The organism is Corallococcus sp. bb12-1 (assembly GCF_026626765.1).
Lineage (GTDB): Bacteria > Myxococcota > Myxococcia > Myxococcales > Myxococcaceae > Corallococcus > Corallococcus terminator.
This window is the reverse complement of record NZ_JAPNJZ010000027.1, coordinates 230,687-287,907: the sequence shown is the minus strand read 5'-3', so window position 1 is coordinate 287,907 and position 57,221 is coordinate 230,687. Positions and strand designations below refer to the sequence as shown.

Here is a 57,221-nt window from a genome sequence, read left to right as displayed (position 1 = left end):
CGTGCCGTCCGGCTTCCACGACCCCACGACGACCTCCCGGCGCTTGTCGCCATCCAGGTCCGCCGTCACCACGAACAGCGCGCGGCCCGGTGGAAGGGCCCCCTGCCACAGCGGCTCATGCGCCATGGGCGCATCGGGTGTCAGCGACAACACGCGCAGTGCATCCGGTGAGGGCTGGAGCAGCGGCGAGGTGGTGATCAGCTCCGGGGCTCCATCCCCATCCAGGTCTCCCAGCGCGCTGCCCACCCCCAGTCCCGACAGCCGCGAGGGCGCGGACGCGGGCCTCGCATAGAGCGACGCCGTGCCGTCCGCGTGGACGAACAGCATGCGCGGGGACGCGAAGCTCGCGGCCCCGAACGGCGCGGGCACCGTGATGGCGCGCCCATCCGCGAGCCGGACCTCCGGGGCGAACACCGTCTGCCCGGGCACGAACGTCCCTCGCTCCAGGGTCCCCAGCGGCGCCGCGTCCAGCGCTCCTGCGGCGCGCAGCGTCCCCTTCGCCTTGTCCAGCGTGAGCAGCTCGCCCTTCGCGTACCGGGTGCTCCACGCGGCCAGGCGCGGAGGCCCCGTCAGCACCGCCAGCGCTCCGAAAGGCTCCCGCGTCGTCGCCGTCGCGGGCGCGCCTTCCAGCTCCCGCCGCGCCAGCAGCCGTCCATCCGCGGCGAAAACGAACACCTCGCGCGCGGTGAGCGCGGCCACCTCGTCGCGACCGTCGCCGTCCAGGTCGCCCGTGGCCAGCGCGGCCAGCGGCGTCTCCAGCCGAGCGAACACCGCGCCCAGCAGTCGCACCGGACGCTTCTGCTGCGGCCCGGGGCCCGGCGTCCCGTTGTTGGAAGGCATCCCCACCGAGGCCAGGGCCAGCACCGCGGCATCCGCCTCCACGCCCTCGGCCACGGCGGCGGCGGGCTTCGGCGGACGCGTGGGCGTGCGGCCGGACCAGAAGTTCACCCACGTGCCCAGCACGTCGCCCCGTGCCACCAGTTCGCCGCCCTCCACGTCCAGCGTGAGCCGCACCAGCGAGCGGGCACCCTGTTCGCGGGCGGTGGCCTCGGCGCGCTCGGGGGGCACCTCCAGCACCACGGGCCCCAGCTGCTGGGCCGCGAGCCGGGAGGCCAAAAGCGTCCCGAAGGCGCGGCGCAATTCCGCGGAGCTTCCGGACAGGGACACCGCGACGGGCGCTTCGGCGGGCGCGGCGCGGATCGCCTCCGCCACGGCCACGGCAAGTCGGGCCGTGGCGGGGGGATCGCCTTCCGCCGCGAAGGCCCCGGAGGGCAAGGCGGAGGCGAGTGCCAGGAACAGGGACAGGAGGAAGCGACTCACAGGCCCTTCTTGCCACCTTCCTCGATGAAGAAGTTGTCCGGCGTCACCTGTCCGGGCGGCGGGGCCTCGGCGGTGGGCTGGGTGCCCTCCAGGAAGGGCTCCAGGCGGCCCGGAACCGAGCTGCCCGCGAGCAGCCCCGTCGCCGGGTCGATGCGCACCTGCGTGACGCCCGGAGGCACCTCGAAGTCGCGCGCGGGCAGGCCCTCCTCCGCCACGCGCATGAAGTTGAGCCAGATGGGCAGCGCGGCCCGGCCACCCGTCTCGCTGCTGCCCAGGGGCGAGTTGTCATCGAAGCCCACCCACGCGCTGGCCACCCAGTCCATCGTGTAGCCGGAGAACCACGTGTCCTTGGACTCGTTGGTGGTGCCCGTCTTGCCCGCGGCTGGCCGGTTCAATTCACGCACCGCCCGCGCCGTGCCCTCCTCCACCACGCTGCGCATGAGCGACGTCGCCAGGTACGCCACCGCCGGGGGCAGCGTTTCCTCGAAGGCGGGCTGGTGCTCCTCCAAAATGGTGCCGTTCGCGTCGCGCACGCGCAGCAGTTGCAGGGGCTCCGCGTAGCGGCCGTTGGCCTGGAGCGTGGCATACGCGTTGACGGCCTCCAGCATCGTCACCTCGCCAGTGCCCAGCGCCAGCGTGAGGTTCTCCGGCAGCGCGGAGCGGATGCCCGCCCGCCGCGCGAAGTCGATGGCGGTCGCCGGGGTGATGGCCTCGATGAGCCGCACGGACACCGTGTTCTTCGACTTGGTGAGCGCCGTGCGCATCGACATGGGGCCTTCGAACTGGCCGTCGAAGTTCTTCGGCTTCCAGGCCTTGCCCGTGTACGGGTCGCGAATGGTCTCCGGCGCGTCGTTCACCGTGGACAGCGGCGTGAAGCGGCCAGAAGCCAGCGCGGCGGCGTAGATGAAGGGCTTGAAGGACGAGCCCGGCTGGCGCCTGGCCTGCGTGGCGCGGTTGAACGACGAGCGCTCCGCGTCGTAGCCGCCCACCATCGCCACCACGTTGCGGTTGGCCGGGTTGATGACCACGAGCCCACCCTGCACCAGCGGCACCTGATCCAACGTGGCCTCCACGAAGGCCGGCGCGGGCGGTGCCTTGAGCACGCGCACGAACACCAGCTCCCCGGGCGTGAACACGTCCGCGATGCCCTTGGGCGCCTTCTTGCCCTTCTGCCGCGCCCACCCGACGGACGCGAAGGACACCTCCGCGGTGCGGCCCACCAGGTCCACGCGGGCCACGTCGCGCTTGGGGTCCACCTCCGTGACGTAGCCCGTGAGGCGCAGGCCCTCCTCCATCGGCTTGAGCAAGACGCGCCCGGCGCGCTCGCGCTCGGGGGACTGGGGCGCTTCTTCCTCCTCGACCTCGGCGGCCAGCTCCGGGGGCGCCTGCTCCTCCGCGCCGTCGACCTCCGGCACGGTCGGTTTCACCTGCGGCGTGGGCGGGGCGGCGGGGGCCTGGACGAGCGGCGCCAGGTCCGCGACATAGCCCTGGTCCTTCTGCCGACGGCCGGCCTCCTCGATGCGCTGGGTGATGAGCGCGCGGTAGCGGGCCCACGCGTCCGCGTCCAGCTTGCCCGGAGCACCCCGGTAGCCCTGGCGCCGGTCCACTGCCTCCAGGCCCTCGCGCACGGCCTTCTCCGCGACGGACTGGAGCCGGGGCACGAGCGCGATGTCCACGCGCAGGCCGCCCTCCATCACCTTCTTCTCGCCGTAGCGCTCCACGAGCGTGCGGCGGATCTCCTCCGCGTAGTAGGCGCCCGCCGTGGGCGCCTTGCGCGGCGCGAGCACGATGGGCTTCTCCTTCTCCGCGTCCACCACCGCGCGCGCCACGAAGCCCTGGCCGGCCATCTGCTCCAGCACGTAGCGCTGGCGCTGCTTGGCGCGGGTGATGTTCGTCACCGGGTTGATGCGGTGGGGCTGCTGCACGGTGCCCGCGAGCACGGCGGCCTCGCCCACGGACAGGTCCTTCGCGTGCTTGCCGAAGTAGAAGAGCGCGGCCTCCTCCAGCCCGTAGCGGCGCTGACCGAAGTACACGCCGTTGATGTAGAGGTTGAGGATCTGATCCTTGGTGAGGGCCTGCTCCAGGCGCGGGGTGAGGATCCACTCGCGGATCTTGCGGCCCAGGCTGCGCTCGGGCGTGAGCAGCATGTTCTTCACGACCTGCTGCGTGAGCGTGGAAGCGCCGGACTTGCGGCTGCCGGGGATGAGGTTCTTCACGCCCGCGCGCAGGATGCCGAAGGGGTCCAGGCCCTCGTGCTTGTAGAAGTCCGCGTCCTCGGCGGCGAGGAAGGCGTTGCGCACGTGGACGGGCAGGTCCTCGATGCGGATGAGCGTGCGGCGCTCCAGCGCGAACTCCGCGCACAGGGTGCCGTCCGCGCACGTCACCTTCGTCACCTGTGGCGGCAGGTAGACGCGCAGCGACTCCACCGAGGGCAGGTCGCGGCTGTAGTAGGCGTACGTGGCCACGCCCAGGGCGACGAGCAGCACGAGCCCCACGACGCCCAGCACCATCAGCCGCTTCGCCCAGCGCCACAGCGTGGCGCCGAAGCCGCGCCTTGGGGGCGGCGGTGCCCCGGTCGGGGCCGGCGGGAGGGGCTCTGGAGGAAGGGGCATCGGTCGGGCCGGAGTCATGACGCTCGGAAGAGGGAAGAAGGGTGCACGTTAGACCGGGGGGCGGGCGGGGTGAACCCACGCGGACCGCCCCCGGGTCGAAGAGGGCGTCCCAGGTCGGCTTCCTGGCCGCCCGCCCTACGGAGCGGCGGGCGGAGGGGCCTGGGGCAGGGCCAGGCCAGGGTCGGCCCGGGCCACGCGCTCGGCGTTGACCCGGGCCTGCACGTAGCGGGGCGACAGCCGGGTGGCGGCGGCGTACGCGGCGCGGGCCTCCTCCAGGCGTCCCAGGCGCTCGCAGGCGACGCCCAGGTTGTTCTGCACGTAGGCCACGTGGGGCAGGAGGGTCGCGGCCTGGGTGAGGACCTCCACGGCGCGGGCGTTGTCGCTGGCGCGCAGGTAGGCGAACCCCAGGTTGTTGAGAGCATGGCCGTGCTCCGGATCCAGGTGCACCGCCTGCTGGAAGCGCAGGATGGCGGAGCCAAGCTCATTGGCGCCCAGGTGGGCGCGGCCGAGCACCTGGTACACCTCCGCGTCCTCGGGATTGCGAAGGAGGGCCTCCTCACCCACGGGGACCGCGTCGGCGAAGCGCCCCTGCGCCACCATGAGCCGTGCCTGCTGCACCAGGGCCCCCGCGTCGGTGGGTTCCGCCTGGGCCAGCCGGGCGTAGGCGTCCAGGGCCATCGCCGTGTCCCCGGAGAGCCGCGCCGTGCGCGCGAGCTGCGCCAGGGCGTCGGTTGCGCCCGGGTCGTCATGCAGCGCGCGGCGCAGCTCCGTCACGGCGCCGGACAGGTCACCCAGCTCGCGAAGGCCCTGGGCGCGGGCCACGTGGTCCACCCGGCGGGCGTGCACGTGCGGCAGGGCGAGCGCGTCACCCGGGGGCAGAGCCTCCGCCGGGGCGGCCTCTTCGTGCGGGTCGATGAGGCGCGGCGCGGTGGCGAGCGAGGGCTCCTCGGCGAGCGGCGCCGTCGGCAGGGAGGGGGCCTGGGGCGCGCGGGCCTCCACGGCGTGGGCGAGCCAGGGCTTGAGCAGGCGGGGCAGGGGGACGTCCTCCCACGCGGCGAGGCCCAGGGCGGCGAGGGCGGCGGGCACGAGCACCTTGCGAAGCGCGGGCGGAACGGTGAAGCGCCGGGAGGAGGAAGCGGGGTGGCGGGTCCGGGTGCGCGTCTTCGGGTTCATGGCAATCCCCTCGGGGCTGCTCTGGCCTGCGGCGGGGCGCCTGGAGTGGTGCACCGGGGCCGCGCTGTGGCGGCCCGACACGCTCTATTGCGACCGGTGTGCCAACGGTTCTTCCCTCTGGGGACGGAGGAGGGTGTGTCCCTGGGGCCACGGGGGCGGGGGAAAAGCGTGGCAGGGGGCGTGGGCCGCGTGCGACGGTCGGCGGCGATGCGAATCGCGACCTGGAACGTGAACTCGGTGAGGGCCCGGCAGCAGCGGCTGGTTGACTGGTTGAAGAAGCACCAGCCAGACGCGCTCTGCCTTCAGGAACTCAAGTGCACCGATACGGATTTCCCCTTCGATGCGGTGAAGGAGGCGGGCTACTTCGCCGCCGTGCACGGGCAGAAGACGTACAACGGCGTGGCCATCCTGGCGAAGCAGGAGCCCACGGACGTGGTGCGCGGCCTGTCGGACGGGGTGGATGACACGCACGCGCGCTTCATCGCGGCGACGGTGGGGGGCGTGCGGGTGGTGAGCGCGTACGCGCCCAACGGGCAGCAGGTGGACTCGGACGCGTATGTGTACAAGCTGGAGTGGTTCCACCGGCTCAAGCGCTACCTGGAGACGCGCCACAAGCCGGACGAACCGCTGGTGCTGGGCGGGGACTGGAACATCGCCCCGGACCCCATCGACGTGTACGACCCGGCGCAGTGGGAAGGGCAGACGCTGTTCACGTTGCGCGAGCGTGACGTGTTGCAGCAGGTGCGCGCGTTCGGGCTGACGGATGCGTTCCGGCACCTGTACCCGACGGAGCAGAAGTTCTCCTGGTGGGATTACCGGATGCTGGCGTTCCCGAAGAACAAGGGCGTGCGCATCGACCACCTGTACCTCACGGCGCCGCTGGTGCCCCGTTTGACGGCGTGCGACGTGGACCGCGAGGAGCGCAAGGGGCAGCAGCCGTCGGACCACGCGCCGGTATGGCTGGAGTTGAAGGACTGAGTAGAGTCGGGGGCCATGTCCGTCCTCCGATTGGATTGCACGAAGTGTGACCGGACGTATGCGCCGGGCTTGGTGTGGAACCTGTGCACGGCGTGTCAGGCGCCGCTGTTCGCGCGCTACGACCTGGAGCGCGCGGCCCGCACGCTGAGGCCCGAAGCGCTGGCCGGGCGCGAGCGTTCGATGTGGCGCTACCACGAGGTGCTGCCGGTGGAAGACCCGGCGCACCGGCTGAGCCTGGGGGAGGGCTTCACGCCGCTGCTGCAAGCGCCCCGGCTCGCGGGATGGCTGGGATTGAAGCGCGTGCTCGTGAAGGACGAGAGCGGCAATCCCACCGGCTCCTTCAAGGCGCGAGGCCTGTCCGCGGCGGTGTCGATGGCGAAGGTGTTGGGGGCGCAGGCGGTGTGTCTGCCTTCAGCGGGGAACGCGGGCAGCGCGCTGGCGGCGTACGCGGCCCGGGGCGGGATGGAGGCGCACGTCTTCGTGCCGAAGGACATCGCGTCGTTGTTCCTGATGGAGACGCGGGCCTACGGCGCGCATGTTGAGACGGTGGAGGGGCTCATCTCCGACGCGGGGCGGGTGTGCGCGGGGCTGGCGAAGGAGCACGGCTGGTACGAGTGCGCGACGCTGAAGGAGCCCTACCGGGTCGAGGGCAAGAAGACGATGGGCTACGAGCTGGCGGAGCAGCTCGGGTGGATGCTGCCGGACGTCATCCTGTACCCGACGGGCGGGGGGACGGGGCTCATCGGGATGTGGAAGGCCTTCGAGGAGCTGGAGGCGATGGGGCTCATCGGTTCGAAGCGGCCCCGGATGGTGGCGGTGCAGGCGCAGGGGTGCGCGCCCATCGTGAAGGCGCACGCGGAAGGCAAGCCTGATGCGCCGATGTGGCTGGGGGCGACGACGCACGCGCACGGCCTGCGGGTGCCCAAGGCGCTGGGCGACTTCCTCATCCTTCGCGCGGTGAAGGACAGCCACGGGACGGCGGTGTCGGTGACGGAGGAGGAGATTGTGCAGGGCACGAAGGACATCGCCTCCGCGGAAGGCCTGTTCGTGGCGCCCGAGGGCGGCGCGTGCGTGGCGGCGCTCAAGAAGCTGCACGCCGCCGGGGACGTGACGCCGGAGGAGTCCGTGGTCGTGTTCAACACGGGCACGGGGTTCAAGTACGTGGAGAACATGGCGCCGCTGTGGTGAGGTGTGAATGTCTTGGATTGCGCATGGCGGGTTCTCAAGGGTTCGGGATTCGAGGATGAAAGACATGCACTACGTCCAGGTTGAGTTTGATCACAGGCGGGCCGCCACGGGTTTCAACCGGTCGGTGTTGGAGAACAAGCTTTCGCAGGCGGTGAACGTCCAGATCGTGATGAAGAACTTCATTTCGGAATTTCAACTGGTGGAGTCCGAAAACGTCGTGCTGACCTTCAAGACGGATCGACTGGAAGAAGTCCTGTCGTCCCTCCAGGAGCCGACGTTCAAGAGCGGGAGCGCGGTGTACTGGGAAGTGAAGGGCCTGTTTCCTGCGGAGTCGTGATCATGAGCAATTCCTCGAAGGTTCCTCCCCGTCCTCCTGGCATGCCGGAGGTGCCCGAACCCGAGCCCGCAAGTCCCGTGGGGTCGGCACACCTGCGGCTGGATGGAGTGCTGGAGTTGAGGATGGGGGCTTCGGCTCCGGGTGGGATCGTGGGTCATGCCCTGTTCATCATCAAACCGGGGGATGCGCGTTACGAATCCGTGCTTGAGCACCTGGGCCCGATTGAGCCGGGTGGCTACGCACCGGTGTTGCCGTTCCTTTCGGGCACGTTCTGACGCGAGGGTTGTGCGCTGATATGAAAGGGGCGTGATGAGACGCCCCCTCGCGCTGCTCCTGCTTCTGACGACGGCCCTGATGGGGTGCGCGTCAACGCGTCTTGCCCTTGATCACTGGGATGAGGCGGCGTCGGTAGGGGAGGATGATTGCGGAGAGGACGACAAGTGCGTGGCGCTCGTCTGCGCCGACGACTTGTGCGGGCTCTACCACTGCGAGGACACCGGGACGCTGCTGGCGCGGGGAGGCGGGGTCCGGCCTCCAGCAGCGGCCTCGGCACCGGGCTTTGGACCTCGCCGGTATCGGGGGGCTGCTCAGCCTCTACCGGGTGACCGCGAAGCCATCTTCGTCATCCGTTGGTATGATCATCCCACGCCCCCAGCTCCATCAGATGGGAGGAGACCTTCAGGCTCTGGATGGGTCCGCCACCATCTCTACCCCCAAGAGGACCGCCTCGCTGAATACTTCAAACGACGAGCAAACATTGATGTTCATGCATTCACGATGGTGATTCCGCGAGCTGAACACGTGAGATTGCATGCTGCGGCAGGACGAGGAGGCCCCTGGAATCAAGCGTGGCGCGACTTTGCCAACACCCACCGGAACGCGACCCCGAAGCAGATTCAGGAACAACTGGGCCGAATGATCGTTGAGTTCAACATCATGGGGCCCATTGTTCCCTACTACAGGTTTCGATGAGCCTCAGGAGGAATACGTGAAGTTCTTCCAGCTTCTCCCCGAAGAGGGTTCACGCTTCACCGGCTTCCTCAATGGTGTGCATCAATGGGGGCTTCCTGGGGGGCTGTGTCCCGTATGTGAAGCCAGTCCCGGGGGGCTCGGTGAGGCATACCCGTCCGTTGACCTCTCCGGATGGTCACTTCGTCATGAACTTGCGGAGGCGAGGCAGGTACCGCTCGAAGAGTATGAGCGGTTGCGAGACCTGCTGCGACCACATACGCCCCCAGGCGCTCTTCTTCTTCCTGATTCAGAGTTCGGGCTACTCAGAGCAAAGGCTACGGGACGGTGGGGGGCGTTGCATCTGCCGTACGCCTGGTTGCTTGTGATTCAGCGTCAGGCGCTGGAGCGGCTTCGCGAAGAAGCGGGCATCGAACTCAGTACGAGCAAGATGGACCTGCACTTCAGGGAGAGAACCCCTCCTGAGTTGCTTGAAGTCGAGCTTCATCCTTTTGGCCGCCTTCACGACAGTTGTTTCCTGGGTGGACGCGAGCGCCCGTGTGAACGATGCGGTCGTCAGGGAGACATCCTCCCCGATATTCCAATCCTGGATGGAAGCACGCTGCCAGTAGGACAAATCCTGTTCCGGTTGGCGGACTTCACGACCCTCATCATCGCCACCGAGCGATTCGTCGAGGCCGTCAACCGCCTCGGGCTGGAAGGGGTCGTGTTCAAGGAAGTGCCTGTGACCTGACGCTGCACTACGGCTCGACCACCAGCCGTGTCCAGTCCGCCGCCACCCGAAGCTCCAGCACGCCCTCCTCGAATCGGTGTGCCTGCGCCCCCGTCACCTGCCGCACCGAACCCAATCCATACACCTGCACCGTCTCCTCCGACCGTGCCCGTGCCAGCGTCCCCGTCTCGCTCCGCTCCAATCGCAGCACTCCGTCCACCACCCCGCCACCCAGCACCGTGAGCCGCGACGCCCCATACCCATCCCCCGCGTCCTCGTAGAGCCGCCCGCGCACCTCCGGCGCCGCGTGCACATGCCACTCCAGGTGCTTCCAGTTCGCGTCCGTGGTGTGCATCGCCGGCTGAGTCAGCGCCACCGCTCCACCGGCCCGCAGCCACACCGGCACCGTGTCCATCGGCCCGTCCGCGATGACGTACTGTCCTCCCTCCCGTACCCGTCCCACGCGCTCCAGGCCCGGCCACTCCAGCCACGCCCCCGCCGGGAGCCACGCCAGCCGCTTCGTCTGTCCCGGTCTCACCACCGGCGCCACCATCAGGTCCTGTCCGAACAGGAATTGATCGAACGCCCCCGCCGCCTCCGCGTCCCCGGGCGCTTCCATCAACAGCGGCCTCAAGGGCGCAATCCCTGTCTTTGATGCTTCGTGCATCAGCGTGTACAGCGTGGGCAGCAGCCTGTATCGCCGCTCCAGCGTCGCGCGGGCCAGCGTCAGGTACGGCTCCCCGTACCGCCAGGGCTCCTGCGGTGGCGTTCCCTTGCCCGCGTGGTTGCGCATCAGCGGATAGAACGTGCCGGTCTGCATCCAGCGCACCAGCAGCTCACCGTTCGCCCGACCCACGAAGCCCGGGATGTCCGTCCCCGTGAAGGCCACCGCCGCCAGACCCATTCCCACCAGCATCGGGATGGAGGTCTCCAATTGCGTCCAGTGGCTGGAGTTGTCCCCCGTCCACACCGCCGCATAACGCTGGATGCCCGCGCTTCCCGCGCGCGTCAGCAGGAACGGCCTTGCCTCCGGGCGCAGTTCGCGCAGCGCTTCGTACGCTCCCTTCGCCATGCCCAGCGCGTAGACGTTGTGCACCTCGATGTGCCGCTTGTCCCCGTGCCTCGCGTCATACGGCAGCGTCGGGCCCTCCACCTTGCCAACGCCCTCCGCTCGCTGGCTCGTCACCGTGAGGATTCCCAGGTCCGGTTGCACCGCGAAGCACGACGGTTCGTTCATGTCGTTCCAGAACCCCGCGATGCCCAACTCCACGAAGTCGCGGTGCAGCCCGCCCCACCAGCGCTGCACCTCCGGCCGCGTCATGTCCGGGAACACCGCGGGCCGGGGCCACACCTCGCCCACCAGCACGCCGCCCCGGTCGTAGCGCACCAGATAATCGAGCGCCCGCGCCTCCTCGTACGGCGCCCAGCCCGCTTCCTGCTTCAACGCCGGATCCACGATGGGAACCAGCCGCACGCCTTCTGCCGCCGCCTCCCGCACCAGCCCGGCGGGATCCGGATAGCGCGCCCCGTCCCAGGTCCAGACCTTGTACCCATCCATGTAATCGATATCGAGATACACGACGTCCAAAGGCAGACCCCGTTGCCGGTAACCCTGGATGACGCCCCGGATGTCGTTCGCGTTCTCGTAGCCCCAGCGGCTCTGCTGCGCGCCCAGGCTCCACAGCGGGGGCAGGGGAGGGCAGCCCGTCAGCGCCGCATAGCCTCGCACCACGTCCGCGATCCCCGGCCCGTTGAACAGGTAGCAGTCCAGCTCCGGCCCCCACGACTCCCACGCCACCCGCGACGCGTCCGTCAGCGCCACGTCCACCTCCGAGCGCCATGACTCGTCCAGGTAGAACCCCCACGCCACGCCCTCGCGCAGGCCCACGAAGAAGGGAATGGACTGGTAGAGCGGATCCGTGTCCGGGTGGTGCGGCATCACGTCCGTGTTCCAGAACGTGAAGTGCATCCCCCGCTTGTCCAGCGGCCCCACCTTCTCGCCGAAGCCCAGGTAACGCTCGTCCGGCGGCGCCCGGAGCTTCAGCCGGGAGCGATGGCGGCTCATCGGATATTCGGCCTGCACCTCACCGGACACACTCACGCTGCGCGCCAGCTCCCGCCCGGACGCATCCCGGAAGCTCCACGTCCCAGACTCCACGGAGATCTCCAGCGACACGCCGCCTGTCTTCACATGCATGCGCTCCGCGTCGCTCCGGATCTCCAGGAGCTGGGGCTTCTCTTGCGTCACCACCGCCCAGGACCGCTTGTCGGGCAGCTCGGGATGGAGGAATCCGACCTCCGACGACACGGGCGCATGCCGCACCCGCAGCACGCCGGGCAGGGGACTCGACACCTCCAGGACGGCATGACGTCCGGACAGGCGCAGCCGGTAGGGTTCGACGCGGGCTTCATCGACGTGCATGCCTTGCAATCTAGGAAGCACTCCGAAACCCACACCCCGATTTTCTCCACCTCCGTGCGATGCTGGCCACTCCATGACGCCCCCCGAGCCCCTGCCCTTTCCGGACAGCCTCTGCCACCGCTGCGCAGCGCCCCCGAAGTATGTCCAGACGCGGACCTCCACCTTCATCCTCTGTCCGCTGCTGCCCCAGAAGTACGCTCCCCAGCCGGTGCGCGCGTGTTCGTTGTTCCGCCCCCGCGCGCCGGGGACGGAGCCCGGATAGCGCCTGACAGGAGGGCAGGCGGTAGGGCCCGGTCCCGCGCTCCACGGCAGGCATCCGTACCTTTGCTCCAAACGCAGGAGCCTCCATGCCCACCCGTCGCAAGGCCCACGCCGCCCCCACCCGGAGCACCCGTCGCAAGCACACGGCCGCGGCCCCCGCGAAGCGCACCGTGAAGAAGAGCCCCGCGTCCGCGAAGGGGCGCTACAGCGACCCCGCGCTTCGCGAGCGCCTCAAGAAGCGCATCATGAAAAGCGACAAGGGCGGACGGCCCGGCCAGTGGAGCGCCCGCAAGGCGCAGCTGCTCGCCAGTGAGTACAAGAAGGCTGGTGGCGGCTACTCGGGGGCTCGCGCGACGGCGCAGCGCCACCTGTCCTCCTGGACGCGGGAAGCGTGGCAGACCCAGGACGGTGGCACCCGCGCCCGTCACGGTCGCACCACCTCGCGCTACCTTCCGAAGGAGGCCTGGGCCCACCTGAGCCCGGCCCAGAAGAAGGCCACCGAACGCCGCAAGCGCACGGGCTCCCGCGCCGGCCGGCAGTTCGTCGCCAACACCCCCGCCGCGCGCCGGGCGAGGAAGCAGGCCACGAAGCGCTAGGCCCTCGTCCCCATCCCTCCGGGGCCGTGCGTCACGTCCCAGCGGACCGCCCGCGCCGTTGGCATAGAGTGCGGACCTCCTGGGGGAGCGGCACCGCCCCGGGTGGAGGACGTCATGGACTGCGACTGGCTCATCATCGGCTCGGGGTTTGGCGGCAGCGTCAGCGCGTTGCGGCTCGTCGAGAAGGGCTACCGCGTCGTCATGCTGGAGAAGGGCCGCCGCCTCCAGGGCCAGGACTTCCCCAAGTCGAACTGGAACCTGAAGCGCTGGCTGTGGATGCCCCAGCTCGGGTGGCGCGGCCTGTTCAAGATGACCTTCTTCCGCCATGTCACCGTGCTGTCCGGCGTCGGCGTGGGCGGCGGCTCGCTCGTCTACGCCAACACGCTGCCCGTGCCGAAGGAAGACTTCTTCGAGGCCAGCTCCTGGGGTCACCTGGCGCCGTGGAAGGAAGAGCTCGCGCCGCACTACGTGACGGCCCGCCGCATGCTGGGCGCCACCGTCAACCCGCTCACCACCTTCCCGGATCAGGTGCTCAAGGCCGTGGGCGAGGACCTGGGCCGCCCCGACTTCCAGCCCACCACCGTGGCCGTCTACTTCGGCGAGCCCGGCGTCACCGTGAAGGACCCCTACTTCAACGGCGAGGGCCCGGAGCGCACCGGCTGCAACGCGTGCGGCGGCTGCATGCTGGGCTGCCGCAACAACGCCAAGAACACGCTCGACAAGAACTACCTCTACCTGGCGGAGAAGCGCGGCCTCACGCTCCACGCCGACACGGAGGTCACCTGGGTGCGCCCCCTGCCCGACGGTGACGGCTACGAAGTCACCGCGAAGGAGGGCACGGGCTTCTTCAAGAAGACGCGCCGCTTCACCGCGAAGCACGTCATCTTCGCCGGCGGGGTGCTGGGCACCCTGGACCTGCTCCTCAAGCTCAAGGAGCGGCCGGACGGACTGCCCAAGCTGTCCCCGCGCGTGGGCGACGGGGTGCGCACCAACTCCGAGGCCCTCATCGGCATCGTCAGCGGGAAGAAGGACCAGGACCTGTCCAAGGGCATCGCCATCGGGTCCATCCTCCACACCGACGCGCACTCGCACCTGGAGCCGGTGCGCTACCCCGCGGGCTCCGGCTTCTTCCGCCTGCTGATGGCACCCCACGTCCCCGGCGCCACCCTGGTGACCCGCCTGGCCCGCCTCGTGGGCATCATCGCCCGGCGCCCGGTGCGCTTCCTCCAGGCGATGTTCGTCCCGGACTTCGCGCGCCGCACGATGATCCTCCTCTACATGCGCACCATGGAGGGCCACCTGCGCATGCGGCGCGGACGCGCCCCGGGCACCGGCTTCCGCACCGGCCTCACCACCGGCCTGCAGGAAGGTCCCGCGCCCACGGTCAACATGCCGGAGGCCTTCGACCTCGCGAAGCGCGTCTCCGACAAGCTGGACGGCTACCCCATGACCATGGTCAGCGAAACCATCCTGGGCATTCCCACCACCGCGCACATCCTGGGCGGTGCGTGCATGGGCGACTCGCCCGCCACCGGTGCCATTGATTCACGACACCGCTTGTATGGTTATGACGGGCTGTATGTGGTGGACGGCGCGGCCATCTCCGCCAACCCGGGCGTCAATCCCTCGCTCACCATCACCGCCCTGGCCGAGCGCGCCATGACCTTCATTCCCGCCGCCCGGGAGCTGCCCCGGGGCGACACCGACGCCACGCTCGAGCTGCCTTCGCCCCGGACCCTCTCCGCATTGCCCTGAAGGGCTGTCAGGCATTGCCCTCCAGGGCTTGCAGGGAGAGGTGCGCGCCCGGGCGACGTGTGCGCTCCTGCTCGTCCAGACGTCTCTCATTGACAGATGTCTTCGACAGACCTGGACTGGGGTCCCAGATGCGCTTTTCATGCTGAAAGCAGCGTAGAAGTACCGTCGGGGCGAATGCGGGGGACTGGCGCGGCCTTGCGTCAGGACCACCCCACACCGCCGGGCAGAGGGGGACGGCAGTGTTCATACGCGACCAATCAATGTGCCCTGAAGCAGCATGGTTGATTCATTGGTTTGCGCGTAGTTCATATTTTACAGGATTAATCGCTTCCGCCACCATCATGGTCGGGTGAAGAGATGTCTTTGCACATGTCCGCCTCCTTCCCTCATGTTCCGGCGTATGTCTCTCAATGTCTGGAAGGGCGGGCGGAGGCCCTGCTGGCGCGGCAGTTGCGTGACTCTCGCGGGCGGGTGGACGCGCTGTTCACCTGGCTGATGTTGGGGCAGTGGGCGAGCGCCATCCTGGTGTCGGTGTTCTTCTCGCCCTACGGCTGGGAGGGCCGGGTGCGCGGGGTGCACCTGCACGTGCAGACCGCGGTGCTGCTGGGTGGGGCCTTGAGCCTGTTTCCGGTGCTGCTCACGCGCCTGCGGCCGGGCGAAGCGCTGACGCGTCACGCGGTGGCGCTGAGCCAGATGCTGTGGTCCGCGCTGCTCATCCATCTGACGGGGGGGCGCATCGAAACGCACTTCCACATCTTCGGTTCGCTGGCGGTGCTGTCCTTCTACCGGGACCCGAAGGTGTTGCTCACCGCGAGCGGCGCCATCGTCGTGGACCACTGTTTGCGGGGCGCGCTGTGGCCGGAGTCCATCTATGGGCAGCTCAATCCGGAGTGGTGGCGCTTCCTGGAGCACGCCTTCTGGGTGGCCATCATCGACGCGGTGCTCCTCGTCGCCTGCCGGGACGCGGTGCGCGAGCTTCGTGAGAAGGCCGAACGCCAGGCCCACGCGGAACAGGCGAGCGAGCGGGAGCTGGCGTTGCGCGCGGGCCAGTTGGACGCGGCCGTGCGGGAGGTGCTCGCCTTTCGCGACCACGCGGGCCGGCTGGAGCGGCTTGCGTCGCTGGGGCAGCTCACCGCCAGCGTCAGCCACGAATTGCGCAACCCCCTGGCCGCCGCGCGCACCGCGCACGCGTTCGTCCTGCGCCGCATGCTGAAGACGGACGCGGGCACCACCGACCCTCGCATCCCGCGCTTCCTGGACATCATCGACCGGGAGCTCCAGGCGTGCACGGTCATCATCTCCGACCTGCTGGACTACGCGAAGGGGCGGCCTCCCAGCTTCATGCCATGCCCGCTCAAGCCGCTGGTGGAAGAAGCCATCAGCGTGGTGCCGGTGCGCGAGGGCGTGCGCGTGAACAACCAGGTGCCGGACGGACTGCCGGTGCCCCACCTGGATCGCGAACAGTTCCGGCAGGTGCTGGTCAACCTCATCCAGAACGCGGTGGAGGCCATTGCTCCGGAGCGCACGGGTGAGGTGTGTGTCCATGCCGACCAGTCAGTGGACGGCGGCTGGAGCCTGCGCGTGACGGACGACGGGCCGGGCATCCCCGCGCCGCTGCTGGAGCGCATCTTCGAGCCCATGTTCACCACGAAGCTGCGTGGCACCGGCCTGGGGCTCGCCATCGTGAAGAGCCTGGTGCAGGGGCATGGCGCCCGCATCCAGGCTGAGAGCGACTTCGGTCACGGCTCCCGCTTCACCGTCCTGTTTCCCGACGCGCGCGTGCCGGATGTCGCGGTGCCGGTGCATCCGTAGTCGCACCCGCGGGACGCACCCGGGACGTTGCCTTCATTCAGTGTGGCGCGCAGCTCCACGTACGTGGTCAGGGAGGTGGCATGCAGGCACAGGCGAAGCCGTCGAGGGAGACCGGTCAGGTGGATGCGGACTGGGCGGTCCGACGCATGGCGGCCACGGAGCAGGACACCGCGCGCGGTATGTTCTTCCTGGGGGTGTTGGAGACGGTGCGCAGCGGCATGGGTGACGACGCGGTGGTGACCTGCCGTGCCGCGACGGAGGAGCGCCGGTTCGTGGGCTTCTTCAACTACCCGGTGTCCAGCTTCTTGAAGATGGCGCAGGTGGCGTCGCGCGTGCTGGCGCCCCGGTGGGGTGGGGCGGACGAAGCGCTGCGGCAGATGGGAATGCAGGCCACGCGCAGCTTCCTGGAGTCCGCGGTGGGGCGCACCTTCCTGCTGCTGGCCGCGGGCGACACGCGCAAGCTCGTGGCCAACCTGCCCTCCGGCTACCAGATGGCGGTGAGCTACGGGGACCGCTCCGTGGAGTGGAAGGGGGAGTCAGAGGCGCTGTTCGTCATGCGGCGCGACTTCATGCCGGCGCCCTACCATGAGGGCGTGCTGCGCGAGGTGCTCTCCATGGTGGGCGCCCGCAACCCGCGCATCCAGGGCCGCAAGCTGGGCCTGCTGGACACCGAGTACCACATCACCTGGGAGGCGCCGATCTCGGTGCGGCCGTCAACGTCGGCCCCGACCTCGCCGTGGCGGGTGTTCCAGTAGCGCTTCGTACGGGCCGGGGGCCGGAAGACGCGCGCGCGCGTTCCGGCCCTGGCCTGTGTCAGAAGGCGATGCCCGTCTGGATGAGCGGCGTGAAGCTGAAGCCGCTGTCGCCCGGCGTGCCGGTGATGAAGAAGGGCAGGTCCAGCTCCACGAACCACTTCAGGCGTTCGGTGATGGGGAAGCCCTTGTTGATGATGGGCACGAGGCCCAGGTTGAACGGCACGCCTTCGCCCACCTGCACGGCGGTGCGCAGCCCTCCGGAGAAGCTGCCGAAGTCGTAGACGACGCCCGGGTCCACCACGATGCTGGTGCTGGCGCGCGCGGGCGTCCCGTTGTCGGAGTACTGCCAGCGGCTGAAGGCGATGAACTCGAAGTCCACGGCCCACTTCTCGTTGAGCTTCACCGTGATGCCCGGCGCGATGCCTATCTGGAAGAAGTCCGCGAAGATGCCCGTGGTGCCTTCGTCGGTGAAGCTCACCAGCGGCACCGCGAGCCCCCAGTGCCCGCCAATCTTGGGCCAGGACGCGTCGTCGCCCGAACCGCCCGTGCCCTCTTCCTTCTTTTCATGGTGCCGGGCGTGGTGCTTTGCGTGATGGCTGTCGAGCAGCCGGACGCCGGGGCGCTCTTCCGGATCCGTCTCCGCATCCGCCTTCGCCACCTGGGGCGTCACGGCCGCCAGCAGGGCGACGAATCCCCCCAGCCCGAGCTTCCCCCTCCACCTGTCACCACACCCCATGTCGGTTCCCCCTCATGTCAGGCCGTGCGGGCGTCGTCCCCGCACGGCATCGCGGCTGCATGGACGGTGGGGGGCGTGGGAACTCACGCCAACCCTGACCGGACCCGGGGGCCGGCACGCGTCGGTTTGTGGATGGGATGAAGGAGGTGCGGGCGCCCGGCGCGGGAACTTGCGCGGACGGTGTGGGGGAGCACGATGGCGGCGCTTTCCCGCACCGTGAGGCCCCTTCGTGAGCAGCCGCAGCGACAGTCAGGACCGGACAGAACGTTGGCGGCGGTTCCTGTCGGACACCCGCGTGGGGTCGGAGCCTCGCGCCACGCCTCGCGAGGAGCGCGCGGCGGATCCGCAGTTGGACGAGCGCACCGACTACAACCGGGACTACGACCGCATCGTCTTCTCCAGCGAGTTCCGCTGCCTGCATGACAAGACGCAGGTGTTTCCGCTGTCGACGAGCGACTACACGCGCACGCGCCTCACGCACAGCATCGAGGCGTCGTGTGTCGGGCGCTCGCTGGGGCATCAGGCCGGACTGAAGCTGCTGGCCCAGGGGGTGAAGCTGGCGCCCTCGGACCTGGGCACCATCGTGGCGGCGGCGTGCCTGGCGCACGACATCGGCAATCCGCCCTTCGGTCACTCGGGGGAGGATGCCATCCAGCACTGGGTGGAGCAGCGGCTGTCTCCGCCCGGTGAAGGCAAGAAGAGCCCCTTCGCGACGGAAGCGGAATGGAAGGACCTGCGCGACTTCGAAGGCAACGCGCAGGGCTTCCGCATCCTCAACCGGCTCCAGTCGCGCGAGCGTCGGGGCGGGCTGCGCTACACGGCCGCCACGCTGGGCGCGATGAGCAAGTACCCGCGCCCGTCGGTGCTGCCGGGCTCGCGCCCGAAGGTGAAGGGCCGCGTGTCGGAGAAGAAGTTCGGTTACTTCCAGGACGACGTCGCTCTGGCGCTGGAGGCCTACCGCGCCACGGGCTTGCAAGAGCGTGAGACGGGCGTCTTCTCCCGCCACCCGCTGGCCTTCCTCGTCGAGGCGGCGGACGACATCTGCTACGCGGTCATCGACCTGGAGGACTCCGCGAAGCTGGGACTGGTCCCCATGCTGCGCGCCTGTGAATTGCTGGAGGCGGTGCTGCCGGAGCCCGGACGCCGCAAGCCGCCCCGCCACCTGGAGACGCGCATGGCGCAGGCGCGCGCGGTGGCCATCGGCAAGCTCATCCCGCAGTGTGTCGGGGCCTTCATGGATCAGGTGCACGCGCTGGAGGAGGGGACGGCGGAGACGTCACTCACGTCCCTGCGTCCCGACGTGGAGTCGGCGCTGGACGCCATCACCGACTTCACCAGCGAGTTCGGCTACCGCAGCGAGCGCGTGCTCCAGATTGAGAGCGCGGGCTTCAAGACGCTGGGCGGCCTGCTGGACATGTTCGCCACGGCGGTGGTGACGGACGCGCCCAACCGCGAGGAGAAGAAGCTGCGGCAGTTGATGCCGATGGAGTGCTTCCAGCGTCCGGAGTTCGCGGCCGCGGACGAGGAGCAGCCACCGAAGCGCGACGAGGCCATCCTGCGCCTCACCCCGTACCAGCGGCTGCTGTGCGTGACGGACTACATCTCCGGCCTGTCGGACAGCCGCGCGGTGGAGCTCTTCCAGCGCCTGTCCGGCATCAAGCTGCCTACGTAGTCGGGGCTGCTCCGCCGGTCGCCCCCCGGGCAGTCGCCGGGAACGTGCGAGCCCGTCCTCCGGGCGCTACGCTTGGCGCCATGTGTGGCCGAGTCACCGTCCGGACCTCTCCCGCCCAGCTCGTCGCCGAGCTGGAGCTCGCGGGCGCGCGCGCGACGCTGGAGCGCGAGCGTTTCAACCTGTGTCCCACGCAGTTGCTGCCCGTGGTGCCGAACGACGGCTCGCGGCTGTTGGACGTGTTCCGCTGGGGGCTCATCCCCTCGTGGGCGAAGGACGCGTCCATCGGGAACAAGCTCATCAACGCGCGCGGTGAGACGGTGGCGGAGAAGCCCAGCTTCCGCTCGGCGCTGAAGCGACGCCGGTGCCTGGTGGTGGTGGACGGCTGGTACGAATGGAAGCAGACCACGAAGCCCAAGACGCCGTACCTCTTCCACCGCCGCGACGGAAAGCCGCTGGCGCTGGCGGGCCTCTGGGAGGAGTGGACGGCGCCGGACACGGGCGAGGTGCTGCGCACGTGCACCATCATCACCACCGGCCCCAACGCGCTGATGGCACCCATCCATGACCGGATGCCCGTCATCCTGTCGCAGGAGGCCCAGGCCGTGTGGCTGCGCCCGGAGCCGCAGGAGGCCGCGGACCTGCTGCCGCTCCTCGTCCCCGCGCAGGACGCGGCCCTGGAGGCCTATGAAGTGGCGCGCGTGGTGAACTCGCCCGCCAACGACGGGCCGGAGTGCGTGGAGCGCGTGGCGGCCTGAGACAGGTGTCTCTAGTGCGTTGAGGCAGAAGCCCCTGGAAGCGTGAACGCGAAGGTGCTGCCGTGGCCGGGCTGACTTTCGGCCCAGATCCGTCCACCGTGCGCTTCCACGATGCCTCGGGAGATGTAGAGCCCGAGCCCCGATCCCCTCCGGTCTTCGCCGCGGGCCTGCCAGAACCGCTCGAATACCTGCTCCAGTTGGTGGCTCGGGATTCCGGCGCCGGTGTCCTTCACCGAGAAGCGGATGTACTGGCCCACCGGCTCCACCTGAAGCGAAATCCTGCCGCCTGCCGCGGTGAACTTGAGGGCATTGGACAGCAGGTTGGCGAGCACCTGGAGGATGCGCTCCGGGTCGAACTTCGCCATCAGCGTGTCCCCGCGAATCTCCACGTCGAGCATGAGGTCCTGCGCGGAGGCCTGGGCCTGGAACGCGTCGACGGATTCCCTCAAGAGCGGGGTCGCGTCTTGCAACTCCGGGGTGATCCGGAGCCTGCCCGCTTCGATGCTGGCCACATCCACCAGGTCCCCAATCAGCCGGTTCATCCTCGCGGTGAAGCGCTGGATCTTCTCAGCGGCCTGGGCCGTCCTCTGGCCTGCCTCGTCGTCGGAGGCATGCCGCTTGAGCAGGGTCGACTGCAAGGCGATGCCCCCGAGGAGCGTGCGCAGGTCGTGGCTGACCATGCCCAGGAACTCATCGCGCGTCGCCAACCCCGTGTCGGCGTGAGCCCGCTCGCCCAGCAGCCGCGTGTCGGTTTCGATTCGCTCCAGGTGGAGGAGCGCGGACAAGGCGCGCATCCGCTCCTCGCGTTCATCTCTCAGCTCGGCATCCGCGGTCGCACGCTCTCCCCGTAAGGTCGCGTCCTCGTCCTTCCGCTCCTGGAGGACAGTGGCGTTCGCCGCGGGCGCCTCATGCCGCGCCAGGCGTGCATCCGCGCTGTCCCGGGCCGCGCGCAGGGCCTCATCCGCCTGGCCCCGGGCTTTATCGATGGCGGCATCCGAACCCTCCTCGAGCGCGGTCTGCCTCCTGGCGTATTCGCGATCAGACTTCTCCCGCTCCACGCGCAGGCCATCATCCGTGTGCTTGCGCTCGGGTTGCGGTTTCAGGTTCTTGTTTGTCATGCATCCGTCCTCATGAGGCGCCATCTACAAGGATACGTAGCGATTCAGGAACGGCCTGCCTGGATGCCTGCTCCCTCCCGTGGGGGTGGCCTGACTCAAGCCTTCTTGCGGCGCAGCAGCGCGTCCAGGCTGAACGGACCGCCGCCGATGAGGAGCGCCGCGACCATCACCGTCAGGAAGAGGATGGACATCTCCATCTTCCCGAACGGATCCGCGCGGTGCCGGAAGAGGGCCACCAGCATGGTGAACCCGGCGAACAGCGCCGCGGGCCGGGTCAACAACCCCAGCGCCACGGCGATGCCGCCCAGGAACTCCGCGAGCGCCGCGCACCAGGCGAAGAACATCGGTGCGGGGAAGCCAATCTTCGCCACCCCTTCAGCGAAGCCGGAGATGTCCCCCGTCACCTTGCCCAGGCCATGTCCGAAGGCCAGCGTCAGCCCGAACACCACCCGCACCAATGTCCAACCCACCGCGCCGCGCCCCGTCATGATCCGTGTCCTCTCAAGGACGCTTCTTGATGACGCATCCTGGCACGGGCCCTGTCCGGGGGGGCCCTATTGCGGCGCTCCCGCGTAGAGCTTGATGCCCTCGTCCGTCCAGCCGCTGGCCACGAGCGACGCCCGCTCCGTCTGCGAGGTCGTGAAGGTGTGTCGGGACGCGGCCGCGCGCACCAGCCGGTACACCGGCACCAGGCAGGGACCGGACGCGGTGGCCGCGTGGAACCCGATGCCCTCGTCCTGCGTGTAGCCATAGCTGGACTGCGCGCTCTGCTTCTCCGCCGCGTCAATGGTCCAGAAATGCTCCAGCACCGTCGGGCTGTAGAGCCGGTACACCGGCGACAGCCCCGTCGCGGCGGTGGTGGACGCCAGGGTCAGCACATTCGTCGCGGCGTCGTAGAGGTACTGCCCGCTGGAGAGCGGCGCGCCCGGCGCCACCCGTCTCAGCGGAATGCCCGCGCGCGTGACGGCGAACGGCGTCTCCGAACCGTAATCGCGCACGGCCTGTCCCAGGAGCACCGTGTCCGCGCAGTCCGCCTCCACCGGCGTGGGATCAAACCCGGTGAGCGTCTTCAGTGTAGGGCCCGCTGCCGCTGAACCCCGTCACCTCCACGCTGCCCCGCAGCGACACGACGTCGCTCTTGTAGCGCTGCACCGTGACGCGGGCCCGGCTCACCGTGAGCTCGCCCTCGCGGTAGGTGCCCGCCTTGAGCACCACCGTCCACGTCGTCGCGTCCGCGGGCTTCGCGTTGACGACCTGGAGCGCCCGGCCCAACGTCTGGTACGGCTGCGCCTCCGTGCCCGTGCCGGTGGAGTCGTTGCCACCCGGCGCCACGAAGATGGCGTTGGCGGCCGGTGGCTCGTACCAGGCCGTGGGCACCGGGGGCCGTGAATACACGTGCGCCACCAGGGGCTGATTGGCCGTGGCGAGATCCATCCCCTCTGTCTCATCCCCCAACTCAGCAGGTGTGAGACACGCGGGGAGCAACGGGAGGAGGCCGAGCAGCGCCAGTGTCCTAGTTTGGCTTGGAATTCTCGTCTTCGTTCGGAAGCGGACAATACGGTGCTACAGCTTCCAGCAGTACCTCCATGTGCAGGGGCTTCTGCAGCAGGCCCACCGCGCCCGCCATCAGCTCCGTGGTGAAGCTGGCGGTGAGCACGAAGACGGGCAGTCCGCAGAGGGTCGCATCATCGTGCACCCGTCGCAGGAAGCCGTAGCCGTCCATCACCGGCATCATCAGGTCCAGCAGGACGATGCACGGCTTGCGACAGGAGGCCAGCGCTACCAACCCCTCCTCGCCGTTGGTGGCCGTCAGGACGGAATAGCCTTCGAGTTCGAGGTAGCGGGCCAGCACTTCCAGCTCCGGCTCGTCGTCGATGATGAGAATGAGGGGCGTGGCGTTCGCGTGGGACACGACTCTCTCTTCCGTGGGGTCAATTGAAAGCTAGGTCGCCCGACCGCCGCACCGCCCAGGGACGGCCGCTCATTCCGGGTCGCCTGCGAGGATGGAAGACAGCAGGGGAGGGGGTTGCTTGGCCGGCTGCCCTGAAGGGGTGGCGCTTCGCGGCGGGCGACTTGCTGGGTGCTCCTGGGGAAGGCCCCTAGACTTCCGGGAATGACGTCCTCAGGCAGGGCTCCCCGGTTCCGCGCGCTGCGCATCGCCGGGGTGTGTTTCGCGGTGTTCCTCGGGCTGGCGGGGCTGGCCTTCGTAGCGGCGGACTCCTGGTTCCGCGGCAAGTACGAGCCCGCGTTGGAACAGCAGCGGGCGGAGCTCACCGCGAACGTGGATGACTACTGCGCGCAGGAGGCGGCACTGGGGGCGGACCCCTGGTTCCACGAAGCGCGCACGGAAGGCAACGCGGGCCCCCTGCTCAACGCGTGGCTGCCCTGGCCGCCCGGGCACAAGGACGTGCCTCCCGGCTCGCCGCTCGCCCTGCCCGAAGCCCTGCGGGAGGACGCCGTGGATTTGAAGCAGGGCAAGTGGCTCACCGCGAACATCGACGTGTCCGGGCTGGATTACGGGTGGATGGCGCGACTGCTGGCCTATGACCGCTGGGACCTGCTCCAGGACAGTCCGCTGGGGAAGGGGCCGCGCATCAACTGGGCCGCCGGCGACATGCCCGACTACATCCTCCTCACCCGCTGGGCGAAGCTCCGGCTGCGGAACGGCCTGGTGACGGGCCACCCGGTGGAGGCCGCCCAGGAGGTGCGCCACCTCGCGTGGTTGAGCCTGAGCACGGAGACGGCCCTGGGCGGCGTCATCGCCGCCAACCTGCTCGAGTTCGAGCGCATGGCCCATGACTCCCTGGCCTCCCCGCCCGCGGACTGGACGCCCATGTCCGCCGAGCAGACGGACCGCCTGTCCGCGCTGGCGGTGACGGGGCTGGTCTTCTCCTCGCTGGCCTCGCCCCCGGACGTGGCCCGCAAGGCGCGCCACTGCGCGACCGCGACCAGCCGCTGCCTCGCCCTGACGGAGGCGGCCTTCTTCGCCAGCATGCTGGAGCCCTTCGCGAAGCATCCCTTCCAGGCCGCCTACGCCGCGCTCGACCAGGACCTCGCGGACCTCGCCTGTCCTACCGCGACCGCACGTGGGGTGAGGGCAAGGGGGCTCAACCTGCTGGATGCGGACTCCGGAATGATGACCGCCGAGCAGGCCCTGTGGATCCAACGCGCCCCCGGGCACTGGCTGACCTCCCGCATCGCCAGCGTCGTCGTCGCCATGCCGGTGGGGAATCTCCAGCCGCTGCGCGACTTCCACACGAAATACCCGTCCACCCCGCAGGCGGAGCAAGCGCCCTAACCCCCTGAACCCCCGTGCTCGCGGGACAACAGAAGCATCCCGGCGCCTGCCCACCTCCACGGTTTTCATGGTTGGCGTGGAACTGGCGCCTCGACTGACCTACAGTTCTTGAACGGAGGGGGAAGGTTGCCCGAACTGCCACCCAGCGCGTATCCGGCCTTGTTCGAGCACATGCGCGACGGTGCGCTCGTGCTCGACCCGACCCTGCGGGTCGTGGCCGTGAACCGCGCCGCGGAGGGCCTCCTGGGTCCCCGCGACGTGCTGGTGGGCATGCCCGTGGACCGCGTGCTGCCGGGCTGGACGCCGCCGGAGATCCCGGAAGGCGGAGGCCCTCCCGTGGAGAGGGATTGGCAGGCGGGCCCGGCGCACACCGTGCGGGTGCTGGCCCTGCCGCAGCCGGGTGACGGCGGCTGGGTGCTGATGTTGAGGGGCCCGGATGGCACGCAGGCGGCGGAGTCCATCCTCCGGCAGCAGAAGGAGTTCTTCGAGGCGGTGGTGGACCACAGTCCGGTGGCCATCGTGACCATCAGCCGCGCCTTCGAAGTGCTCACCTGGAACCCCGCGGCGGAGCGGCTGTTCGGCTACACGCATGAGGAGGCGATGGGCCGCAACATCCTCAAGCTCGTGGCCAACGTGGACGACATCCGTCCGGAGGCCGAGGAGACGTCGCGCGAGGTGCTGCGCATGGACCGCGTGCACGTCGTGACGAAGCGCGTGCGCAAGGACGGCACGGTGGTGGACGTGGAGCTGCGCGCCCTGCCGGTGATGGTGGCCGGCCAGTCGCTGGGCTTCATCGCCATCTACCACGACGTCACCGACCTCCAGCGGGCGCGCCAGGCCGCCGAGGACGCCAACCAGGCCAAGAGCCTGTTCCTGGCCACGGTGAGCCACGAAATCCGCACGCCGATGAACGCCATCATCGGCATGGCGGGGCTCTTGATGGACACGGCGCTGACGCCCGAGCAGCGCGACTTCGCGTCCACCATCCGCCAGAGCGGCGACGCGCTGTTGGGGCTGCTCAACGACATGCTGGACTTCTCCAAGATCGAAGCAGGCCGGGTCGAACTGGAGGAGAAGCCCTTCAACCTGCGCCAGTGCGTGGAGTCCGTGATGGACCTGCTGGCGGTGCGCGCCAGCGAGAAGTCCCTGGACCTGGGCTACCACGTCAGCAACGAGACGCCGGTCAACGTGGTGGGTGACTCCGCGCGGCTCAGGCAGGTGCTGCTCAACCTCGTGGGCAACGCGGTGAAGTTCACCGAGCGCGGCGGCGTGTCCATCTCCGTGGACGCGCCCCGGCCGCCCCTGGCCCCGGGCGCGTCGTTCGAACTGCACTTCGCGGTGCAGGACACCGGCCTGGGCATCGCCGAGTCCGCGCGCGGGGGGCTGTTCCAGCCCTTCAACCAGTTGAACGAATCGGTGTCCCGGCGCTTCGGCGGCACGGGCCTGGGGCTCGCCATCTGCAAGCGGCTGGTGGAGGCGATGGGCGGGCGGTTGTGGATGGAGAGCGAGGGCGTGCCCGGTAGGGGCGCCACGTTCCACTTTACCTTCCAGGCGCGCGAGGCCCCGCGCAGCGGCAATGCCCTGCGCCCGGATCCGCTGAAGCTCCAGGGCCGGCGCGTGCTGGTGGTGGACGACAACGCCATCAACCGCAAGCTGCTGGGCCGTCAGCTCTCCGCGTGGGGAATGGACATCGTGGAGGTGGGCTCCGGGGCGGAAGCGCTCACGCGCCTGGAGTCGGGGGCCCGGTTCGACCTGGCCATCCTGGACCACCGCATGCCGCTGATGGACGGCCCGACGCTGGCGGGGCTCATCCGTCATCAGCGCGACGCGCGCGAGCTGCCGCTGCTGCTGCTCACGTCGTTCGACCAGCGCGACGCGCAGCCTCCGGGCATGTTCACCGCCGTGCTGCCCCGGCCGGTGAAGGCGTCGCAGTTGCACGACGCGCTGATGACGTGTCTGGCGCAGGACCTCATCTCCGCGAAGCTGGTGCCGCCAGTGCCCGCGCTCGCCACCCGGGAGCGCTCGGTGTTCAACGCGCGCCCCGGCGACCAGATGTCCTTGCGCATCCTGCTGGTGGAGGACAACCCCACCAACCAGAAGCTGGCGCTGCTCGTGTTGGACCGGCTGGGCTACCCGGCGGACACGGCGTCCAACGGCCGCGAGGGCCTGCACGCCCTGGCGCGCACGCGCTACGACGTCGTGCTGATGGACGTGCAGATGCCGGAGATGGACGGCCTGGAGACCACGCGCCATTTGCGCACGGAGGTGCCGGTCAGCGAGCAGCCCTGGGTCATCGCGATGACGGCCAACGCGATGACGGCGGACCGGCGGGAATGCCTGGACGCGGGCATGGACGACTTCCTCAGCAAGCCCATCCGCGTGGAGGAGCTCATCGCCGCGCTGCGCCGCGCCTGGGAGCGCCTGCCGCGCGAGCCCGGAGCCGCGACCTCCACCCACGCGCGCGTCACGGAAGTGCCCCGCGTGGGCACGCCGCGCATCCGGGGGTTGGAGGCCTCCGCGCTCGAGCGGCTGTGGCAGTCGTTGGACGGACAGGTGGAGCGGATGCTCCCGGAGCTCATCGACACGGCGCTGGAGAGCATGCCCCGGCTGATGGATGACGCGCGCACGGCGCTGGCCCAGGGGGAGATGGAGAACCTGGCCCGCGCGGCCCACACGCTCAAGTCCAACGCGGCCTACTTCGGGGCGGCCACCCTGGAGTCGCTGTGCTGGGACATCGAGCAGCGCGCGGACGCCCGGGTGGTGGAAGGCCTGGAGCCGCTGGTGGCCCACTGCGCGGATGCGCTGGAGGAGTGCCGCCGGCTCCTGGAGCAGCTCCGGGGCACGGTGACGTCCCGGGCCACCGGCTGACCTGCCGGCTGCGTCAGAGTCGCAGGGGCGCGTTCGGGTCGGTGATGGTCAGCGGCTGACGCTGGCCATCCGGCGCGACGAGGCTGGCGGCGAGGGAGAAGTCCGGCGCCATGCGCAGCTCCAGCGTGGTGGGCCCGGGGTGGGCCACGCGCCAGTCCGGCTCGATGCGCACGGTGCCCAGCAGCTCTCGCTCCACGGTGGTGCGGTCCAGCGCCTCGAAGAGGGCCACGGGTACGGGGCCGGCCCACTGCGGCAGCTCCAGCACCACGGAGCGCGTGCCGGGCACGGGGGTGTTGGCGGGGAGAACCTCGTGCTGGGCGCCGCCGGGCACCATGGCGCCAATGGGCATGGGCACCACGTCCGACAGGCCGCTGATGCCACGCGCCAGGTTGCGTCCCAGGATGGCCGCGCCCACGGCCACGCCCAGCTCCGGGTGGACCTCCTTGTCGGACGACAGCTTGCGGAAGTGGCCCAGGCGCTTGCGGATGGCGGGCATGCGCGTCTGGCCGCCCACCATCACCAATTCGTCGATGGAGTCCGCCTTCATGCCCGCCTTCTCCAGCACGTCGTCGCACGCGGCGGCGGTGCGTTCAATGAGCTGGAAGACGATGGACTCCACCTGCTCGCGGGTGAGCGTGTAGTTGAAGTCCACGAAGGCGCCGTCCTTCTGGGTGATGCACGGCACGCGCAGCGGGACGGACGTGGCGTTGCTCAGCGCCATCTTCGCGGATTCGGCGGCGAAGACGAGCCGCTGCATGACGACCTTGTTGTCGCGCAGGTCGATGCCGTGCTTCTTCCGGAAGTCGTCCACGAGCGCTTCGACAATCGCCTCGTCGAAGTTGGCGCCGCCCAGGAACGCGTCGCCGCCGGTGGCCAGCACCTTCACCACGCGGTTGTGCACCGCCATGAGGGTGACGTCGAAGGTGCCGCCGCCCAGGTCGAACACCATCACCGTCTGCTCGGGGTTGCGCAGGTTGGCGTAGTAGAGCGCCGCGGCGGTGGGCTCGTTGACGATGGCGCGCACGCGCAGGCCGGCCTTCTCCGCGGCGTGGCGGATGGCTTCGCGCTGGCGGATGTTGGCGTGCGCCGGGACGGTGAGCACGCACTCCTCGAAGCGAGCGCCGGCCGCGTGCGTGGCCAGCGTGTTGATGTGCTTGAGGATGAAGTGCGCCACGTCGATGAGCGGCGTCACCTTGCCGTACACCTCCACGGCGGTGTAGCCGTCCGGGCCCTCCACCAGTTCGAAGGCGAAGCGGCCCCGGTGGCGCGCCACGTATTCGGACTGGAAGCGGCGGCCCAGGAAGCGCTTGGCGCCGAAGATGGTGTGGCGCGGATCATCGATGATCTGCCGCCGGGCCGCGGGGCCGACGATGGCCTTGTCGCCCGCGTGGAACCACGCGATGGAGGGCAGCGTGAGGCTCTTCTCCGCGATGGGCACCACCCGCAGCTTTCCTGCCTTGTCGAAGAAGGCCGCCGCGGTGTTGGTGGTCCCGAAGTCGATGCCGAGGATGGGGGCGGCGCTCGTGCTCATGAGGTCCGCCCATCCTCGCACGTCCTGGCGCGTCGAGGCACCACCCCCACCGGGATGTAGGCTTGGGTCCCGCGGCGCTCAGGGCCTGGGCGGCGTGTTGTAGCCGGCGTCGCCGTAGGGCTTCAGGCGCTCCAGCCACATCTCCTCCAGCACCTTCAATTCCTCCACGGGCGGGGTGGGGCCGGGCTCGTCCAGGGGCTTGAGCTGGTCCAACACCTCGAAGGAGAAGGCCGCTTCGCCAAGCCGTTCCCAATCCGCCTGGAGTTCGGGGACGCGGTGCATGCGCTGGGCGAACTCGAAGCGAATGCGATTGAACATCGCGGGCAGGTTGAGGCTGTGGCCCACGAACACCTTGCCATTGACGAGGTTGCGGATGGCGTAGATGCCCATGGGGGCCACGGCTTCCTTGTAGGCGCGCTTGCGTTCGGCGCGGGATGCGCGCGAGTCATCAACCGGCGACATGCTGGCCTCCGTATCCGAGCGCCACGAGCTTCGCTTCCAGCCGGGCCTTCGCGGCGGGGTCGCGGGGGCGCACCCAGTCGTGGCCCATCCGTTCCCAGTCCGGATCCTTCACGTCGATGCCCAACGCGCGCAGGAAGCCGGCCTCGCAGACGAAGTACTGGCTGCGGAAGGGGAAGAGGAAGCCGCCCTGCGCCAAGAGGGACGCCGCCGCTTCCTCGTACGTGGCGCACCAGCGATTGAGGAAGACTCCCTGGTTCTTCTGGAAGAACACGCGCGTGTCCAACCCCGGCGCGGGCACGGCCTCCAGGGCCTGCTTCAACTGCGTCCAGGTGGCATGGCCTGCTTCCCGGGCGATGACGGTGAGCCCGTGCTTGTGCTTCACGGTGTCGCGGCGCGAGAGGACCTCGCCCAGGGACAGGCCGGCGAAGAAGGGCAGGGCGCGCATGCGCTCGGCTGCGCGCAGGGAGCGGGTGGTGTCGGGAGAGTCCAGGTCCTTGAGCAGGAGCGATGCCCGGACCTTGCATTCATGAAGCGTGAGCGTGGCGGTGCTGCCGGTTCCCATGACGATTCCTTCGGTGGCGGCCCTCACCCGCTGGTGGACCGTGGAAGGACTTCATCGGGAGCATGTCGGCTGCGGGTGAAGCGAGGGTGACGTCGTCTTTTCGGGCACAGGCGCCCCTCAGCGCCCTGCGGACCAATAGACCAGACGCCGCGCATGGACGTCAATGCGTTCCCGGGCACCCGACCGGACGGGGGGGGCTCGGGCCCCGTGAGGAGCTCATGCCCGGTGTGTCATGTCGACCCGCACCGGAGTCCTCCAGCAGCCTGCTGGCTGCTGAGCGCAGCCCGGGTTGCCATTGGAAACCCTGGCACCTTCACCTTGCCTGTTGCCGCCAATGTCACAAACGAAGGTGAAGTGTGACATTTCTTGTCATTCCTGGCGAAAGCCGCATTCGCGGCTTTAAGTACGAAGCCGGTGGCATGCCTCATGCTTGATGCGTGGGCTCACTTCCCGGTCTGCCCTGTGAACAGGGCTTCACCGGCTATCTGAAGGAAATACAGATGAAGAAGTCCCTCGGAATCTTTGTGGGCGCCTGCCTCGTTGCTGGTTTCGCCGCGACTGTTCATGCAGCCGTCAATGGGGCGATCCCAGGGGCGGGGGGAGGGGTCGTCACCATCTACGGTGGTGGGACCAGCACCAATCCCAACCCGATCTTCTACGGCAACTGTATGGCCTATCTGCAGTTGTGGCCCGTCGTCGTGACTACTCAAACGCTACCGATCAACTGGATGACGGTGGCCGCGTCCTCTCCTGGCGCGTGCAGCGCGCTCGTCAACTCCTACGTCAACGACCCCAATACAAACTGGCTGGTCAACACGAACCTCCCCCAATGCGCCTGCATCTCGCAGAGCATGGGTCGGGCTATCGATCTCGGCGCTGGCACCGTCTCCTGGACGCAGGAGCAGGAGATGTCCTTGAACGCCGAGTTGCTCCAGTTGAAGGAGGAGTACCGCGTTGATGAGTACCATGAGCGAGTTGAGCAGCTCGTGGAGGAGCGGATCCAGTAGTCCTGCTGCTTCCGCAATCCCATTCCATGACGGCCTCCCGGTGTAGCGCCGGGAGGCTTCGTGCCTGGAGCACAGCCAGGCGCTGGTGCCGGACGGATGGGGCTGGCGCGGCGCGAGGCCCACGCTCCACCGGGAAGGCTCGCTTCTGTCAGAGGATGAAGGGAGTCAGGAACCGCAATGCAGGCACCTACGAGTCGGACTGTCCGCGCCGCAGGCCCAGGGCCTTCATCTTCTTGTAGAAGTGACCCCGCTCCAGATCGAGGATCCGCGCCGCTTCCGTCACGTTGTCATGCGTGTGGGCGAGCACGTGCTGGATGATCTCCCGCTCCGCGTCCTCCACCTGCTCACGGAATGTCTGATCCACGCGAGGCCGCCAGCCAACGGGGCCTGAGGTCACGGGCGCGGTGGCGACGGCCGCCACCGGAGCCAGGGGCGCGTCTCCACCCACGGTGGCCGCGGGCATCGGGGGCAGGGGCCGGCCCCGGGGCAGCAATTCCAGCGCGTCCGTGCGCGAGACGACCGGGCCTTCACACAGGATGGCCAGCCGCTCCACCAGGTTGCGCAATTCGCGCACGTTGCCCGGGTAGTCGTAGGCGCTCATCACCGCGAGTGCGTCCGGCGACAGCATCAGCGGCCGGCGGCCGTTCTTCGCGCACGCCTCGCTCAGGAAGGTGTTGATGAGGTCCGGCAGGTCCTCCGCCCGCTCGCGCAGCGGGGGCGAATGAATCTGCACCACGTTGATGCGGTAGTAGAGGTCCTCGCGGAACCGCCCGGCGGCGATCTCCTTCTCCAGGTTCTTGTTCGTCGCCGCGAACACGCGCACGTCCACCTTGAGCGTCTCCGCGCCGCCCACGCGCTCCAGCTCCCCCTCCTGGAGCACGCGCAAGAGCTTCGACTGCATCGCGGGCGGCATGTCGCCGATCTCATCCAGGAAGAGGGTGCCCTCGTGCGCCAGCTCGAACTTGCCGCGCCGCACGCTCACCGCGCCGGTGAAGGCGCCCTTCTCATGGCCGAACAGCTCACTCTCGATGAGATCGTGCGGCACCGCCGCGCAGTTGAGCTTCACGAACGGCCCGCCCTTGCGCTTGGAGTGCTGATGCAGCGCTCTCGCGATGAGCTCCTTGCCGGTGCCGTTCTCTCCGGTGATGAGGACGCGGCCCTCGCTGGGCGCCGCGCGCTGGATGAGGGAGAAGATGCGCTGCATGGCCGGACCGCCGCCCACCATGTCGAAGCGGCCCAGCTGCGCGCGCAGCTCCTGCAACTCCTCCATCGCCGCCTGGTGCGTGAGCACGTTGCGCAGCGCCACCAGCAGCTTGTCCCGCGCCAGGGGCTTCTCCAGGAAGTCCCGCGCCCCCAGCTGCGTCGCCTTCACCGCCGTGTCGATGGTGCCGTGGCCCGACATCATGATGACGGGCAGCTCCGGCTTGAGCTCCGTGAGCCGCGCCAGCACCGTGAGGCCGTCCATGTCCGGCATCTTCACGTCCATGAGCACCGCGTCCACCGGGCGCGCGCTCACCACGTCCAGCGCCACCTGACCGCTGCTGGCCAGCTCCGTGCGGTAGCCAGCCAGTTGGAGCGACTGGCTCAGGGTCAGGAGGATGTTCTTTTCGTCATCGACGATGAGGACGGCGGCGGGCATGGGCAAACCGGTCACACTCTCACGGAAATAATCGGGGCATCAAGCGACTCGTTCGGCCCCGAAGGACGAGTCCAGGACAAATCTTTTGACTCACGCCGGGGTGTGCGACTACACGCGACAGTCTTGACCCGCGAGCTAGCGGGTCTCCTTTTCCCGAGAATGCTGTACGGAGGAATGATGCGTCGGATTTCGCTTTGGGCGGGGTTGGCCCTCGCCGTGGCCGTGCTGACCGGGTGCCCGCCCACCTATCCCAAGTGCAACGACGACGAGGCCTGTAAGGAGAAGGGCGAAGTCTGCGTCCAGGGTCAGTGCCAGGAGTGCGCCACGGACGCCAACTGCCGTGAGGGCTTCACCTGCCAGGCGAACAAGTGCGCCCCCAAGCCCCCTGAGTGCACCACGGACGCGGCCTGTGGCTCCGGCCGCATCTGCGAGGCCGGCAAGTGCGCCGAGGCGCAGTGCAAGGACGACTCCGCGTGCAACGGTGGCAAGTGCCAGGCCGGCCGCTGCCAGGCCCCCAAGGACACCTGCACCGCCGCCACCGACTGCGGTGAGGGTCAGGACTGCCAGGGCGGCCGCTGCGTGACGGCCTCGGCCGACTCCCGCTGCGACTACTCGGCGGTGCGCTTCGGCTTCAACGAGTCCACCCTGGACTCCAGCGCGCAGTCGCGCCTGGGCGACCTGGCCGCCTGCATCAAGGCGAGCACGGGGAAGATCACCCTGGGCGGCCACGCGGACGACCGTGGCACGGAGGAGTACAACCTCCAGCTGTCCAACCGCCGCGCCGCGGCGGTCAAGCGCTACCTGACCGACCTGGGCGTGCCGTCCAACCGTCTGACGACGGTGGGCTACGGCGAGACGCGCCCTGTCGCCAACGCCGCCACCGAGGAAGCGTGGGCGGAGAACCGCCGCGTGGAGTTCCAGCGCTAGTTCTGGGGTAGGCTCTGGCGCGAAATGGCCGCCCTCGAGTCGGAAACGCGTCAGTCCTACCTGGTCTTCGCCTGTGGAAGCAGTTGGTACGCGGTACCCGCGGAAGCCGCGGCGGAGGTGGTCACCTTCCCCGAGCTGACGCGGGTACCGGGTTCCCCGCCCCACCTGCTGGGCGTGTTCGCGCACCGGGGTGAAGTCATCCCCGTCGTGGACATGAGCCTGCTGGTGGGAGGGGTGACCGCCGGTTCCCGTCGAGCGGTGCTCGTGCGCCTGCCCCGGGGAACGCTGGCCCTCACCGCCAGCTCCGTCGCCGGGGTGTCCCCTGTGACGGGCGCGCTGGAGCCCCTGGGTCCCACGGGCGTCCACGTCCACCTGCGCGGCCCCGGCAAGAGCGGCGCGCGCGACGTGGCCGTCATCGACCCCGAAGGCCTCTTCGACCACCTCAGCCAGGGCGGCTAGCGCCATGCCCCGCGCCGCCCGGGTCGAGGGGACGCTCCTGTGCCATGTAGGCCCCCACCGCCTCGCGTTCGAGGCGAACGAGGTGGCCTCCATCGCCGCGCCGGGGGACGCCTGGGTGTCCGCCCGCAGGGCCTTCCGTGAGGCCGCGGGCGCCCAGCGCGTGCTCGTGACACTCACGGGCGAGGCCGTGGGCGTGGACGGCCTGGAGATCGACGCGGAGGTGCTGTCGGTGCTGCCCCCCTCGCCGGTGGTGGCGGGCGCCTCCGGGGGAAGCCTGCGCGGCTTCGTGCTGACGCGCGGGGTGCTGTGGCCGCTGGTGCACCTGGACGGCTTCGAGCGCTACCTGCGCGGCCTGGCCCCGGAGGGCGCATGACGCCGCAGCGCAGGGAGCTGCGGACGCTGGCCCGGTGGACGACGCGCCCCCGCGTGCTGGGCAGTTGCGTGGGCGTGATGCTCGCGCTCCTGCACATCCACCTGTCCCATACGTTGCCGTCGGAGGGCCGGCTTCCGCTGTCCATCCTGGGGCTGTGCGCGCTCGCGTTGTTCCTGGGGCTGGGCGGGGTTCGCGACAGCCGCGCCCTGCGCACGTTGATCGCCCTGGGCGACGGCCGCCTGCCCTCCACGCCCGAACACCTGCGCCGCGCGCTCCAGGAGGTCGCGGCCATGCCCGGCGTCGGCTTCTGGTTCGCGCTGCAGGGCTGGCTGGGCGGAACGGTGCTGGTGGCGGTGTCCTTCCCGCTGCTGGCGCACGTGGCGTGGACCGAAGGGCTGCGCGTGGTGCTGATGGGCCTGTCGCTGGGCCCGCTCAGCTCGATGCTCGTCTACCTCATGCTGGTGCGCCGCGCGCGCGTCACGCTGGAGCGGCTGGTGGCGGAGGGCCTGTCGCCGCTGGAGGTGCTGGCCGCGCTGCCGCCCCGGCGCATGCACATCCGCCGGCGCCTGGTGGTGTTCACCGCCATCGCGGTGCTGAGCCCGTCGCTCTTCATCCTGGACGTGGCCTACACCCGCACGGAGGCGGTGGTGGAGGCGTGGGTGCAGGCCAGGACGCCCCAGGCGCGGGAGGAGATCCTCGTGCGGGCCCGCAAGGGCGAGGGCGCTCCCCTGGGGCTGCTCGCGGGGCTCGTCACGCTGCTGGTGCTGGGCACCGCCGCGCTCGCGGGCACGACGCTGTCGGAGCCCCTGCGCGCCATCACGGAGGACGCGACGCGCATCGCGAGCGGCGAGGTGCGCCCCCCGCGCGTCATCCACGCGGAGGACGAGGTGTGGGCCACCTCCGCGGCCTTCACCCAGATGCAGGTGCAACTGGTGCAGGCGCTCTCACAGTTGCGCAAGGCAGGCATCCAGATCTCCTCCACCACCGAGCAACTGGTGGCCACCAGCACGGAGCAGGAGGTGGGCGCGGATGAGCAGGCCGGGTCGCTCAACGCGACCAGCGCCACCACGGAGGAGCTGGCCCGGTCCGCGCAGCAGATCGCCGACAACGCGGAGTCCGTGTCCGCCATCGCGGAGACGACGTTCAGCGCGGCGCAGTCCGGCCAGCGCGGTGCCACCGCCTTCCTGGGCGCCATGAAGCGCATGAAGCACGACAACGAGGCCATCGCGGACGCGGTGGTGCGCCTCAACAAGCGCGTGCAGCAGATTGGCAAGGTGGTGGAGTTCATCAACGAGATCGCCGACAAGTCGGACCTGCTGGCGCTCAACGCGGAGCTGGAGGGCACCAAGTCGGGCGAGGTGGGGCGGGGCTTCTCGCTGGTGGCCGCGGAGATGCGCAGGCTCGCGGAGAACGTCATCCGCTCCACGAAGGAGATTGAAGGCCTCATCGGGGAGATCCGCGACGCGACGAACGCGGCGGTGATGGCGACGGAGGCGGGCCTGAAGACGACGGAGCTGGGCACGCTGCTGGCGGCGCAGGTGGACGACAGCCTGGGGCTCATCCTGGAGCTGGCGCGGCAGACGTCACACGCGGTGCGGAGCATCTCGCTGGCCACGCAGCAGCAGCAGACGGGCACGGATCAACTGGCGGCGGCGATGGGAGACATCCTGCGCGTCACCGAACAGAACGCGGCGGCGACCAAGCAGATGGTGGCGGCCAACGCGGACCTGTCCACGCTGGCGCATGACCTGCAGCACGTGGTGGAGCGCTTCCACGTCGAAACCGGGGAAGGGTAGGGCGTCCATGTCCGTGCGCATCGGGCCCCGGCGGGCCTTCTTCAGCCGACATCTGGCCTTGCCCGTCCCGCTTGCGAACCTGGTGGGCTCCACGCTGGGGCTGCACTTCGCGTCGCTCGTCATCGGCGGTCCGTTGACGGGCAGCCTGAGCGCGCTCGTGTTCCTGGTGGTGGGGGTGAGCGCGCTGCACATGCTGCTGGGCGTGGGCGTGTCCCTGCGCCGGTTTCCCACGCTGCGGGCCCTGGAGCGTGGGGACGTGCCACCCACGGCGGAACACCTGTCGGAGGCGGTGGGCGAGATGTCGCGCGCTCCCGGCGAGGCGTTCTTCCGCTCGCTGGGCCTGTGGGTGCTGACGACGGGGGTGGTGGCGGTCGTGCTGTGGACGGAGATGGGGCTGACGGGGGCGCTCACCCTGCGGGTCGCGGGGCTGGGGGCGCTGTTCGGTCCGCTCACGTCGCTGCTCGTGTACGGGCTCGTGACGCTCCGGGCGCGCCGGGGCGTGCTGTGGCTGGCGGACCAGGGGCTGACGCACGGGCAGGTCATCGCCGCGCTGCCCCGGCGCTCGCGCATCCGCGCGCGGCTGGTGGCCTTCACCGCCATCTGCGTGGTGACGCCCGCGGTGCTGTGCGCGCAGGTCGTCATGGCGCTGTCGGAGCGCGTCTTCACGAAGCTCCAGCAGGCGGGCAGCCCGGACCTGCAGGGCACGGTCGTGGGCGAGCTGCACGTGGACGCGTTCATGTCCAGCGTGGTGCTGTGCGCGGTGGTGTTCGGGCTGGCGCTCGCGACGGCGTACCTGGGCGGCACGCTGTTGGGCCGGCCGATGCGGGAGCTGTCCGGGGAGGCGCGCCGCATCGCCGCGGGAGACCTGGCGAGCCCTCGGCTCGTGCCCGCGGAGGACGAGGTGTGGGCGGTGTCCGCGGCCTTCACCACGATGCGCACGCACCTGGCGGACGTGCTCGCGCAGTTGCAGCGCGCGGGGGCGCAGATTTCGGCCACCACGGAGGAGATCCTCAGCACCTCCGGGCGCTACGAGGCGGGCGCCGCCGAACAGGCCAGCAGCCTGGATGAGACGAGCGCCACCACGGAGGAGCTGGCGCGTTCGGCGAAGCAGATCGCGGAGAACGCGGGGTCGGTGGCGGAGATCGCCCTACGCACGCTGGCGGCGGCGCAGGGAGGGCAGGGCAGCGCGGAGTCATTCCTGGGCGCCATGTCGCGCATGCGCCAGGACAACCTGGCCATCAGCTCCGCGGTGGCGCGGCTGAACAAGCGCGTGCAGCAGATTGGGAAGATCGTCGAGTTCATCAACGGCGTGGCGGACAAGTCGGACCTGCTGGCGCTCAACGCGGAGCTGGAGGGCACCAAGGCGGGCGAGGTGGGGCGGGGCTTCTCGCTGGTGGCCGCGGAGATGCGGCGGCTGGCGGAGAACGTGCTGGAGTCCACCAAGGAGATTGAAGGGCTCATCGAAGAGGTGCGCGAGGCGAGCGCCGCGGCGGTGGCGGTGACGGGCGGCGGGGTGCGCGCGGTGGAGACGGGCACGGCGCTGGCGGAGGAGGTGTCGGAGTCGCTGCGGCAGATCGTCAGCCTGGCGGGGCGCACGTCGGACGCGGTGCGGAGCATCTCCCGGTCCACGCAGCAGCAGCAGGCGGGCACGGATCAGCTCGCGGACACGATGGCGGACATCCTGCGCATCACCCAGCAGAGCCTCAACGCCACGAAGCAGGTGAGTTCGGCGAACGGGGACCTGTTGGGGCTGGCGCAGGACCTGCGTGGGGTGGTGGAGCGCTTCCAGATCCATCAGGCGACCCTGCGCAAGGAGGAGGGCGGGTGAACCCCAGCGAACGGCTCCTCAAGCAGTTCCGCGACCTGGTCACGGTGCGCCTGGAGCGCATCAACCGCTCCCTCATGGAGCTGGAGGCCGGGGGCAGCCTGGAGGCCGGGCAGCGGGTGCTGCGCGAGCTGCACGGGTTGAAGGGCGAGGCCCGGATGATGGGCTTCGATGAGATCAACACGCTCGTGCACCAGATGGAGGAGCTGGTCCGCTGCGCGGAGCCCCACCGCTACCGGTTGTCGTCGGAGTCCACCGACGCGCTGCTCACCACGGCGGACACGGTGCTCGCGCTGTCCGGTGCGCTCCAGGCGGGAGAGCCTCCGCTGTCGGTGGAGACGTTGGTGGCGACGCTGCAACAGCGGACCACGGTGGAGGCCGCGCGGCCGGTGGTGCCCCGTTCCATGGAGGACGGGGGCTGGGCGGCGGCGGCGAGGGCTCCTGGAGTGGCGCCGAGGGCAGAGGGGACGCAGGGCGCCGCGTCCCACCTGCAGGCGACGACCCGCGCGGAGTCGGGCGGGCCCGTCGTGCCCGCCCACTGGTCGACGGTGGCGCTGCGTTCGGAGTCCGCTCCGGCGCCGAGCATGTCTCCGGTCGCGGCCGCGTCGCACCTGCTCATGACGGCGATCCGCTCGGAGCCGCCTGGGGGACAGACGGCGCTGGGGACTGGGCAGGGCTCCTCGGTAGGCGCGCACCCCGGGGCCTCCGCTTCGGGCACCTCGGTGGGATGGTCTTCGCCGGGTCCGGTTCCGGGGGCTTCGGTGGGCGCGCACCCCGCGAGTTCCTTCGCTGGAGCGTCGGCGGGTTCGCCTCTCGCGGGCCCCGCTCCTGGAGCGTCGGCGGGTTCGCATTTCGTGGGGCATTCCACGGGCGCTTCGGCGGGTTCGTATCTCGTGGGCTCCACGCCTGGAGCGTCGGCGGGTCCTTCCTTCGTGAATCCCGCGGCGGCGCCGCTGCCGGGCACCCGGTTGATCGACACCGCCGCTGGCCCCCGTCCACCCCCGGTTGGTGCGCTGAAGACGGGAGGCGGCGCGGCACGCAACGGTGAGATGCGCGTGGACACGGCGGTGCGCATCGGCGTGGCCAGCCTGGACATGCTCACCAGCGCGGTGACCAACCTGGGGCAGGTGGCGCGGCGCCGCGAACTGGCGAACGCGCGGCGGCTGGCGCTCGTGCGCGAGCTGAGCGAACTGGCCCGCGCGGCGGAGGACCTGGGCCCCGCGGGCGTGGCGCTCGCGGAGCGACTGGGCCGAGCGAAGGAGCTGGCCGCCACCCTGCACCGGGAGGCCAAGCTGCTCGCGAACGCGGAGCTGCGCGACCTGGGCCAGGTGTCCGAAGAGGTCCAGACCCTGCGCATGCTGCCCCTGGCCGTCCTCTTCGAACCCTACCCCCGCATGGTGCGCGACCTCGCGCGGGAGCTGGGCAAGGAGGTGGAGCTGGTCGTGGACGGCGAGGACACCCGCGCGGACCGCTCCGTGGTGGAGGCCCTGCGCGAACCCCTGATGCACCTGGTGCGCAACGCGCTGGACCACGGCCTGGAGACGCGCGTGGACCGCGTCGGCGCCGGCAAGCACCCCCGGGGCTGCCTCACCCTGCGCGCCGCGCGCGAGGGAAGCCGCATCGTGCTGCGGGTGGAGGACGACGGCATGGGCATGGACCCCGCGCTGCTGCGGCGGGTGGCCGTGCGCCGGGGCGTGCTCGACGAGGCCACCGCGAACGCCCTGTCCGACGCCGCCGCGCGCGACCTCATCTTCCTGCCCGGCTTCTCCTCGCGCGAGGTGGTCACCGACCTGTCAGGTCGGGGCGTGGGGCTGGACGCCGTGCGCGCGTCCCTCCAGGCGCTGGGCGGCGACGTGGGCGTGGAGTCCGCGCCCGGCTGGGGCACCATCTTCACCCTGCGCGTGCCGGTGTCCCTCACGGTCGCGCCCCTGCTCTTCATCCAGGTGGGCGACGAAACGCTCGCCCTGGGTGCCGTCCATGTCTCCCGGGCCATCAAGGTGGAAGCCACCGAGGTGGGAGAGGTCGCCGGACGCCCCGTCCTCCGGGCCGAGGGTCGCGTGCTGCCCTTCGCGTCCCTGGCCTCTCTCCTGGGCCACGCCGCCGAGCGCCCCGCCCGCGAGGGCGAGCTGGTGCTGGTGGTGAAGGGCCAGGGCATGGAGGCCGCACTGGCGGTGGATCGCGTGTTGGAGGAACGGGTCCAGGCCATCCTACCGCTGAAGGGCATCCTCGCCCGCTTCACCCACCTCACCGGGGCCACCTCGCTGGCGGATGGGCGGCTGGCCATGGTCCTGTCGGCGGCGACCCTGGCGGCGGGCGTGCATGGAACGGCGCCCCTGCGGCTCGTCCGGCCCCCGCTGCGCACGCCGGAGGTGCGCCGACGCCGCATCCTGGTGGTGGACGACTCACCCCTCACCCGCGAGCTGGTGGCCAACCTGCTGGAGGCGGTGGGGTACGACACGCTCCGGGCGCCGGACGGCGTCGGGGCGCTCGCGCTCCTCGGGGAGGACGGGCCCCCGGTGGAGCTGGTCGTCACCGACCTGGAGATGCCTCGGATGGACGGCGTGGAGCTCACCCGGCGCCTGAAGACCGATCCGGCCCGGAATGCCCTGCCTGTCGTCATCCTCACCACCCGGGGAGGGGAGGCAGACCGGGCGAGGGGGCTGGCGGCCGGAGCGGACGGCTACATCACGAAAGGCGACCTCGTCCGGCAGGACCTGGTGGATGTGGTGGGGCGGCTGTTGGCCTGAAGTCCGCAGCGCACCGGCGATCCACGCGCATTGCTATACTCCCCGCCGCGCGTACGGGGTATGGAACGTCCATGGGCAAGAAAGTGTCGGTGCTGGTGGTCGATGACTCGCTCATCTGCCGACAGCTCATCAGCGCGGCGTTGAGCGACGACCCGGATGTCGAGGTCGTCGGCACCGCGGCGAACGGCGTGGAGGCCGTTGCCCTCACCAAGGAGCTTCGTCCGCACGTCATCACCATGGACGTGGACATGCCCGTCATGGATGGGCTCACGGCCGTGGAGCACATCATGGCCGAGTGCCCCACGCCCATCCTGGTGCTGACGGGCGACCCGCGCTCGCAGGCCCCCGCGCTGACGTACCGCGCGCTGGAGCTGGGGGCGCTGGCGCTGCAGATCAAGCCCTCCATCGACGCGGGCGCGGATGCGTGGAACCTCACCAAGGAGGTGAAGCTCATCTCCTCGGTGCGCGTCATCCGCCACCTGCGCGGTCCCAAGCGCACGCAGGCGGGCACGCCGCACCCCACCGCGGTGCTGCCCGCGGTCTCCATGGGCATCGTGGCGGTGGCGGCGAGCACCGGCGGCCCTCAGGTGCTCTACCGGATGCTGTCGGAGCTGCCGGTGGACTTCCCGGCGCCCATCGTCATCGTCCAGCACATCAACGCGGCCTTCTCGGAGTCGCTGGCCAGCTGGCTCGCCAACACGAGCAAGCTCAAGGTGCGGCTGGCGCAGGACGGCGACGTGCTGGCGCCGGGCCTGGTGCTGGTGGCGCCGCCGGATCAACACACGCTGGTGCCAGTGCGCGGGCGCGTGGCGCTGAAGACGGGCGTGGAGCGCGACGGGCACATGCCCAGCGGCACCATGCTGCTGGAGAGCGTGGCGAAGACGTACGGCCGGCGCGCGGTGGGCGTCGTGCTCACGGGCATGGGCGCGGACGGCGCGGACGGGCTCTTGGCCATCAAGCAGGCCGGAGGGCTTGCGCTGGCGCAGAACGAGGAGTCCTGCGTGGTGTTCGGCATGCCGGGCGCGGCGGTGGAGCGCAAGGCGGTGGATCACCTCATCCACGGCGATGACGTCGCGGCGACGCTGGCGAAGCTGGCGCGCGGAGAGTCCCTGGCCGCGGGGCGCTGAGCCGGAGCCGTGACGTCCTCTTCCGAGCGCTGGGCTCCCGTGCACGCGTTCATCGCGGCGCACACGGGCATGGCGCTGAGCGTGGCCCAGCGGCGTCGGCTGGACGCGCGCCTGGAGTCGCTGGGGCTCGAGGGGACGGCCGCGCAGATGGTGTCCCATCTGCGCTCCATGGTGGGCGCGGCGGAGCTGGCGCGGCTGGTGGGCGCGGTGGCGGTGCACACGTCGGAGGTGTTCCGGGACGAGGTGCAGCTGGCCGCGTTCCGGGAGCACGTGTTGTCGCCCCGGGTGCAGCGCTCGAAGCTGCCGCTGCGGGTGTGGAGCGCGGGGTGCGCGGCGGGCGAGGAGGTGGCCACGCTGCTCGTGATGCTGGCGCAGGAGGGGGCGGACCCCGCCAGCCGGGTGCTGGGCACGGACATCTCCGAGCAGGTGTTGAACCGGGCGCGAGAGTTGAGCTTCCCGGCGGACGCGCTGCGACGGGTTCCGGACGTCACGCGCGCGCGCTACTTCCAGCCCCAGGGGGGACGTCAGCTCCTGGTGGGGTCGCTGCGCACGCAGGCCGGGTTCCGGCGCCACAACCTGATGGAGCTGCCGTATCCGGAGGCGGGGGGAGACGGCGGGTTCGACATCATCTTCTGCCGCAACGTCCTCATCTACTTCACGCCGGAGGCCTTCCAGCGCACGGTGCGCAACCTGAGCGACAGGCTCACGCCCGGAGGCGTGTTGGTGCTGTCGGCCGCGGAGCCCCTGCTCCAGGTTCCGCCCTCGCTGCGGCTGCTGCCCTGTGAGCAGGCGTTCTTCTACGTGCGCGTGGACGAGGCGGAGGTGAATGCCCCCACCTCCCGGCGCGATTCGGGCCGCTCTCCCGCTGTGTTCAGCGAAGGTGCACCGAAGCGCGACTCGGGCCGCTTTGCTTCCGTGTCCAGCGAAGCTGCTTCGAAGCGCGACTCAGGCCGTTTTCCTTCCGTAGCCAGTGAAGGAGTTCCGAAGCGCGACTCGGGCCGCATTCCCGCCGTGCCTGGAGAAGGCACCTCGCCGCGCGACTCGGGCCGTTCCGCCGTGCCTGGAGAAGGCACCTCGCCGCGCGACTCGGGCCGCATTCCCGCCGTGTCCAGCGAAGGTGCCTCGAAGCGCGACTCGGGCCGCATTCCCGCCGTGCCTGAAGAAGGCACCGCGCCGCGCGACGCCGTGCGCGCTGCCCCCGAGTCCACGGCGGCCCCTCCGGCACGCGGCTCCGGCCGTTTCCCCGCCGTGCCTCCCGTCGGAGTGCTCGGACTCGCGTTGGATCCGGAGCTCGACGAGCCCCCTCTGGAGCCCCCATCCGCGGAGGCCCGAGCGTCCACGATGGCGGAGGCGGACTGGATCTTCTCCTGCGTGCTCGACGGGGCCTCCACCGGGGTCTCCGACGCGCAGGCGGAACTCGATCTGCGCCGGTGCCTGGACCTGGACCCGGACCACGTCGCCGCGCGCTACCTCCTGGGCCTGCTCCTGGAGCAGTGCGGCCGACCCGACACCGCGGTGGGGGAGTACCGCCGGGCGCGGGACGCGGTGGACTCCGGACGGGCGCGAGCCGTGCCCTTCTTCCTGAACCTGACCCGGCTCCGGGTGGCCTGTGCCCGGGCCGTGGAGCGCCTGGAGGCGGAGGGGCATCGCTGAAGACGGGGGGCAGGCTGCCTGCCTGGATGGCACGGAGGAGGCAAACAGAAGCGGCGCGCGGACGCCTTTGGACCTAGGATGCCGGCCCCATGCGCAGGCTCGTGCTCTTCGCCCTGTTGACCGCCGCCGTTCCCGGATGTTTCTACCCCGCCGACCGGGGCCGTGCCCTCGAAGCCAAGGTGGACAAGCTCGGGGCGGACAACGCCCGTCTGTCCACGGAGCTGAAGGAGGCGCGCGACCAGCTCGCCGCCACCCAGCCGAAGATCGACGAGAAGGTCGCCCAGGTGACCCAGGCCCTGCAGAGCCTGGACACCGCCGCGCGCCGCAAGGACGCGGACATCGGCGTGCAGTTCCAGAAGACGGTGGAGGACCTGTCGCAGCTGCGCGGCCAGGTGGAGACGTACCTCTACAAGATTGGCGAACTGGAAGCGGCGCTCGGCAAGAACACCGAGGAGACCAACCAGCGCCTCCTCGCGCTCCAGGGCGCGGAAGCGGTGAAGGAAGCCGAAGCCAAGAAGAAGGCCGAGGAGCTCCAGCGCCCCGCGGACAAGAAGGACTTCCTCGCGCTCGCGCAGGACAAGGCCAAGGCGGGCGATGTGCTGATCGCGCGCCAGCTCTACAACGAGTTCGTGAAGAAGTGGCCCAAGGACGCGCTCGTCGGCGAAGCGCACTACGGCCTGGGGGAGACGTACTTCACCGAAGCGAAGTGCCGTGAGGCCCTCTTCGAGTACGGCAAGGTGGTGCAGGACTTCGCCAAGACGGCTTCCGCGCCGGACGCGTACCTGCGCTCCTCCGACTGCTTCCAGAAGCTGAAGATGAAGGAAGAGTCGAAGCTGGCGCTGGAGGAACTCGTGAAGAGCTACCCCAAGTCGGACGCGGCGAAGACGGCGAAGACGAAGCTGGCGGAGCTGGACAAGAAGGCCGCCCCCGCGCCGAAGAAGGCCAAGAAGTGATGAGCCCCCGCCGCCTGGCCGCGCTGGCGCTGCTGCTCCTGCCCCTGGTGGCGGGTGCCGCGCCGAAGAAGCTCGTGCTGCTCTTCACCGGAGACAATGGGGGCGAAATCGCCCCCTGTGGTTGACGACACAACCCGTCTGGCGGTCTGGCCAGACGAAAGACGGTCCTGACCCAGGAGCGCGCCAAGGGCGTGCCGGTGCTCGCGCTGGATGCGGGCAATGCGCTCTTCAAGAGTCTGGCCGACGGCCAGGACCCGACGGCGAAGCTGCGCGCGGGGCTGCTCCTGGAACAGATGGGCGCGCAGGGCTACACGGCCATGGCCGTGGGGCAGCGCGACCTCGTGCTGGGCGTGGACTTCCTGAAGAAGAAGACCCAGGGCACGAAGCTCACGCCGGTGTCCGCGAACCTCGTGGACGCGAAGGGCCAGCGGCTCTTCCCCGCGTCGGTGGTGACGACCGCGGGCGGGCTGAAGGTGGGCATCATCGGCGTCTCTCCCGCGTCGCCGGACCCCAAGGCCCCGACGGGCGGCTCGGACGGCGCCGCGGTCCTGCCCCCGGGTGTCCGGGGCCAGCCCGTGCAGCCGGCGGTGGCCGCCGAGGTGAAGCGCCTGCGCGACACGGCGAAGGTGGACCTGGTGGTGGTGCTGGCGGCGGTGCCCTACGCGGAGGCCGTGAAGCTGGCGCAGGGCGCCGAGGGCGTGGACTTCGTGGTGCAGTCGCACGACGGCCGGGGCGTGGGCATGGCGCAGCGCCAGGGCGTGTCCACGCTGATTCCCCCTGGGGAGCGGGGCCGGCAGGTCGCGAAGCTGGAGGTGTCCGTGGAGGGCACCGGCCCCTTCAGCGACCAGTCCGAAGCCAACCGCGCCCTGGAGAGCCAGCGCATGGTGGAGGCGAACATCACGCGGGTGAAGGAGCGCCTCAAGACGGAGAAGGACGAGGCCTCGCGCCGCTCGCTCCAGGAGACGCTGACCTCTTTCGAGGCCCGACGCGACGCCCTGGGACGCACCGCAGCCGCCACTGCCCCCGTGAAGGTGGGACGCACGTACCTGCTGTCGTACGTCCAACTGGGCGCCGACGTGGCCTCCGACAAGGCCGTGCAGCAGCAGGTGGAGCGCGTCGAACCCCCTGGCTCGGCGGGGCACTGACTCGGGCGGGAGGGCCTCGTGCCCCCACCCAGGGTACGACCTGGGGCCCGTCCCCCCGGAAGCCCCCCGGGCGACCCGGATTCCCGCGTCCGGTTTCCCTCTGGGGACACCCCGGGGACATCACCTGGCCTTGAGAAAGCGCGGCCCGGCCGTTATAAGCCCCGACCCAACTACAACGCTGGACCTCCCATCCGTCAGGGGTGGGGGCAAGGCGCACTGGAGAGAAGCACCATGAAGCCCGACATGCACCCCGTCTACCCGCCCTCTCGCGTCACCTGCGCCTGCGGCAACGTCATCGAGACGAAGTCGACCCGCGGCTCGTTCAGCGTGGAAGTGTGCTCGAACTGCCACCCGTTCTTCACCGGCAAGTACAAGCTGATGGACACGGCGGGCCGCATCGACCGCTTCAAGAAGCGCTACGCGAACAACGCGCCCCTCATCAAGACCAGCGCGCCGGCCGAAGGCGCCGAGCCCGAGAAGAAGGCTTAAAGCCGCTTCCGCTCAAGACATCCGCAGTGCCCACGAGCAGGTCGTGGAGGGCCTCGAAAGACAGAGGCGCTCCCGCCCTGCTCGCGGTGTTTCTGGAGAACCCGCTACGTCAAATTTCAGGGTGCTACAGGCCAGAAATTCGACGTAGCAGCAGACTGACCGCACAGTCCGCCCCGTCCCGAAGACGTGTGTCCGAAGACGGAGGCGAGATGTTCGCGGAAGCTGCTGCTCCTAGCCTGAAGATTGTTCGACGCTCTCTCAATGACAGCGTCTACGCGAAGCGCGGGGAGGACTACACGCTCCTCCAGGGCGACAGCCTGGAGCTGATGGCGCAGCTGCCGGAGCAGTCCTTCGACCTCATCTTCGCGGACCCGCCCTACTTCCTGTCCAACGGGGGCACCACCTGCAAGAACGGCAAGCGCGTCTCCGTGGCCAAGGGCCAGTGGGATGTGTCCCGCGGGGTGGAGGAGGACCACGCCTTCACGACGAAGTGGCTCGCCGCCTGCCAGCGCCTGCTGCGCCCCTCCGGCACGCTGTGGGTGAGCGGCACCCAGCACGTCATCTTCAACGCCGGCTTCGCCATGCAGAAGCTGGGCTACAAGCTGCTCAACACCGTCACCTGGTACAAGCCCAACGCGAGCCCGAACCTGGCGTGCCGCTACTTCACGCACTCCACGGAGCTGCTCATCTGGGCCTCGCCGAAGACGGGCGGCAAGCTCCAGCACGTCTTCAACTACCAGCGCATGAAGGCGGAGAACGGCGGCAAGCAGATGCGCGACGTCTGGGCCCTGCCGCGCAACGGTGACGAGGAGCTCACCGCCGACGGCGCTGGCCGCATGTGGACGCAGACGGCCCCGCGCGGCGAGGAGAAGGCCTTCGGCAGCCACCCCACCCAGAAGCCGGTGGCCCTGCTGGAGCGCATCCTGGAGGCGAGCTGCCCGGAGAACTCGCTGGTGTTGGATCCCTTCAACGGCAGCGGCACCACCGGCGTGGCCGCCCTGAAGCACGGCCATCGCTACGTGGGCATCGACATGAACCCGGAGTACCTCGCGCTGTCCAAGAAGCGTCTGGAAGCAGCGCGCAAGTAGTCACAGCCTCACGCGCGGGCGAGGATGAGCTCCACGCCCTGCCGCGCGATGGGGTGATAGCGCGCCCCATGCTTCTCGAACGCGTCGCGCGCCACCTTGCGGTAGTCGCGCGACGAGGCGAGCACGCTGTAGAGCGGCTTCAAATACTTCATGCGGCCCACCTCGCCGAGGAACTCCTCGGCACGGTGGAGCGCCGGTTCGAAGCCCGCACGCAGCGCCGCCACCAGCCACGCCACCAGCACCTCCGAGTTGCGGCTCTTCGTCAGCGCATAGCGCTCGTCGAGCTGCCGGAAGATGTCCAGGGATGTGTCCGGTGGCATCGACTCCAGGTAGAGCTGCCACTCGGTGGGCGTCCAGTCCTTCACCGCCGCCTCCGAAGGCACCTGTCCTCGCAGCGCCTCCAACGCCTCCAGCCGCGCCGAGTGGGGACGGGGTGCGCTCGTCGGAACGCCGGGCTGGTTCAGGTACGCGTCCGCGTCCACCTTCGCCAGCGCGCCCGGCAGCTCCTTCTCCGTGAAGAGGATGAAGTCCTCCGTGGTGAGCGCCTGGAAGCGGTACGTCGCCAGGTACCGGCGCAGGAAGCCGTCGAAGGCCGGACGGCCCACTGCGTCCTCCAGCGCGCGCAGGAGCAGGTAGCCCTTCTCGTACGGAATCTGGGAGAAGGCCTCGTCGGGATCCACGCCGGTCAGGTGCGTGCGCAGGGACGTGAGCTGCGGGTGCGCGCGGAAGTGGTGGAGCGCTTCGTCCAGCGACCTGCGTCCCAGCGCCGCATGCAGCGCCGCGACCTCCGGCCCGGCCAGCGCCTCCAGGATGCGGCGCTCGGCGAAGACGGTGAAGCCCTCGTTGAGCCAGAAGTGCTCCGCGGACGCGTTCGTCACCAGGTTGCCCGTCCACGAGTGCGCCAGCTCATGCGCCACCACGTTCACCAAGCTCTTGTCCCCGGCGATGAGCGTGGGCGTGAGGAACGTCAGCCGCGGGTTCTCCATGCCGCCGTACGGGAACGAGGGCGGCATCAACAGCAGGTCGAAGCGCTCCCAGTCGTACGGCCCGAAGAGGGACTCCGCGGCCTTCAGCATGTCGTCCACGCCCGCGAACTCTTCCGCCGCATCCTCCAGCGCCTCCGGCTCCGCCCACACGCGCGAGCGCGGCCCCAGCTCCTTGGGCGCGAGGCTGCCCACCGCGAACGCCAGCAGGTACGGGGGCACCGGCTGCGGCATCTCGAAGTGCTCCTCCGCCTCCACGCCGTGCTCCTCGCGGCCCACGAAGCTCGCCGCCATCACGGCCTTGAGCACCTTGGGCACGCGCAGCGACGCGCGGTAGCGGATGCGCAGCCGGGGCGTGTCCTGCAGCGGCACCACGCTGCGCGCGTGGATGGCCTGGCACTGGCTGAAGAGGAACGGATGCTGTCCCCCCGCCGTCTGCGAGGGCAGAAGCCATTGCAGCGCGCTCGCCTCCGGAGAGGTGCGGTAGCGCACCGTGAGCTGCTTGAGCCCTTCGGGCAGTTGGATGCGCAGCCGGCTCCCGAGGATGGGCTCGGGAGGGGAGAGGATGTAGGGCAAGGGACGACCCTGGGCATCCACGACGGCGCGGATGTCCAGGTCGCGGGTGTCCAGGTCGAGGGGGCCGGCTGACGCCTCCTTGAGGGTCAGCGTGGCCTCCGCGTGCAGGCGGCGCGTCCGGAAATCGACGCGGGCCTTCCACTCCAGCGTTTCCGTCTCAGGCTGCGTGCTGTCGTTGTACGAGTGCGGGTCGAGGCGAGCCATCCCCGACTTGTAGTCGGGGAGGCGACCTCCTGGCGAGCACACCCGACGGCAATGCCGGTTGACTTCCGGGTCAATCGCCTACATTTGTGCAGTCCCCTACTTCCCTTAAGGGAGCCGATTTCCGATGACGACCCGGATCCGAAAAGTGGCGGTGCTTGGCGCTGGCGTGATGGGCAGCGGCATCGCCGCGCATCTGGCCAACTCCGGCGTTCGCGCCCTGTTGCTGGACATCGTTCCCCCCAAGGCGGCACCGGGGGAGGACACCGCCTCCAAGGCGTTCCGCAACAAGTTCTCGCAAGGCGCGCTCGCGAACCTGCGCAAGCAGAAGCCCAGCCCCATCGTGTCCGAGCAGGTGTTCACCGCCATCGAGGTGGGAAACCTGGAGGACGACCTCGCCCGGCTCGCCGAGTGCGATTGGATCATCGAGGTGGTGAAGGAGGACCTGGCCGTCAAGCAGGCCCTGTTCGCCAAGGTGGAGAAGCACGCGCGCAAGGACGCCATCATCAGCTCCAACACGTCCGGCCTCTCCATCGTCGGGATGACGGAAGGCCGTGGCGCGGACTTCAAGAAGAACTTCCTGGTCACGCACTTCTTCAACCCCGTGCGCTACATGAAGCTCTTGGAGTTGGTGTCCGGCCAGCACACCGACCCGGAGGTAGTGAAGACCCTCCACCGCTTTGGTGAAGAGGTGCTCGGCAAGGGCATCGTCTACGGCAAGGACACCACCAACTTCATCGCGAACCGCATTGGCGTGTACGGGATGATGCGGACCATCTCCGAGATGGCGAAGACGGAGATGTCCATCGAAGAGGTGGACAAGATCTTTGGCCCGGCGATGGGCCGCCCCAAGTCCGCGGTTTTCCGCACCGCGGACATCGTGGGCCTGGACACGTTCACCCACGTGGCGAAGAACTGTTACGACACGCTCACGCACGACGAAGAGCGCAACGTCTTCGCCATCCCCGACTTCCTCCAGAAGATGGTGGAGAAGGGGATGCTGGGCGACAAGAGCGGCGGCGGCTTCTACAAGAAGGACAAGTCCGCGGGCGGCAAGGACATCCTCGCGCTGGACCTGAAGTCGCTGGAGTACCGGCCCCAGGCCAAGGTGCGCTTCGACTCGCTGGGCGCCGCGAAGGACATCGAGAACGTCCGTGAGCGCGTCGCGTCCGTGATGAACGCGACGGACAAGGCGGGCACGTTCGCCGAGCGCGTCACCCTGGACGTGCTGGCCTACTCCAGCCGCCGCATCCCGGAGATCGCGGACGACGTGGTCAACGTGGACCGTGGCGTGCGTTGGGGCTTCGGCTGGGACCTGGGTCCCTTCGAAGTGTGGGACGCGTACGGCGTGCAGAAGGGCGTGGAGCGCATGAAGGCGCTCGGCCTCAAGCCGGCCGCCTGGGTGGAGGAGATGCTGGCCAAGGGCCGCACGTCCTTCTACGGCGTGAAGGATGGCCGCGACACCTACTGGGACATCCCGTCCAAGTCGGAGAAGGCCGTCGTCGAGAACGCGCGCACCTTCCGCGTGGAGTACCTCAAGCGCGGCAACAAGAAGATCACCGGCAACGACAGCGCCACGCTGTGGGACACGGGCGACGGTGCGACGCTCTTGGAGTTCCACTCCAAGATGAACTCCATCGACGATGACATCATCGCGATGATGAACACCGCGCTCGACGAGACGGAGAAGAACTTCAAGGGTCTCGTCATCGGCAACGACGGGTCCAACTTCTCCGCCGGCGCGAACATCATGGCCATGCTGATGGCGGCCAAGAGCGAGGACTTCGACTCCATCCGCGCGATGGCGTCCAAGTTCCAGCAGGCCAACCAGCGCATGCGCTACAGCCCCGTGCCCGTCGTGACGGCGCCCTTCAACCTCACGCTGGGCGGCGGCGCGGAGGTCACCCTGGGTGGCAACGCGGTGCAGGCGAGCGCGGAGCTGTACATGGGCCTCGTGGAGGTCGGCGTCGGCCTCATCCCCGGCGGCGGCGGCACCATGATGCTGCTGCGCAACGTGTTCGGCTCATACGCGGCGGACAAGGACTTCGACTCGCTGCCCTTCCTCAAGAAGGTGTTCCTCGCCATCGGCACCGCGAAGGTGGCGACGAGCGCGGAAGAGGCGCGTGAGTTCGGCTTCCTGTCGGCTCAGGACGGCATCACGGGCAACCGTGACTTCCTGCTGTCGGATGCGAAGTCGCGGGTGCTGGGTCTGGCGAATGGCGGCTTCCGCCCGCCGCGTCCCACGCGCTTCCGGCTGCCGGGCCCCAACGGCGCGGCCACCATCGACATGATGTTGTACGACATGCAGCTCAACAACCAGATCAGCGCCCACGACCGGAAGATCGCCCAGAAGCTGGCGCGCGTGCTGTCCGGCGGAGACACCAGCCCCTCGGTGCTCGTGAGCGAGGACAAGCTGCTGGAGCTGGAGATGGAAGCGTTCCTGAGCCTCATCGGTGAGGAGAAGACCCAGGACCGCATGATGTTCATGCTCGAGAAGGGCAAGCCGCTGCGCAACTAGCGCGAGGCGTTTACCCATGGGTTGCCAGAATCGAAATCCGAAGCACGCCCGGACGCTGTCCGGGCAGGGAGACACCTGACATGTCCAGCCGAGTCGTGATTGCCAGCGCGGTGCGCACCCCCTTCACCCGCGCGCACAAGGGTGAGTTCAAGGACACGCGTCCGGATACGCTCGCGGCCCTTGCCATCAAGGAAGCCGTCGCCCAGGTCCCCGGCCTGAAGGCGTCGGACGTGGAAGACGTCATCATGGGCTGTGCCATGCCGGAGGCCGAGCAGGGCATGAACGTCGCCCGCAACGCCAGCCTGCTCGCAGGCCTGCCGGACACCGTTCCGGGCATGACCATCAACCGCTTCTGTTCCTCCGGCGTGCAGTCCATCGCGCAGGCGGCGCAGGGCATCAAGTCCGGGATGATGCAGGTGGCCATCGCCGGTGGCACCGAGTCCATGACCATGGTGCCCATGGGCGGCAACAAGGTCTCCGCCAACCCGGAGATCATGGAGAAGCTGCCAGAGGTCTACTCCTCCATGGGCGTCACGGCGGAGAACATCGCGGCCCGCTACAACGTCTCGCGCGAGGACTCGGACAAGTTCGCCGCGGAGAGCCAGCGCCGCGCGGCCACCGCGCGGGAGCAGGGCAAGCTCAAGGATGAGATCTTCCCTGTCACCACGACGGTGTACGACGAGGACGGCGTCGCGAAGCAGGTGACGGTGTCCGTGGACACCATCATGCGTCCGGAGACGACGGTGGAGGGCCTCGCGAAGCTGCGTCCGGCCTTCAACGCCAAGGGCGTGGTGACGGCGGGCAACGCGTCGCCGCTGACCGACGGCGCGGCCGCCGCGGTCATCATGAGCGAGGAGAAGGCGAAGGAGCTCAACGTCAAGGCGCTGGGCTACTTCGTGGACTACGTGGTCGCCGGCGTGCCGCCGGAGATCATGGGCGTGGGTCCGGTGCCGGCCATCCGCAAGCTGCTGGAACGCAACAAGCTGAAGGTGGAAGACATCAGCGTGTTCGAGCTCAACGAGGCCTTCGCGGCGCAGGCGCTGTACTGCATCCGTGAGCTGGGCATCCCGCAGGACAAGGTGAACCCCAACGGCGGCGCCATCGCCCTGGGCCACCCGCTGGGCGTCTCCGGCGCGCGCATGGTGGCCACCATCCTGCGCGAGCTGAAGCGCCGCGACGGCCGCTACGGCGTCGTCAGCATGTGCATCGGCGGCGGCATGGGCGCCGCGGCGCTCGTGGAACTCGCGAAGTAATCCGCTTCATCTTCGCGCCCCTCGGTTGAACGCGAGGGGCGCGAAAGGTGCTGTCAGGAGGCCGGGGCGTCCGGGTCGTTGACCGGGACGCCCGCCAGGCGCAGCACCCGCAGCGCGTTGGTGGTCTCCACCACCCCCTGCCGGAGCTGGTAGTCGAACACCATCCTTCCTTCCTCCAGGTGGTCGCGGAAGTGCACGTTGACCACGTGCGCATCCTTCTCCTCCGCCAGCACCGTCATGGACAAATCATGCGTCGTCACCGCGCCACAGGTGCCGGCGGCGAGCAGGAGCCGCAGCACCTCGCGCGAGGCAATCTGGCGCTCACGGGTGTTGGTGCCCAGCAGGATTTCGTCCAGCAGGAACAGGGCCTGTCCGTGCGCGGCCTGGGCCGCGTCCAGCACCATCTTCAGCCGCTGCACCTCCGCGTAGAAGTACGACACGCCGCGCTCCAGGGAGTCCTTCACGCGCATGCTGGTGAGCACCTGCAAGGGTGACAGGCGCAGCGTGGCCGCGCACACCGGCGCGCCCGCGAGGGCCAGCACCACGTTGGCGCCCACTGCGCGCATCAGCGTCGTCTTGCCGCTCATGTTGGAGCCGGTGATGATCAGCGCGTGGCGGGGGCCGGGCAGCGACACGTCGTTGGCCACCGGCGCGTCCAGGAGCGGGTGTCCCAGCGCGGTGGCCTCCACGCGCGGGCCCTGCGACTCCAGCTCCGGCCACGTGAAGGCGGGCCGATCATGGGCGAGTCCACCCAGGCAGCAGAGGGCCTCCAGCTCCGACAGGCCCTCGAACCACTGGCGCACGTCGCGGCCGTGCGCGGCGCGCCAGTTCTCCAGCGCGAAGAGGGCGTGGATGTCCCAGAGCGTGAGCCAGTGCACCACGGCGTGGAACTGGTGCCGCTTGAACTCGATGAGCGAGTACAGCCGGCTGAAGCGCTGGAAGAGGGACGACACCAGCGGACCCTTGCTCGGGTTCAAGCCGGACTGGAGCTGCTTCAGGCGGGGGTGCTCGAAGGATTGCTTCTCCACGCGCTCGAAGAGGGCCGCGTAGCGCACGAAGCCTCGCTCCCCGCGCTCCACCGCCTCGTCCATCCGCTTGAGCGTGGCGCGCGTGGCCACCGCGACCCCCAACTGCGCGAACAGCCCAATCCACACGAGGCTGTCTGGAATCACCCCCACCGTGCCCAGGATGAAGAGCGTGAGCGTCAACAGGGGCAGCGCCACCGCCAGGGGCCGGGACCAGCGGATGGCGTCCAGCGACGGGCCGGACTCCGCCCACTGGATGAACAGCTCCGGGTCCGCCTTCTCCTTCGCCACCACGCGGGCGTCCACGCAGAGCTCCTGGCGGAAGTCCACGAGCGGGGCCAGCTCCCGGGCCGCGCCCTGCCGGGTCACCACCGTGCCGGCGGAGGCGGGGGCGGACAGCCATGACGCCAGCCGCTCCTCGCCCGCGCGCGTCGCCGTCTCGTTGATGAGCTGGAAGAGGCTGCCCTGGCCAAAGACATCCAGGTCCGTGGCGTAGAGGTGGGTGGCGGACAGGAACCGCTCGCCGGTGTCCGTGAAGGCGTGCCAGCCGCCCTCCAGCCGCGCCAGGCCCCGCTCGTTGAGGAGCACGAAGAGCCGGGCCCGCTGCTCCTTGAGGAACACCTGGTGGTGCAGCACCGCCAGCAGGCCGTAGACGACGAGCGCGCCCGCCGCCGCCCACCACCAGGGCTTGGGCAGCCGGCCCAGGAGCGTGAGCAGCGCGATGCCCGCGGCCACCACGAAGGCCACGGTGCGCAGGTTGGCGTATCGGGCGCTGATGCGGTCCAACACCGTCAGGTCCGCCTGGGCGGCGGCGCGACGGTCGGTGTACGTGCGGTGGGAGAGGGCGGACTCGGTAGGGGCGGGCACGATGGCCGCGCATGCTGAGCGGCCCACCGCCCCAGGGCAAGCGCACAACGCATCCGTCACGCTTCCGGTGCGGACCGACGACATTCCTGTCCGTTGGAATCGCGTGGAGGTCAACGGACGCGGGCGGTGCTCCTGGGGGCGGCGCCGAGCCGTGGGGTTTGGAACGGCCAGCCCGGTGACGAGGCCGAACGCCCAGTTACTTCGCCAGGATCCGAAGCTCCTTGCCGCTCCCGTAGGCCGGATCCCCGAACGCGGAATCCGAAGCGGTGACGGTCCCTGTCAGCCCACCGACCACGTTCCAGCGCGTGTCGATTCCGAACGCCACCGTCGTCGGCTCATCTCCCAGTTGCCACGAGCTGCCCTCGCCGCAGACCCGGTTGAAGTCCTGCTGGACGTTGTACTGGGTCCGGTTGGGGTAGCCGACCTGCCGGTAGTAGCCCTTGTTCGTGGTGCCAGACCCCGGGTCGCCGAAGGTGGCGGTGTTGAAGGTGACGGCGCCCGTCAGCCCCGCGATGAAGCGGTATTTCCCATTCGCGCCATAGGCCACATCGCAGGGCCCTGGCAGGTTGAAGGTCGCGTTGTTGTTGACTCCGGCATTGAAGGTGGAGATGTCGTATCCACCCGGCAAATCCCTGGGCACATTGATGGGCGTGTTCGCGCTCGGCCCCTGGTCCCACCCGGTGACGACGAACAGGAAGCGCGTGGGCAGTGACTGCTCATAGAGCAGCAAATCGTCCGCCGACGTGGTGCCGGCCAGCATGCCCAGGTTGGGCTGCGCCACCGGGGACGTGAACTCCCCTTGGGCCTGCGCATTGCTCAAGGACTGGAGGTACCAATCCCGCGCGATGGCCGGGAAGTACTTCAGCTCGAGCGCCCACAGATACGCCTCCTTGAGGAAGTACAGCCGGGCCGACATGGATTGCGTCGGCGCGAGCGTATTCAGATACGTGTAGAGCCCCACGCCGCTGGAGGCGTTGCTCGTCGAATCGCGCGTGAAGGAGAAGGAGAAGTCAAACGTCCCACCCAGGTACGTCTCCCCCGAGGCGGCGAGGCCGTTCTCACTTCCAAGCTCCGCCGTCTCGACGAACCCCGCATAGACGTTGACGTTCAGGTGGACGCCGAAGCCCGTGGTCGTTCCGCTCGACACCCGGTACTGGCCGTCGCAGACCGAGCTGCCGCTCATGGCGAACTTGAGGTACTTCTGACCGTTGAGGTCCGTCTTGGTGCCGTACTTCTCGATGACGGCCGTGACGTAGTTGTGCCCCGTGTAGAACGTGCTGAGGTCGGTCCCATCCGGAGCCGTGAAAATCTGCTGAATCTCCGCCGGTGTCTTGCCGGAGGTCCCCAGCCTCTTCACGCACTCGGTATACAGCTTGAACATGCGGTCATTGATCGCCTCCGCTGTATAGGAGTCGACCATGCCCGGCGTGCAGGCATAGGTGAAGAAGTCGCCCGCCACGGTCTCATCGGCGTCGTCCGAGACGACGGGCCAGTGGGCCACGACCAGGGGCGCCGGGCTGAAGTTGGCGTCGTGGTTGAAGTTGAGGTTCGTCGCCGTCCCGTACTGGGAGCGCAGCCAGAACAGGGACCGTCCGAAGTAGCACCCGTAGGGACGGACCAGGTAGGGAGACGCGTCATCGAGCGGGAAGTACGGATGCCGGTAGGCCTTCGTCGCCACCTTGATGCTCTGGGCCGTGAACTTCCCATCCTGCCACGCGAAGCGTCCGGAGGCTCCAGCCTTCGCGGTGATGCCCCAAGCGACGCCCTTCTTGTAGCCCCCGAACGCGCCAATGGCGGCCGTATCCCTCGAGGTGTACTGGATTCCCAGGCTCGCGGAGAGGTTGATCTCATTCAGGACGATATCTTCCTGAGTGGTGTTCATCTCATAGTCAAACAGGTTCCAGTCGGCCATGCCGTCGGGACTGGCATTCCCCCAGACCTCTGGCGCCGGGAGGGGCATGGGGAACGGGTCGCAAATCGCCGTCAGCACGCGCTTGCCGGCGTTCTGCTGGGTCGGCGCGTGGAGCATCGTCTGGACCTTGAAGTCGCCATACTTCATTGACGACATCTGGATGGGCGAGCCCGGCGAATTCGCGCTGCGCACCCAGGCGAGTCCCAGGATGATGGGGAGGGTGGCTGAATCCTGGCTCGACGTCTCGGGGACCAGGCCGACCGAGAAGCACATCGAGAGCGGCCCCTCCGTGTCCTCGCTCGTCGAGGTGAAGATTTTGCCGAACTCCGTCCAGGTAGGGGCGGCCGAGGAATCAAGCTGGCGCAGCGGCCGGATGTCTGGAATCACGGCGATGGAGATTTGATGACTGGCGTTGGTGTCGCCGAACAGGGCGACGAGCCGTCCAGCGGGGTCCACCGCCAGGCTCATGCCCGAGGCCTTGCGGCTCTTGACCGATGAAGGCCACGACAGGAGCATGGGCGGGTGCGCGGGAGTCGCGTTCGCGTGGCACGCGGTGTCCAGCGTCCAGGAGAACGTGGTCGTGGTGGCGTGGTTCTCGTCCCACAGCGCCGCGATGACACAATTGACGGAAGGGCTGGTGGTGGTGGCCCCCGGCTGGGTGACGAGGATGGTGCGCAGGTCGAGGTTCGAGAGGTTCGAGGACGTCTGGCTGGGGCTGGTCGCGGGGGCCGTCGTGTACCAGGGCGCCACCACGGGAGACCAGTCG

General features: G+C 69.4%; 48 protein-coding genes (2 of these 48 running past the window's edge). 31 read left to right on the top strand and 17 right to left on the bottom strand.

Going from position 1 to position 57,221, the window contains the following annotated elements; all coding sequences use genetic code 11:
- The 3 genes from OV208_RS32210 to OV208_RS32200 form a co-directional block, all read right to left on the bottom strand.
- A protein-coding gene (locus OV208_RS32210; RefSeq protein ID WP_267577756.1) for a VCBS repeat-containing protein crosses the window boundary here: on the bottom strand, positions 1 to 1,320 show its 5' portion. The gene continues 36 nt to the left of window position 1, outside the view; the window shows 1,320 of its 1,356 coding nt (coding positions 1-1,320); its start codon is at positions 1,318 to 1,320; its stop codon lies beyond the left edge, outside the window.
- The gene (locus OV208_RS32205) at positions 1,317 to 3,932 is read right to left on the bottom strand and encodes a penicillin-binding protein 1A (RefSeq protein WP_267577755.1); all 2,616 of its coding nucleotides are present in this window, start codon (positions 3,930 to 3,932) and stop codon (positions 1,317 to 1,319) included. The genes OV208_RS32210 and OV208_RS32205 overlap by 4 nt, the downstream gene beginning before the upstream one ends.
- Before the next feature lie 135 nt (positions 3,933 to 4,067).
- Positions 4,068 to 5,105 carry a tetratricopeptide repeat protein gene (locus OV208_RS32200; RefSeq protein WP_267577754.1) on the bottom strand — a complete coding sequence of 346 codons (1,038 nt, stop codon included), beginning with the start codon at positions 5,103 to 5,105 and terminating at the stop codon, positions 4,068 to 4,070.
- 207 nt (positions 5,106 to 5,312) lie between these two features.
- On the opposite strand from OV208_RS32200, the gene xth reads away from it, so the two are divergent.
- The 6 genes from xth (at position 5,313) to OV208_RS32175 (ending at position 9,310) form a co-directional block, all read left to right on the top strand.
- Complete coding sequence (xth, locus tag OV208_RS32195; RefSeq protein WP_267577753.1) at positions 5,313 to 6,083, top strand: exodeoxyribonuclease III; 771 nt, start codon at positions 5,313 to 5,315, stop codon at positions 6,081 to 6,083.
- Between the two features lie 15 nt (positions 6,084 to 6,098).
- Complete coding sequence (locus OV208_RS32190) at positions 6,099 to 7,271, top strand: threonine synthase (RefSeq protein WP_267577752.1); 1,173 nt, start codon at positions 6,099 to 6,101, stop codon at positions 7,269 to 7,271.
- Positions 7,272 to 7,335: 64 nt separating this feature from the next.
- A complete protein-coding gene (locus OV208_RS32185; protein WP_267577751.1) occupies positions 7,336 to 7,608 on the top strand; it encodes a hypothetical protein in 273 nt (90 codons plus the stop codon).
- A gap of 2 nt (positions 7,609 to 7,610) precedes the next feature.
- Positions 7,611 to 7,883, top strand: coding sequence for a hypothetical protein (locus OV208_RS32180; RefSeq protein ID WP_267577750.1), 273 nt, complete (start codon positions 7,611 to 7,613; stop codon positions 7,881 to 7,883).
- A gap of 34 nt (positions 7,884 to 7,917) precedes the next feature.
- A complete protein-coding gene (locus OV208_RS41430; protein WP_420715065.1) occupies positions 7,918 to 8,580 on the top strand; it encodes a TIGR02269 family lipoprotein in 663 nt (220 codons plus the stop codon).
- Positions 8,581 to 8,596: 16 nt separating this feature from the next.
- On the top strand, positions 8,597 to 9,310 hold the full coding sequence (locus OV208_RS32175) for a double-CXXCG motif protein (protein ID WP_267577749.1): 714 nt from the start codon (positions 8,597 to 8,599) through the stop codon (positions 9,308 to 9,310).
- Between the two features lie 7 nt (positions 9,311 to 9,317).
- Here OV208_RS32175 and OV208_RS32170 read toward each other — a convergent pair whose 3' ends face one another.
- Positions 9,318 to 11,711, bottom strand: a complete 2,394-nt coding sequence (locus tag OV208_RS32170) for a TIM-barrel domain-containing protein (RefSeq protein ID WP_267577748.1) — start codon at positions 11,709 to 11,711, stop codon at positions 9,318 to 9,320.
- A 73-nt stretch (positions 11,712 to 11,784) separates the two neighbouring features.
- Between OV208_RS32170 and OV208_RS32165 the strand changes: the two genes are divergently transcribed.
- The 5 genes from OV208_RS32165 (at position 11,785) to OV208_RS32145 (ending at position 16,890) form a co-directional block, all read left to right on the top strand.
- Positions 11,785 to 11,973: a hypothetical protein gene (locus OV208_RS32165; protein WP_267577747.1), complete on the top strand. Its 189-nt coding sequence runs from the start codon at positions 11,785 to 11,787 to the stop codon at positions 11,971 to 11,973.
- Positions 11,974 to 12,058: 85 nt separating this feature from the next.
- Positions 12,059 to 12,568, top strand: coding sequence for a hypothetical protein (locus OV208_RS32160; protein ID WP_267577746.1), 510 nt, complete (start codon positions 12,059 to 12,061; stop codon positions 12,566 to 12,568).
- A gap of 114 nt (positions 12,569 to 12,682) precedes the next feature.
- A complete protein-coding gene (locus OV208_RS32155; RefSeq protein ID WP_267577745.1) occupies positions 12,683 to 14,323 on the top strand; it encodes a GMC oxidoreductase in 1,641 nt (546 codons plus the stop codon).
- 369 nt (positions 14,324 to 14,692) lie between these two features.
- Positions 14,693 to 16,135 carry a sensor histidine kinase gene (locus OV208_RS32150; protein WP_267577744.1) on the top strand — a complete coding sequence of 481 codons (1,443 nt, stop codon included), beginning with the start codon at positions 14,693 to 14,695 and terminating at the stop codon, positions 16,133 to 16,135.
- Positions 16,136 to 16,215: 80 nt separating this feature from the next.
- Complete coding sequence (locus OV208_RS32145) at positions 16,216 to 16,890, top strand: DUF2378 family protein (protein ID WP_267577743.1); 675 nt, start codon at positions 16,216 to 16,218, stop codon at positions 16,888 to 16,890.
- A 58-nt stretch (positions 16,891 to 16,948) separates the two neighbouring features.
- Here OV208_RS32145 and OV208_RS32140 read toward each other — a convergent pair whose 3' ends face one another.
- A complete protein-coding gene (locus OV208_RS32140) occupies positions 16,949 to 17,626 on the bottom strand; it encodes a hypothetical protein (protein WP_267577742.1) in 678 nt (225 codons plus the stop codon).
- A gap of 229 nt (positions 17,627 to 17,855) precedes the next feature.
- On the opposite strand from OV208_RS32140, the gene dgt reads away from it, so the two are divergent.
- Positions 17,856 to 19,298: a dGTP triphosphohydrolase gene (gene dgt, locus OV208_RS32135; RefSeq protein ID WP_267577741.1), complete on the top strand. Its 1,443-nt coding sequence runs from the start codon at positions 17,856 to 17,858 to the stop codon at positions 19,296 to 19,298.
- A gap of 80 nt (positions 19,299 to 19,378) precedes the next feature.
- Positions 19,379 to 20,053 carry an SOS response-associated peptidase gene (locus OV208_RS32130; protein ID WP_267577740.1) on the top strand — a complete coding sequence of 225 codons (675 nt, stop codon included), beginning with the start codon at positions 19,379 to 19,381 and terminating at the stop codon, positions 20,051 to 20,053.
- Positions 20,054 to 20,064: 11 nt separating this feature from the next.
- Here the strand turns inward: OV208_RS32130 and OV208_RS32125 are convergent, their stop codons facing one another.
- The 5 genes from OV208_RS32125 to OV208_RS32105 form a co-directional block, all read right to left on the bottom strand.
- Complete coding sequence (locus OV208_RS32125; RefSeq protein WP_267577739.1) at positions 20,065 to 21,171, bottom strand: sensor histidine kinase; 1,107 nt, start codon at positions 21,169 to 21,171, stop codon at positions 20,065 to 20,067.
- A 95-nt stretch (positions 21,172 to 21,266) separates the two neighbouring features.
- Positions 21,267 to 21,659, bottom strand: a complete 393-nt coding sequence (locus tag OV208_RS32120) for a DoxX family protein (RefSeq protein ID WP_267577738.1) — start codon at positions 21,657 to 21,659, stop codon at positions 21,267 to 21,269.
- 66 nt (positions 21,660 to 21,725) lie between these two features.
- Positions 21,726 to 22,211, bottom strand: a complete 486-nt coding sequence (locus tag OV208_RS32115; RefSeq protein WP_267577737.1) for a hypothetical protein — start codon at positions 22,209 to 22,211, stop codon at positions 21,726 to 21,728.
- Positions 22,212 to 22,221: 10 nt separating this feature from the next.
- Positions 22,222 to 22,605, bottom strand: coding sequence for a DUF1565 domain-containing protein (locus OV208_RS32110; RefSeq protein ID WP_267577736.1), 384 nt, complete (start codon positions 22,603 to 22,605; stop codon positions 22,222 to 22,224).
- 79 nt (positions 22,606 to 22,684) lie between these two features.
- Positions 22,685 to 23,083, bottom strand: coding sequence for a response regulator (locus tag OV208_RS32105; protein ID WP_267577735.1), 399 nt, complete (start codon positions 23,081 to 23,083; stop codon positions 22,685 to 22,687).
- A gap of 201 nt (positions 23,084 to 23,284) precedes the next feature.
- Between OV208_RS32105 and OV208_RS32100 the strand changes: the two genes are divergently transcribed.
- A complete protein-coding gene (locus OV208_RS32100) occupies positions 23,285 to 24,469 on the top strand; it encodes a hypothetical protein (RefSeq protein WP_267577734.1) in 1,185 nt (394 codons plus the stop codon).
- Between the two features lie 126 nt (positions 24,470 to 24,595).
- Positions 24,596 to 27,337 carry a PAS domain-containing hybrid sensor histidine kinase/response regulator gene (locus OV208_RS32095; RefSeq protein WP_267577733.1) on the top strand — a complete coding sequence of 914 codons (2,742 nt, stop codon included), beginning with the start codon at positions 24,596 to 24,598 and terminating at the stop codon, positions 27,335 to 27,337.
- A 13-nt stretch (positions 27,338 to 27,350) separates the two neighbouring features.
- Here OV208_RS32095 and OV208_RS32090 read toward each other — a convergent pair whose 3' ends face one another.
- From OV208_RS32090 to OV208_RS32080, 3 genes are all read right to left on the bottom strand, one after another.
- The gene (locus OV208_RS32090; protein WP_267577732.1) at positions 27,351 to 28,868 is read right to left on the bottom strand and encodes an Hsp70 family protein; all 1,518 of its coding nucleotides are present in this window, start codon (positions 28,866 to 28,868) and stop codon (positions 27,351 to 27,353) included.
- 78 nt (positions 28,869 to 28,946) lie between these two features.
- The gene (locus OV208_RS32085; protein WP_267577731.1) at positions 28,947 to 29,330 is read right to left on the bottom strand and encodes a GIY-YIG nuclease family protein; all 384 of its coding nucleotides are present in this window, start codon (positions 29,328 to 29,330) and stop codon (positions 28,947 to 28,949) included.
- A complete protein-coding gene (locus OV208_RS32080) occupies positions 29,317 to 29,892 on the bottom strand; it encodes a hypothetical protein (RefSeq protein WP_267577730.1) in 576 nt (191 codons plus the stop codon). The genes OV208_RS32085 and OV208_RS32080 overlap by 14 nt, the downstream gene beginning before the upstream one ends.
- 500 nt (positions 29,893 to 30,392) lie before the next feature.
- On the opposite strand from OV208_RS32080, the gene OV208_RS32075 reads away from it, so the two are divergent.
- Positions 30,393 to 30,899, top strand: a complete 507-nt coding sequence (locus tag OV208_RS32075) for a hypothetical protein (protein ID WP_267577729.1) — start codon at positions 30,393 to 30,395, stop codon at positions 30,897 to 30,899.
- Between the two features lie 187 nt (positions 30,900 to 31,086).
- Here OV208_RS32075 and OV208_RS32070 read toward each other — a convergent pair whose 3' ends face one another.
- Complete coding sequence (locus tag OV208_RS32070) at positions 31,087 to 32,538, bottom strand: sigma-54-dependent transcriptional regulator (protein WP_267577728.1); 1,452 nt, start codon at positions 32,536 to 32,538, stop codon at positions 31,087 to 31,089.
- Between the two features lie 177 nt (positions 32,539 to 32,715).
- On the opposite strand from OV208_RS32070, the gene OV208_RS32065 reads away from it, so the two are divergent.
- The 13 genes from OV208_RS32065 to OV208_RS32005 all read left to right on the top strand — a co-directional run bounded on the left by OV208_RS32065 (position 32,716) and on the right by OV208_RS32005 (position 47,120).
- Positions 32,716 to 33,465, top strand: coding sequence for an OmpA family protein (locus OV208_RS32065; protein ID WP_324291438.1), 750 nt, complete (start codon positions 32,716 to 32,718; stop codon positions 33,463 to 33,465).
- 24 nt (positions 33,466 to 33,489) lie between these two features.
- Positions 33,490 to 33,924 carry a chemotaxis protein CheW gene (locus OV208_RS32060; RefSeq protein ID WP_120545466.1) on the top strand — a complete coding sequence of 145 codons (435 nt, stop codon included), beginning with the start codon at positions 33,490 to 33,492 and terminating at the stop codon, positions 33,922 to 33,924.
- A 4-nt stretch (positions 33,925 to 33,928) separates the two neighbouring features.
- Positions 33,929 to 34,297, top strand: coding sequence for a protein CrdC (locus OV208_RS32055; protein WP_267577726.1), 369 nt, complete (start codon positions 33,929 to 33,931; stop codon positions 34,295 to 34,297).
- On the top strand, positions 34,294 to 36,093 hold the full coding sequence (locus OV208_RS32050) for a methyl-accepting chemotaxis protein (protein ID WP_267577725.1): 1,800 nt from the start codon (positions 34,294 to 34,296) through the stop codon (positions 36,091 to 36,093). Before OV208_RS32055 ends, OV208_RS32050 begins: the two co-directional genes overlap by 4 nt.
- A 7-nt stretch (positions 36,094 to 36,100) precedes the next feature.
- On the top strand, positions 36,101 to 37,921 hold the full coding sequence (locus tag OV208_RS32045; RefSeq protein WP_267577724.1) for a methyl-accepting chemotaxis protein: 1,821 nt from the start codon (positions 36,101 to 36,103) through the stop codon (positions 37,919 to 37,921).
- Positions 37,918 to 40,665, top strand: coding sequence for a response regulator (locus tag OV208_RS32040; protein WP_267577723.1), 2,748 nt, complete (start codon positions 37,918 to 37,920; stop codon positions 40,663 to 40,665). Before OV208_RS32045 ends, OV208_RS32040 begins: the two co-directional genes overlap by 4 nt.
- A gap of 71 nt (positions 40,666 to 40,736) precedes the next feature.
- The gene (gene cheB / locus OV208_RS32035) at positions 40,737 to 41,792 is read left to right on the top strand and encodes a chemotaxis-specific protein-glutamate methyltransferase CheB (RefSeq protein WP_120541020.1); all 1,056 of its coding nucleotides are present in this window, start codon (positions 40,737 to 40,739) and stop codon (positions 41,790 to 41,792) included.
- A gap of 9 nt (positions 41,793 to 41,801) precedes the next feature.
- Positions 41,802 to 43,445 (top strand): CheR family methyltransferase, encoded by a 1,644-nt coding sequence (locus OV208_RS32030; RefSeq protein ID WP_324291434.1) that lies wholly within the window; start codon positions 41,802 to 41,804, stop codon positions 43,443 to 43,445.
- A gap of 89 nt (positions 43,446 to 43,534) precedes the next feature.
- Positions 43,535 to 44,398: a tetratricopeptide repeat protein gene (locus tag OV208_RS32025; protein WP_267577722.1), complete on the top strand. Its 864-nt coding sequence runs from the start codon at positions 43,535 to 43,537 to the stop codon at positions 44,396 to 44,398.
- The gene (locus OV208_RS32020; RefSeq protein WP_267577721.1) at positions 44,398 to 44,523 is read left to right on the top strand and encodes a hypothetical protein; all 126 of its coding nucleotides are present in this window, start codon (positions 44,398 to 44,400) and stop codon (positions 44,521 to 44,523) included. The genes OV208_RS32025 and OV208_RS32020 overlap by 1 nt, the downstream gene beginning before the upstream one ends.
- Before the next feature lie 72 nt (positions 44,524 to 44,595).
- Entirely contained in the window at positions 44,596 to 45,543 is a 948-nt protein-coding gene (locus OV208_RS32015) for a 5'-nucleotidase (RefSeq protein WP_267578052.1), read from the top strand.
- 231 nt (positions 45,544 to 45,774) lie between these two features.
- Entirely contained in the window at positions 45,775 to 46,032 is a 258-nt protein-coding gene (gene rpmE / locus OV208_RS32010) for a 50S ribosomal protein L31 (protein ID WP_267577720.1), read from the top strand.
- 209 nt (positions 46,033 to 46,241) lie between these two features.
- Positions 46,242 to 47,120 carry a DNA-methyltransferase gene (locus OV208_RS32005; RefSeq protein WP_267577719.1) on the top strand — a complete coding sequence of 293 codons (879 nt, stop codon included), beginning with the start codon at positions 46,242 to 46,244 and terminating at the stop codon, positions 47,118 to 47,120.
- An 8-nt stretch (positions 47,121 to 47,128) separates the two neighbouring features.
- On the opposite strand, the gene OV208_RS32000 is transcribed toward OV208_RS32005, so the two are convergent.
- Entirely contained in the window at positions 47,129 to 48,883 is a 1,755-nt protein-coding gene (locus tag OV208_RS32000) for a M1 family metallopeptidase (RefSeq protein ID WP_267577718.1), read from the bottom strand.
- 124 nt (positions 48,884 to 49,007) lie between these two features.
- Here OV208_RS32000 and OV208_RS31995 point away from each other — a divergent pair, with 124 nt between their 5' ends.
- Positions 49,008 to 51,398 (top strand): 3-hydroxyacyl-CoA dehydrogenase/enoyl-CoA hydratase family protein, encoded by a 2,391-nt coding sequence (locus OV208_RS31995; RefSeq protein ID WP_267577717.1) that lies wholly within the window; start codon positions 49,008 to 49,010, stop codon positions 51,396 to 51,398.
- 80 nt (positions 51,399 to 51,478) lie between these two features.
- Positions 51,479 to 52,651: a thiolase family protein gene (locus tag OV208_RS31990; protein WP_267577716.1), complete on the top strand. Its 1,173-nt coding sequence runs from the start codon at positions 51,479 to 51,481 to the stop codon at positions 52,649 to 52,651.
- Between the two features lie 53 nt (positions 52,652 to 52,704).
- Here OV208_RS31990 and OV208_RS31985 read toward each other — a convergent pair whose 3' ends face one another.
- Entirely contained in the window at positions 52,705 to 54,627 is a 1,923-nt protein-coding gene (locus tag OV208_RS31985; RefSeq protein WP_267577715.1) for a MutS-related protein, read from the bottom strand.
- 112 nt (positions 54,628 to 54,739) lie between these two features.
- On the bottom strand, positions 54,740 to 57,221 hold the 3' portion of the coding sequence (locus OV208_RS31980) for a hypothetical protein (protein WP_267577714.1). Its footprint extends 605 nt past the window's final position; 2,482 of the gene's 3,087 nt are visible here — the last part of the coding sequence; the start codon falls outside the window, past its right edge — the gene reads right to left on this strand; the stop codon is at positions 54,740 to 54,742.

Excerpts from the sequence above, each read along its gene's own strand:
- OV208_RS32205 (WP_267577755.1), bottom strand. The coding sequence starts at position 3,932 with ATGCCCCTTCCTCCAGAGCCCCTCCCGCCGGCCCCGACCGGGGCACCG.
- OV208_RS32200 (WP_267577754.1), bottom strand. The coding sequence starts at position 5,105 with ATGAACCCGAAGACGCGCACCCGGACCCGCCACCCCGCTTCCTCCTCC.
- xth (WP_267577753.1), top strand. The coding sequence starts at position 5,313 with ATGCGAATCGCGACCTGGAACGTGAACTCGGTGAGGGCCCGGCAGCAG.
- OV208_RS32190 (WP_267577752.1), top strand. The coding sequence starts at position 6,099 with ATGTCCGTCCTCCGATTGGATTGCACGAAGTGTGACCGGACGTATGCG.
- OV208_RS32185 (WP_267577751.1), top strand. The coding sequence starts at position 7,336 with ATGCACTACGTCCAGGTTGAGTTTGATCACAGGCGGGCCGCCACGGGT.
- OV208_RS32180 (WP_267577750.1), top strand. The coding sequence starts at position 7,611 with ATGAGCAATTCCTCGAAGGTTCCTCCCCGTCCTCCTGGCATGCCGGAG.
- OV208_RS41430 (WP_420715065.1), top strand. The coding sequence starts at position 7,918 with ATGAGACGCCCCCTCGCGCTGCTCCTGCTTCTGACGACGGCCCTGATG.
- OV208_RS32170 (WP_267577748.1), bottom strand. The coding sequence starts at position 11,711 with ATGCACGTCGATGAAGCCCGCGTCGAACCCTACCGGCTGCGCCTGTCC.
- OV208_RS32165 (WP_267577747.1), top strand. The coding sequence starts at position 11,785 with ATGACGCCCCCCGAGCCCCTGCCCTTTCCGGACAGCCTCTGCCACCGC.
- OV208_RS32160 (WP_267577746.1), top strand. The coding sequence starts at position 12,059 with ATGCCCACCCGTCGCAAGGCCCACGCCGCCCCCACCCGGAGCACCCGT.
- OV208_RS32155 (WP_267577745.1), top strand. The coding sequence starts at position 12,683 with ATGGACTGCGACTGGCTCATCATCGGCTCGGGGTTTGGCGGCAGCGTC.
- OV208_RS32150 (WP_267577744.1), top strand. The coding sequence starts at position 14,693 with ATGTCCGCCTCCTTCCCTCATGTTCCGGCGTATGTCTCTCAATGTCTG.
- OV208_RS32145 (WP_267577743.1), top strand. The coding sequence starts at position 16,216 with ATGCAGGCACAGGCGAAGCCGTCGAGGGAGACCGGTCAGGTGGATGCG.
- OV208_RS32140 (WP_267577742.1), bottom strand. The coding sequence starts at position 17,626 with ATGGGGTGTGGTGACAGGTGGAGGGGGAAGCTCGGGCTGGGGGGATTC.
- OV208_RS32130 (WP_267577740.1), top strand. The coding sequence starts at position 19,379 with ATGTGTGGCCGAGTCACCGTCCGGACCTCTCCCGCCCAGCTCGTCGCC.
- OV208_RS32125 (WP_267577739.1), bottom strand. The coding sequence starts at position 21,171 with ATGACAAACAAGAACCTGAAACCGCAACCCGAGCGCAAGCACACGGAT.
- OV208_RS32120 (WP_267577738.1), bottom strand. The coding sequence starts at position 21,659 with ATGACGGGGCGCGGCGCGGTGGGTTGGACATTGGTGCGGGTGGTGTTC.
- OV208_RS32110 (WP_267577736.1), bottom strand. The coding sequence starts at position 22,605 with ATGGATCTCGCCACGGCCAATCAGCCCCTGGTGGCGCACGTGTATTCA.
- OV208_RS32100 (WP_267577734.1), top strand. The coding sequence starts at position 23,285 with ATGACGTCCTCAGGCAGGGCTCCCCGGTTCCGCGCGCTGCGCATCGCC.
- OV208_RS32090 (WP_267577732.1), bottom strand. The coding sequence starts at position 28,868 with ATGAGCACGAGCGCCGCCCCCATCCTCGGCATCGACTTCGGGACCACC.
- OV208_RS32085 (WP_267577731.1), bottom strand. The coding sequence starts at position 29,330 with ATGTCGCCGGTTGATGACTCGCGCGCATCCCGCGCCGAACGCAAGCGC.
- OV208_RS32080 (WP_267577730.1), bottom strand. The coding sequence starts at position 29,892 with ATGGGAACCGGCAGCACCGCCACGCTCACGCTTCATGAATGCAAGGTC.
- OV208_RS32075 (WP_267577729.1), top strand. The coding sequence starts at position 30,393 with ATGAAGAAGTCCCTCGGAATCTTTGTGGGCGCCTGCCTCGTTGCTGGT.
- OV208_RS32070 (WP_267577728.1), bottom strand. The coding sequence starts at position 32,538 with ATGCCCGCCGCCGTCCTCATCGTCGATGACGAAAAGAACATCCTCCTG.
- OV208_RS32065 (WP_324291438.1), top strand. The coding sequence starts at position 32,716 with ATGCGTCGGATTTCGCTTTGGGCGGGGTTGGCCCTCGCCGTGGCCGTG.
- OV208_RS32060 (WP_120545466.1), top strand. The coding sequence starts at position 33,490 with ATGGCCGCCCTCGAGTCGGAAACGCGTCAGTCCTACCTGGTCTTCGCC.
- OV208_RS32055 (WP_267577726.1), top strand. The coding sequence starts at position 33,929 with ATGCCCCGCGCCGCCCGGGTCGAGGGGACGCTCCTGTGCCATGTAGGC.
- OV208_RS32050 (WP_267577725.1), top strand. The coding sequence starts at position 34,294 with ATGACGCCGCAGCGCAGGGAGCTGCGGACGCTGGCCCGGTGGACGACG.
- OV208_RS32045 (WP_267577724.1), top strand. The coding sequence starts at position 36,101 with ATGTCCGTGCGCATCGGGCCCCGGCGGGCCTTCTTCAGCCGACATCTG.
- cheB (WP_120541020.1), top strand. The coding sequence starts at position 40,737 with ATGGGCAAGAAAGTGTCGGTGCTGGTGGTCGATGACTCGCTCATCTGC.
- OV208_RS32025 (WP_267577722.1), top strand. The coding sequence starts at position 43,535 with ATGCGCAGGCTCGTGCTCTTCGCCCTGTTGACCGCCGCCGTTCCCGGA.
- OV208_RS32020 (WP_267577721.1), top strand. The coding sequence starts at position 44,398 with ATGAGCCCCCGCCGCCTGGCCGCGCTGGCGCTGCTGCTCCTGCCCCTG.
- rpmE (WP_267577720.1), top strand. The coding sequence starts at position 45,775 with ATGAAGCCCGACATGCACCCCGTCTACCCGCCCTCTCGCGTCACCTGC.
- OV208_RS32005 (WP_267577719.1), top strand. The coding sequence starts at position 46,242 with ATGTTCGCGGAAGCTGCTGCTCCTAGCCTGAAGATTGTTCGACGCTCT.
- OV208_RS32000 (WP_267577718.1), bottom strand. The coding sequence starts at position 48,883 with ATGGCTCGCCTCGACCCGCACTCGTACAACGACAGCACGCAGCCTGAG.
- OV208_RS31995 (WP_267577717.1), top strand. The coding sequence starts at position 49,008 with ATGACGACCCGGATCCGAAAAGTGGCGGTGCTTGGCGCTGGCGTGATG.
- OV208_RS31990 (WP_267577716.1), top strand. The coding sequence starts at position 51,479 with ATGTCCAGCCGAGTCGTGATTGCCAGCGCGGTGCGCACCCCCTTCACC.
- OV208_RS31985 (WP_267577715.1), bottom strand. The coding sequence starts at position 54,627 with ATGTCGTCGGTCCGCACCGGAAGCGTGACGGATGCGTTGTGCGCTTGC.